Source organism: Flavobacterium sp. PLA-DH12 (genome assembly GCF_059511845.1).
Window position 1 is genome coordinate 57,672 of sequence record NZ_JCAMPD010000011.1, and the last position, 57,671, is coordinate 115,342.

The 57,671-nt window shown below is 33.5% G+C and carries 53 protein-coding genes (2 of these 53 cut by a window edge); 30 read left to right on the top strand and 23 right to left on the bottom strand.

The genetic code is table 11. The features are described 5' to 3' along the window. The 4 genes in view from AC5ZCW_RS19150 to AC5ZCW_RS19165 are tightly spaced (at most 17 nt apart) and all read right to left on the bottom strand, a layout consistent with a single transcriptional unit that may run on beyond the window. Positions 1-281, bottom strand: the 5' portion of a protein-coding gene (locus tag AC5ZCW_RS19150) for a nuclear transport factor 2 family protein (protein WP_496121285.1). The gene continues 85 nt to the left of window position 1, outside the view; 281 of the gene's 366 nt are visible here — the first part of the coding sequence; it begins with the start codon at positions 279-281; the stop codon falls past the left edge of the window. A gap of 17 nt (positions 282-298) precedes the next feature. Further along, positions 299-1,876: a S41 family peptidase gene (locus AC5ZCW_RS19155; RefSeq protein ID WP_496121287.1), complete on the bottom strand. Its 1,578-nt coding sequence runs from the start codon at positions 1,874-1,876 to the stop codon at positions 299-301. Next, on the bottom strand, positions 1,876-2,307 hold the full coding sequence (locus AC5ZCW_RS19160) for a deoxycytidylate deaminase (protein ID WP_248728441.1): 432 nt from the start codon (positions 2,305-2,307) through the stop codon (positions 1,876-1,878). Before AC5ZCW_RS19160 ends, AC5ZCW_RS19155 begins: the two co-directional genes overlap by 1 nt. Before the next feature lie 5 nt (positions 2,308-2,312). Then, a complete protein-coding gene (locus AC5ZCW_RS19165; RefSeq protein ID WP_281634022.1) occupies positions 2,313-2,906 on the bottom strand; it encodes a HupE/UreJ family protein in 594 nt (197 codons plus the stop codon). 168 nt (positions 2,907-3,074) lie between these two features. On the opposite strand from AC5ZCW_RS19165, the gene AC5ZCW_RS19170 reads away from it, so the two are divergent. Next, the gene (locus AC5ZCW_RS19170) at positions 3,075-3,506 is read left to right on the top strand and encodes a TerB family tellurite resistance protein (RefSeq protein ID WP_177211913.1); all 432 of its coding nucleotides are present in this window, start codon (positions 3,075-3,077) and stop codon (positions 3,504-3,506) included. 113 nt (positions 3,507-3,619) lie between these two features. On the opposite strand, the gene AC5ZCW_RS19175 is transcribed toward AC5ZCW_RS19170, so the two are convergent. Together AC5ZCW_RS19175 and fbp are read right to left on the bottom strand one after the other, a co-directional pair. Beyond that, the gene (locus AC5ZCW_RS19175) at positions 3,620-4,033 is read right to left on the bottom strand and encodes a BACON domain-containing protein (protein WP_496121288.1); all 414 of its coding nucleotides are present in this window, start codon (positions 4,031-4,033) and stop codon (positions 3,620-3,622) included. Positions 4,034-4,258: 225 nt separating this feature from the next. Next, entirely contained in the window at positions 4,259-5,266 is a 1,008-nt protein-coding gene (fbp, locus tag AC5ZCW_RS19180) for a class 1 fructose-bisphosphatase (protein WP_281634025.1), read from the bottom strand. 171 nt (positions 5,267-5,437) lie between these two features. Here fbp and AC5ZCW_RS19185 point away from each other — a divergent pair, with 171 nt between their 5' ends. The 5 genes from AC5ZCW_RS19185 to AC5ZCW_RS19205 all read left to right on the top strand — a co-directional run bounded on the left by AC5ZCW_RS19185 (position 5,438) and on the right by AC5ZCW_RS19205 (position 8,786). Continuing rightward, positions 5,438-5,926: a GNAT family N-acetyltransferase gene (locus AC5ZCW_RS19185; RefSeq protein WP_177211910.1), complete on the top strand. Its 489-nt coding sequence runs from the start codon at positions 5,438-5,440 to the stop codon at positions 5,924-5,926. 154 nt (positions 5,927-6,080) lie between these two features. Continuing rightward, complete coding sequence (locus AC5ZCW_RS19190; protein ID WP_496121289.1) at positions 6,081-7,340, top strand: aspartate kinase; 1,260 nt, start codon at positions 6,081-6,083, stop codon at positions 7,338-7,340. Positions 7,341-7,743: 403 nt separating this feature from the next. Beyond that, positions 7,744-7,944 (top strand): hypothetical protein, encoded by a 201-nt coding sequence (locus AC5ZCW_RS19195; protein WP_343545053.1) that lies wholly within the window; start codon positions 7,744-7,746, stop codon positions 7,942-7,944. Between the two features lie 338 nt (positions 7,945-8,282). Further along, a complete protein-coding gene (locus AC5ZCW_RS19200; protein WP_496121291.1) occupies positions 8,283-8,516 on the top strand; it encodes a putative signal transducing protein in 234 nt (77 codons plus the stop codon). Between the two features lie 42 nt (positions 8,517-8,558). Next, positions 8,559-8,786, top strand: a complete 228-nt coding sequence (locus tag AC5ZCW_RS19205) for a DUF5808 domain-containing protein (protein WP_496121292.1) — start codon at positions 8,559-8,561, stop codon at positions 8,784-8,786. 1 nt (position 8,787) lies between these two features. Here the strand turns inward: AC5ZCW_RS19205 and AC5ZCW_RS19210 are convergent, their stop codons facing one another. Together AC5ZCW_RS19210 and AC5ZCW_RS19215 are read right to left on the bottom strand one after the other, a co-directional pair. Further along, positions 8,788-11,043, bottom strand: coding sequence for a TonB-dependent receptor domain-containing protein (locus tag AC5ZCW_RS19210; protein WP_496121293.1), 2,256 nt, complete (start codon positions 11,041-11,043; stop codon positions 8,788-8,790). Positions 11,044-11,159: 116 nt separating this feature from the next. Next, the gene (locus AC5ZCW_RS19215; protein WP_496121294.1) at positions 11,160-12,218 is read right to left on the bottom strand and encodes a helix-turn-helix domain-containing protein; all 1,059 of its coding nucleotides are present in this window, start codon (positions 12,216-12,218) and stop codon (positions 11,160-11,162) included. A gap of 92 nt (positions 12,219-12,310) precedes the next feature. Between AC5ZCW_RS19215 and AC5ZCW_RS19220 the strand changes: the two genes are divergently transcribed. From AC5ZCW_RS19220 to AC5ZCW_RS19235, 4 genes are all read left to right on the top strand, one after another. Further along, positions 12,311-12,538 carry a DUF5808 domain-containing protein gene (locus tag AC5ZCW_RS19220; protein ID WP_496121295.1) on the top strand — a complete coding sequence of 76 codons (228 nt, stop codon included), beginning with the start codon at positions 12,311-12,313 and terminating at the stop codon, positions 12,536-12,538. A gap of 90 nt (positions 12,539-12,628) precedes the next feature. Continuing rightward, a complete protein-coding gene (locus tag AC5ZCW_RS19225) occupies positions 12,629-16,063 on the top strand; it encodes a DUF8818 domain-containing protein (protein ID WP_496121296.1) in 3,435 nt (1,144 codons plus the stop codon). Positions 16,064-16,126: 63 nt separating this feature from the next. Beyond that, positions 16,127-16,702: a hypothetical protein gene (locus AC5ZCW_RS19230; protein WP_496121298.1), complete on the top strand. Its 576-nt coding sequence runs from the start codon at positions 16,127-16,129 to the stop codon at positions 16,700-16,702. A gap of 405 nt (positions 16,703-17,107) precedes the next feature. After that, positions 17,108-18,187, top strand: coding sequence for a glycosyltransferase (locus AC5ZCW_RS19235; protein ID WP_281634036.1), 1,080 nt, complete (start codon positions 17,108-17,110; stop codon positions 18,185-18,187). A gap of 178 nt (positions 18,188-18,365) precedes the next feature. On the opposite strand, the gene AC5ZCW_RS19240 is transcribed toward AC5ZCW_RS19235, so the two are convergent. The 3 genes from AC5ZCW_RS19240 to AC5ZCW_RS19250 all read right to left on the bottom strand — a co-directional run bounded on the left by AC5ZCW_RS19240 (position 18,366) and on the right by AC5ZCW_RS19250 (position 21,849). After that, positions 18,366-19,676 carry a porin gene (locus AC5ZCW_RS19240; protein ID WP_496121299.1) on the bottom strand — a complete coding sequence of 437 codons (1,311 nt, stop codon included), beginning with the start codon at positions 19,674-19,676 and terminating at the stop codon, positions 18,366-18,368. Between the two features lie 163 nt (positions 19,677-19,839). Then, positions 19,840-20,925 carry a sensor histidine kinase gene (locus tag AC5ZCW_RS19245; RefSeq protein WP_343545044.1) on the bottom strand — a complete coding sequence of 362 codons (1,086 nt, stop codon included), beginning with the start codon at positions 20,923-20,925 and terminating at the stop codon, positions 19,840-19,842. Between the two features lie 240 nt (positions 20,926-21,165). Further along, positions 21,166-21,849 carry a response regulator transcription factor gene (locus tag AC5ZCW_RS19250; RefSeq protein ID WP_008465097.1) on the bottom strand — a complete coding sequence of 228 codons (684 nt, stop codon included), beginning with the start codon at positions 21,847-21,849 and terminating at the stop codon, positions 21,166-21,168. Positions 21,850-22,092: 243 nt separating this feature from the next. On the opposite strand from AC5ZCW_RS19250, the gene AC5ZCW_RS19255 reads away from it, so the two are divergent. The 4 genes from AC5ZCW_RS19255 to AC5ZCW_RS19270 all read left to right on the top strand — a co-directional run bounded on the left by AC5ZCW_RS19255 (position 22,093) and on the right by AC5ZCW_RS19270 (position 27,850). Beyond that, entirely contained in the window at positions 22,093-24,867 is a 2,775-nt protein-coding gene (locus AC5ZCW_RS19255; RefSeq protein ID WP_496121300.1) for a TonB-dependent receptor, read from the top strand. Between the two features lie 204 nt (positions 24,868-25,071). Next, positions 25,072-26,202 (top strand): beta-helix domain-containing protein, encoded by a 1,131-nt coding sequence (locus AC5ZCW_RS19260; RefSeq protein WP_343545042.1) that lies wholly within the window; start codon positions 25,072-25,074, stop codon positions 26,200-26,202. 206 nt (positions 26,203-26,408) lie between these two features. Further along, positions 26,409-26,747: a T9SS type A sorting domain-containing protein gene (locus AC5ZCW_RS19265; RefSeq protein ID WP_281634040.1), complete on the top strand. Its 339-nt coding sequence runs from the start codon at positions 26,409-26,411 to the stop codon at positions 26,745-26,747. A gap of 122 nt (positions 26,748-26,869) precedes the next feature. After that, positions 26,870-27,850 (top strand): LuxE/PaaK family acyltransferase, encoded by a 981-nt coding sequence (locus AC5ZCW_RS19270; RefSeq protein ID WP_496121385.1) that lies wholly within the window; start codon positions 26,870-26,872, stop codon positions 27,848-27,850. Between the two features lie 188 nt (positions 27,851-28,038). Here AC5ZCW_RS19270 and tyrS read toward each other — a convergent pair whose 3' ends face one another. Beyond that, positions 28,039-29,334, bottom strand: a complete 1,296-nt coding sequence (gene tyrS / locus AC5ZCW_RS19275; RefSeq protein WP_091135455.1) for a tyrosine--tRNA ligase — start codon at positions 29,332-29,334, stop codon at positions 28,039-28,041. Positions 29,335-29,582: 248 nt separating this feature from the next. Here tyrS and AC5ZCW_RS19280 point away from each other — a divergent pair, with 248 nt between their 5' ends. Both AC5ZCW_RS19280 and AC5ZCW_RS19285 read left to right on the top strand, forming a co-directional pair. Further along, positions 29,583-30,818, top strand: a complete 1,236-nt coding sequence (locus AC5ZCW_RS19280) for an outer membrane beta-barrel protein (protein WP_496121301.1) — start codon at positions 29,583-29,585, stop codon at positions 30,816-30,818. A gap of 267 nt (positions 30,819-31,085) precedes the next feature. Then, positions 31,086-32,087: an NAD-dependent epimerase/dehydratase family protein gene (locus AC5ZCW_RS19285; protein ID WP_496121302.1), complete on the top strand. Its 1,002-nt coding sequence runs from the start codon at positions 31,086-31,088 to the stop codon at positions 32,085-32,087. Here the strand turns inward: AC5ZCW_RS19285 and AC5ZCW_RS19290 are convergent. From AC5ZCW_RS19290 to AC5ZCW_RS19300, 3 genes are read right to left on the bottom strand one after another with little or no spacing between them, the layout of a single operon-like run. After that, positions 32,082-32,570, bottom strand: coding sequence for a DUF4296 domain-containing protein (locus AC5ZCW_RS19290; RefSeq protein ID WP_496121303.1), 489 nt, complete (start codon positions 32,568-32,570; stop codon positions 32,082-32,084). The two genes, AC5ZCW_RS19285 and AC5ZCW_RS19290, sit on opposite strands and share 6 nt — an antisense overlap. A 9-nt stretch (positions 32,571-32,579) precedes the next feature. Beyond that, complete coding sequence (locus AC5ZCW_RS19295) at positions 32,580-33,920, bottom strand: dihydroorotase (protein ID WP_496121305.1); 1,341 nt, start codon at positions 33,918-33,920, stop codon at positions 32,580-32,582. Positions 33,921-33,930: 10 nt separating this feature from the next. Further along, entirely contained in the window at positions 33,931-34,656 is a 726-nt protein-coding gene (locus AC5ZCW_RS19300) for a polyprenol monophosphomannose synthase (RefSeq protein WP_343545036.1), read from the bottom strand. Between the two features lie 107 nt (positions 34,657-34,763). Between AC5ZCW_RS19300 and AC5ZCW_RS19305 the strand changes: the two genes are divergently transcribed. The 3 genes from AC5ZCW_RS19305 (at position 34,764) to AC5ZCW_RS19315 (ending at position 36,914) form a co-directional block, all read left to right on the top strand. After that, a complete protein-coding gene (locus tag AC5ZCW_RS19305) occupies positions 34,764-35,432 on the top strand; it encodes a DUF4271 domain-containing protein (protein WP_177211885.1) in 669 nt (222 codons plus the stop codon). Positions 35,433-35,446: 14 nt separating this feature from the next. Continuing rightward, positions 35,447-36,196, top strand: a complete 750-nt coding sequence (locus tag AC5ZCW_RS19310) for a uroporphyrinogen-III synthase (protein WP_110347507.1) — start codon at positions 35,447-35,449, stop codon at positions 36,194-36,196. A 247-nt stretch (positions 36,197-36,443) separates the two neighbouring features. Then, positions 36,444-36,914, top strand: a complete 471-nt coding sequence (locus AC5ZCW_RS19315) for an Lrp/AsnC family transcriptional regulator (protein WP_095928286.1) — start codon at positions 36,444-36,446, stop codon at positions 36,912-36,914. Between the two features lie 160 nt (positions 36,915-37,074). Here the strand turns inward: AC5ZCW_RS19315 and AC5ZCW_RS19320 are convergent, their stop codons facing one another. From AC5ZCW_RS19320 to AC5ZCW_RS19330, 3 genes are all read right to left on the bottom strand, one after another. Next, positions 37,075-37,761, bottom strand: a complete 687-nt coding sequence (locus tag AC5ZCW_RS19320; protein WP_095928287.1) for a zinc metallopeptidase — start codon at positions 37,759-37,761, stop codon at positions 37,075-37,077. Between the two features lie 103 nt (positions 37,762-37,864). Then, positions 37,865-38,494, bottom strand: coding sequence for a response regulator (locus tag AC5ZCW_RS19325; RefSeq protein ID WP_496121307.1), 630 nt, complete (start codon positions 38,492-38,494; stop codon positions 37,865-37,867). Beyond that, positions 38,484-40,496, bottom strand: coding sequence for a tetratricopeptide repeat-containing sensor histidine kinase (locus AC5ZCW_RS19330; protein ID WP_496121308.1), 2,013 nt, complete (start codon positions 40,494-40,496; stop codon positions 38,484-38,486). Before AC5ZCW_RS19330 ends, AC5ZCW_RS19325 begins: the two co-directional genes overlap by 11 nt. Positions 40,497-40,662: 166 nt before the next feature. Here AC5ZCW_RS19330 and AC5ZCW_RS19335 point away from each other — a divergent pair, with 166 nt between their 5' ends. After that, entirely contained in the window at positions 40,663-41,058 is a 396-nt protein-coding gene (locus tag AC5ZCW_RS19335; protein ID WP_496121309.1) for an MmpS family transport accessory protein, read from the top strand. Between the two features lie 73 nt (positions 41,059-41,131). Here the strand turns inward: AC5ZCW_RS19335 and AC5ZCW_RS19340 are convergent, their stop codons facing one another. From AC5ZCW_RS19340 to leuS, 4 genes are all read right to left on the bottom strand, one after another. Continuing rightward, entirely contained in the window at positions 41,132-41,728 is a 597-nt protein-coding gene (locus tag AC5ZCW_RS19340) for a hypothetical protein (protein ID WP_496121311.1), read from the bottom strand. Beyond that, positions 41,715-42,188 carry an RNA polymerase sigma factor gene (locus tag AC5ZCW_RS19345; protein WP_496121313.1) on the bottom strand — a complete coding sequence of 158 codons (474 nt, stop codon included), beginning with the start codon at positions 42,186-42,188 and terminating at the stop codon, positions 41,715-41,717. Before AC5ZCW_RS19345 ends, AC5ZCW_RS19340 begins: the two co-directional genes overlap by 14 nt. A gap of 1 nt (position 42,189) precedes the next feature. Further along, complete coding sequence (locus tag AC5ZCW_RS19350; protein WP_496121314.1) at positions 42,190-43,038, bottom strand: alpha/beta fold hydrolase; 849 nt, start codon at positions 43,036-43,038, stop codon at positions 42,190-42,192. 309 nt (positions 43,039-43,347) lie between these two features. Continuing rightward, positions 43,348-46,227 (bottom strand): leucine--tRNA ligase, encoded by a 2,880-nt coding sequence (leuS, locus tag AC5ZCW_RS19355; RefSeq protein WP_496121315.1) that lies wholly within the window; start codon positions 46,225-46,227, stop codon positions 43,348-43,350. A 248-nt stretch (positions 46,228-46,475) separates the two neighbouring features. On the opposite strand from leuS, the gene AC5ZCW_RS19360 reads away from it, so the two are divergent. The 9 genes from AC5ZCW_RS19360 (at position 46,476) to AC5ZCW_RS19400 (ending at position 56,059) form a co-directional block, all read left to right on the top strand. Beyond that, positions 46,476-46,823 carry a winged helix-turn-helix domain-containing protein gene (locus AC5ZCW_RS19360; RefSeq protein ID WP_496121316.1) on the top strand — a complete coding sequence of 116 codons (348 nt, stop codon included), beginning with the start codon at positions 46,476-46,478 and terminating at the stop codon, positions 46,821-46,823. A 226-nt stretch (positions 46,824-47,049) separates the two neighbouring features. After that, positions 47,050-49,605: a TonB-dependent receptor gene (locus AC5ZCW_RS19365; RefSeq protein ID WP_496121318.1), complete on the top strand. Its 2,556-nt coding sequence runs from the start codon at positions 47,050-47,052 to the stop codon at positions 49,603-49,605. Between the two features lie 73 nt (positions 49,606-49,678). After that, a complete protein-coding gene (locus tag AC5ZCW_RS19370; RefSeq protein ID WP_496121319.1) occupies positions 49,679-51,682 on the top strand; it encodes a TonB-dependent receptor plug domain-containing protein in 2,004 nt (667 codons plus the stop codon). 19 nt (positions 51,683-51,701) lie between these two features. Then, the gene (locus AC5ZCW_RS19375) at positions 51,702-52,298 is read left to right on the top strand and encodes a molybdopterin-dependent oxidoreductase (protein WP_496121321.1); all 597 of its coding nucleotides are present in this window, start codon (positions 51,702-51,704) and stop codon (positions 52,296-52,298) included. Positions 52,299-52,674: 376 nt separating this feature from the next. Continuing rightward, the gene (locus AC5ZCW_RS19380) at positions 52,675-53,550 is read left to right on the top strand and encodes a cell division protein FtsX (protein ID WP_177211875.1); all 876 of its coding nucleotides are present in this window, start codon (positions 52,675-52,677) and stop codon (positions 53,548-53,550) included. 83 nt (positions 53,551-53,633) lie between these two features. Further along, a complete protein-coding gene (locus AC5ZCW_RS19385) occupies positions 53,634-53,891 on the top strand; it encodes a DUF3098 domain-containing protein (protein ID WP_496121322.1) in 258 nt (85 codons plus the stop codon). 102 nt (positions 53,892-53,993) lie between these two features. Then, a complete protein-coding gene (locus AC5ZCW_RS19390; protein ID WP_095928299.1) occupies positions 53,994-54,791 on the top strand; it encodes an undecaprenyl-diphosphate phosphatase in 798 nt (265 codons plus the stop codon). Next, the gene (gene truB, locus AC5ZCW_RS19395; RefSeq protein WP_343545023.1) at positions 54,791-55,486 is read left to right on the top strand and encodes a tRNA pseudouridine(55) synthase TruB; all 696 of its coding nucleotides are present in this window, start codon (positions 54,791-54,793) and stop codon (positions 55,484-55,486) included. The genes AC5ZCW_RS19390 and truB overlap by 1 nt, the downstream gene beginning before the upstream one ends. 9 nt (positions 55,487-55,495) lie before the next feature. Then, positions 55,496-56,059 (top strand): hypothetical protein, encoded by a 564-nt coding sequence (locus tag AC5ZCW_RS19400; protein WP_343545022.1) that lies wholly within the window; start codon positions 55,496-55,498, stop codon positions 56,057-56,059. A 347-nt stretch (positions 56,060-56,406) separates the two neighbouring features. Here the strand turns inward: AC5ZCW_RS19400 and AC5ZCW_RS19405 are convergent, their stop codons facing one another. Then, entirely contained in the window at positions 56,407-57,024 is a 618-nt protein-coding gene (locus AC5ZCW_RS19405) for a thioredoxin family protein (RefSeq protein ID WP_343545021.1), read from the bottom strand. A gap of 194 nt (positions 57,025-57,218) precedes the next feature. Between AC5ZCW_RS19405 and pyrH the strand changes: the two genes are divergently transcribed. Continuing rightward, positions 57,219-57,671, top strand: partial view of a UMP kinase gene (gene pyrH, locus AC5ZCW_RS19410; RefSeq protein ID WP_111425130.1) — the 5' portion only. It continues 255 nt past the right edge of the window; only the first 453 of its 708 coding nucleotides appear in the window; the start codon lies at positions 57,219-57,221; its stop codon lies off the right edge, out of view.

The following is a 57,671-nucleotide window of genomic DNA, read 5'->3' on the forward strand; positions in this document are numbered from 1 at the left end:
TTAATCGGATTACCATCATAAGCCCCATTTAATGCGACTGTAACAGCAACTACAGCCGAGTCACCAATTATATTAACGATTTGATCAGAACCTTCCAAAGAATCAATTTTAATCTTTCCAGAACGGTAGGTCTGCAAATCGATTTCTTTAGTAATGGTTTGCCCGTCGGGCATATTAAACAATAAATCATCATGAAGAATGGTTTCCAAAGCCATAACATCCGATTTTTTAATTGCAGTTAGGAGTTCAATTTCTGCATTAACAACGGTTTCTATTTTCATGCTATAAAGATTTGAAGTTATTTCTTCGGATTCAGAATTGTTTTTATCATGGCATCTTCTTTTAAGATCACATCATAATAATACAATTCTCCATACAGCTGTCGGGCAAATTCAGCCGTAATATGACGGTTTACAAGTGCTTTTGTTTTATCCAATTTCAAATCCAGACCTGTCATCAAAATATAATTTTTGAACTTTTTAAAATACACGTCTGAGTTTTTCATTTTAGCCAAAAAATCAGCGAAACTATCACCTGCAAAAGCATTTCTATTTTTATCCAATTCTTCGAAAACAAAATGACCAACAATTCCTGTTTGCAACAAATAAGCAACATTTTCATTTCCGTGCTCTGCTTCCATTGGCACAAAAACGTCAGGGACAATTCCGCCGCCGCCGTATACTATTTTACCTTTTGGAGTTTTAAATTTTAATGAATCAGCTACCTTTATGCTGTCTTTCGCATACAACTCTCCAGTAGCAATTCTAGATTCTGATTCTTTAAAATATTCTTCGTTCCCTTTTTTATATGGTTTCTGAATCGATCTTCCTGTTGGCGTATAATAACGCGCTACAGTCAATCTTACAGCAGATCCGTCGTTAAAATCCATTTCTCTTTGAACGAGACCTTTTCCAAAAGAACGGCGCCCAACAATAGTTCCGCGGTCATTATCTTGGATCGCTCCCGCTAAAATTTCGCTCGCAGAAGCACTATTTTCATTAATTAAAACATACACTTTTCCAGTTTCAAAACTTCCTGCTTTTGTAGCATACGTTTTTTCAGTAGAACCGTTTTTGCTTTTTGTAAAAACGATTAACTGTTTGTCTTTTAAAAACTCATCGGCAATAGCAATCGCTTCTTCCATGTAACCACCGCCATTATCGCGAAGGTCAATTACAAGAGACTGAATTCCTTTTTGTTTTAATCTCGTTAAACCTGTTTTGAACTCGTTGAAAGTAGTTTCTGCAAAACGGTTTATTTTGATGTAACCTACATTATCCCCAACCAACAAAGAAGCATCAACACTCTTAATCGGAATGATATCTCGTTTTACTTTAAACTTTAATTTCTTTTGTTCTGATTTTCTAAAAACCGTCAACTCGATTTCTGAACCCTGAAGACCTTTTAGTTTCGAGAATAAACTATCTGAAGGTAATTTTCTACCATACAATTTAGTTTTTCCTGCGAATAGAATTCGATCGCCAGATTTTATTCCTGCTTTTGCCGAAGGTCCATTTTCGACTGGTTTTATAATGGCAACCGAATCTTTATACATATAAAAATTGATTCCGATTCCAACAAAATCCCCTTTCATGCTTTCGGCAACCTCAGCTTGCTCGCTTGGCGGGATATAAACCGAATGCGGATCTAATTTGGAAAGAATATTATCGACTGTAAGATTTACAATCGAATCGGTATTGACGCTATCAACATATTCGGTATTGATAAAGTCAATAAGTTTATTAAGCTTGGTTTTAGAGTAATTTTTAGCCAAAAGCTGGTCGCTTGCAGGAGCATTCATAATGCTTCCAGCAATTGTTCCAAGAGCAAAAGTTGCTCCTATGACTATTGGCAAATATTTCGGATTAAATTTCATTACTCTTCTAAAACAGGAATATGTTCTACCTCTACGCCTGCTTTTATTAAAAATTGAATTCCAGAATCATCACGATATCCATCTTTATACACCACTCTTTTTATTCCAGACTGATGTATCAATTTACTGCATTCTTTGCAAGGCGAAAGCGTAATATATAATGTTGCGCCTTCACAAGATTGTGTTGATCTTGCCACTTTCAGGATAGCATTTGCTTCGGCATGTAAAACATCCCAACGTGTTAATCCGTCTTCGTCTTCGCAACAATTTTCAAATCCAGATGGCGTTCCGTTGTAACCGTCAGAAATGATCATTCTGTCTTTTACAATAATCGCTCCGACTTGTTTTCGTTTACAGTAAGAAAGCAGGCTCCACTCTTTTGCAATTCGCAGATATGCTTTATCGTATTTATTCCTTTTTTTTACTTCCATTTAATTTATCTGTTCCAAATTGGGCTTTCGATAATCATCGGAATTACAACTCCAATAATAAAAGCCGACATTACAAGTGCCCAATCACGTTTTGAAAAACGGAAAACGGTCTGCACTATATATGAAATTACCAGAACCACAAAAACTACTACTAGCTGAGCAGCTTCTATTCCTAAGGCAAACTCTCCCAAAGGTAACAATTTTGAGGTTGCAGAACCTCCTAATATTGTTTTGAAATAATTAGAAAAACCAAGTCCATGAATAATTCCAAAGAATAAAGTTATGAAAAATACCAGATTTACGCCATCATTTTTTGAGGTCTTTCCAGCCGTAAATAAATGATAAAGAGCTGTTACGAGAATTGTAATAGGAATCAGGAATTCTACAACATCTACTTTTATGGCAATGATGCCGTAAACAGAAAGAATTAAAGCCAAAGTATGACCAATTGTAAAAAGAGAAACCAATAAAAAAATTCTTTTCCAGTCTTTAAAAAGATACGGAACGGTTAAGGCGATTAAAAAAAGAACGTGATCGTAGGCATTGATATCTAAAACGTGTTTTAATCCTATTTGAAAATAAATCCAAAATTGTGACATAGGTGTAATATAATTAAATAATTAGGGGCTGTAAACTTACGATTAATTTTCAAACTTAAATATTGAAGCCATCAAATCCTTCAATAAAGAAAAGTTAAATTTTATGAGAATTTTAAAATCGATAATTTAAAAATAAGGCTATATTTGTTTTACAAAAACTTTACAATTATGTCATTTTCAGAATTATTTGATAGCGAATTCAAGCAAAGAAACAAAGGACACTTTTCTGCTATCGTTCGTGTAGCATTGGCTGATGGAGTTGTATATCCAGAAGAAAAAGCCTTTTTAGACAAACTTGCTTCTCGTTTAGAAATTACAGAATCGGAATACGAAGAAATTCTTAGCGATCCGTTAAAATATCCGATCAATCCACCTTATTCATATGTTCAACGTTTAGAGCGTTTATATGATTTGACAAGAATGGTTCATGTTGATCATCATCTCGAAGACAAACAAGAAGTATTATTGAAAAAAATAAGTGTTGCGCTAGGATTCACACCCAGCAACGTAGATTACATTATTGCAAAAGCATTGTCATTGGTTGACAATAAAGTAGATGCAGATACTTTTATCTACGAAATGCAACATATGCATAAATAGTATTCAGTAATCGGTTTTTAGTGTTCAGTTTTTATACTGAAACTTGACTGCAAACGAAAATTAAAAACACAAAACCCGATATTGATTTTATCGGGTTTTGTGTTTTAAATCCTTTATTTTGACTGCGTGATATTTATATTATCAAAATAGTTTCCTGACTGTAATCCTATATTAAGAACTCTTTCTGCACCCGTTGTATTTTTACTCATGGTAACAATCAAGGTGTTTCCATTTTTCCTTTCTACCTCAAAAACATCATTTTTAAAGATAAAATTTTCAGCAGACAAATTTACAGTTCCTTTGTCAATTCTTGCTTTGTTTAATGCAAAACCATTTACCCACCATCCTTTATATTCTGCAGTAATCGTAACTGTATTGGCCTCTGCCGTAAAAGAAGCTTCTTTCTTGGAAAGCTTAATATCATCCTCAGATCGTCCAATTGGAGAATCCTTAATCTCGTCACTACTACAGGCAACAAACAAAACTGAAAATATTCCGAACAGAATCATCAATAGTTTTTTCTTCATAATAATTTACTTTTTGATTTTTGATTAGTTTTAAGGCGCTTACAAAAAATTAATCCATAATTTCTCATAAACATTCGGTTCTTTTTAAAGATTGACAAAACTAAAAATGGTTGCGTCTTTTTTTAATTATCTTAAAAATAAAACCCGACAGGTTTTAAAAACCTGTCGGGTTTGCCGTTTATAGTCAAAAACAACTTGAAACCTGAAACTTGAAACAAAAAAACTTTAATTCGCTTCAGCCATAAATTCTTCAGCTTTTTCTACCATATTATAGCTTCCGCAGAAGAAAGGCACTCTTTCGTGCAATTCGGTTGGCTGAATTTCTAAAATTCTTCCGAAACCATCTGTTGCTTTTCCTCCCGCCTGTTCTGCCAAAAATGCCATCGGATTACATTCATACAACAAACGTAGTTTTCCTTTTGGCGCTTTTGAACTTGTTGGATAAATATAAACACCGCCTTTAATCATATTTCGATGAAAATCGGCAACCAAACTTCCAATGTATCTAGAAGTATAAGGTCTGTCTCCTTCTTCGCGCTGACAGTATTTAATGTAATTTTTTACTCCTTGCGGAAAATGCACATAGTTTCCTTCGTTTACCGAATAGATATTTCCGTTTTCTGGAAATTTCATGTTTGGATGCGAAAGATAAAAAGTACCTATCGCTGGATTTAACGTAAATCCATTTACTCCATGTCCTGTTGTATAAACCAGCATTGTAGAAGTTCCATAAATTACATAGCCTGCTGCAACTTGATTGATTCCCGGTTGTAAAAAATCCTCGCTAGTTACCGGAGTTCCAATTGGAGTTACTCTTCTGAAAACAGAAAAAATAGTTCCCACAGAAACATTTACATCAATGTTTGAAGATCCGTCAAGCGGATCCATTAAGATCACGTACTTATTATTATGACTGTTGTCGCTCCCCTGAACAGTAATAAAATCGTCGTTTTCTTCTGAAGCAATACCACAGACAATCTCACGGTTTATTAACGTCTGGATAAATACTTCGTTTGCATAGACATCTAATTTTTGCTGGTCTTCTCCTTGGACATTCTGCGCGCCTACAGCGCCCACAATATCTACTAAACCCGCTTGGTTTACTTTATGATTGACCACTTTTGCCGCCAATCTAATAGAGTTGATAATTCGCGAGAGTTCTCCCGACGAATACTGAAATGCTTTTTGGTTCTCAATAATAAACTCTCCCAGTGTTTTATTGCGTTCTTCCATTTCTAAATCGTTATAGTTTTATTTTTAAGTCACAAATATCGCTTATTTTGTGAGAATGATTTAAAAATTATTTTGTTTGTATGCTACTATTGTATATTTGCTAATAATCTGCAAAAAGCACTAGTTAAAATGGAGCTTTTTTAGATAATAAATACGTAAAAATAAGAATACATGAATATTAGAAAAGGAAATCCTGAAGATATGAAATCGGTGTTAGGGCTTATTCAGGAGCTGGCTATATTCGAAAAAGAACCCGATGCGGTTGTCATTACAGAAGATGATTTGATACGTGACGGTTTTGGTGAAAAACCATTATTTAATGTTTTTGTAGCAGAGATTGAAAACGAAGAAAAACAGAAAGAAATTGTCGGAATAGCATTATATTACTATCGCTATTCTACTTGGAAAGGAAAGACAATTCATCTTGAAGATTTGATTGTAAAAGAAAAGATGCGTGGGACAGGTTTAGGTTCTGCCCTTTATGCTGAAATCATGAAACAAGGAAAAAGAGATAATGTTAGAAGGGTTGAATGGAATGTTTTAGCCTGGAATACACCGGCAGTTAATTTTTACAAGAATTCTGGCGCAAGAATTCTAGAAGACTGGCAAGTTGTGCAAATGGATGAAGCAGGCGTTAATTCATTCTTAGAAAAATTATAAAAAAATATTTAGCCACAGATTATAAGGATTAAATTGATTTTAAAATCTGTGTAAATCATTTTATTCCGATAGCTATCGGGAGTGGCAAAAAAAACAAATACTAGGTTTCTGTTTGAGTCTGAAATCTAAAATCTAAAAATCTATTAATTAAAAAATGAGAGTATTTAAATTTGGAGGAGCATCAGTAAAAGATGCAGATGGAATTAAAAACGTATACGACGTTTTACAAAAAGTAGGTTACGAAGACGTAATTCTTGTAGTTTCGGCTATGGGAAAAACAACAAATGCTCTTGAAGTTGTAATCAAGAATTACTTTGAAAAATCGACAGAATTAAATGCTTCTGTTCAGGAAATTAAAAAATACCACAATCAGATCTTATTGGATTTGTTTGAAGATGAAAATCATCAAGTTTTCACTGCTGTAAATGCACAGTTTGACGAATTAGAATATTTCTTAGATCATAATAAATCTCCAAATTACAACTTTGTTTACGATCAGGTGGTAAGTTTTGGTGAATTGATTTCGACTAATATCTTAAGCTATTATATGAATTTCAGAGGAATTCAGACGCAATGGCTTGATGTTCGTAATTTCATTAAAACCAATGCCAACTACAGAGATGCAGAAGTTGATTGGGAAACTACACAGCAAAACATTAGTAAAAATGTTCCAAGAAAACAGCTAAATATTACACAAGGATTTTTAGGTGCTGACGAAAACAACTTTACGACTACTCTTGGCCGTGAAGGTTCTGATTATACTGCTGGAATTTTTGCTTACTGCTTAAATGCGGAAAGTGTAACGATCTGGAAAGACGTTCCTGGAGTTATGAATGCCGATCCGCGTTATTTTGAAAATGCAAGTCTTTTAAACCAGATTTCATATCGTGAAGCTATCGAGTTGGCGTTTTACGGAGCAACTGTAATTCATCCAAAAACATTACAGCCATTACAGAAAAAAGAAATTCCGTTATATGTAAAATCTTTTATCAACCCATTACTAAAAGGAACTTGCGTTTCTAAAGGAGTTGATTTAGAACCACAATATCCATGTTTTATCGTAAAAAGAGAACAGCTTTTAATTTCGCTTTCATCAATTGATTTCTCTTTCATTATGGAAGAAAACATCAGTGAGATTTTCGGTTTATTCCACGAATTCAAAATCAAAGTAAACTTGATTCAGAACTCTGCAATTAGTTTCTCTGTTTGTGTGGAAGATAAATTTGGAAATTTCCCAGAATTGAATGCGATTCTTTCTAAAAAATTCAAAGTAGAATACAGCGAAAATGTAACCTTATATACAATCCGTCACTTTACAGAAGAGGCAGCGCAGACTGTTGAAGCTAACAAAGAAGTTTTATTGAAACAAGTTAGCCGCGAAACTATGCAGATTGTAACTAAAGAATTAATCTAATATTGCTTTATAAAAGGTAATTATTTAATTCAAAAATATTTTAGAAAGGCTTCACTTAATTGTGGAGCCTTTTTTATACTCCTAACTCTTCCAAACTCTTTTTTCTTAGTATCAACAATATTAGAAGAAAATTATTACATTTATAAAAAATATAGAACCCGTTAACGATCGATTAATTTTAAAACCATATAATATATTATGTATAAAAGTGTAAAAATCATAACTTGGGTTGTTGTAGCTATTATCATGCTTGATGCCAATCAACATTTTCTTTCGGACAAAATGTTTGCCAATATAATGCTTTTGTTATTAGTTGCTTTCATCATAAATATAATTGGTTTGAGTCTCAAAAAAGATTAACTCAAAAAATAAAGAGAATAGTAATAATCTAAAAAAACTTAAAATGACCAAAAAGAATTTTTTACTTGTTTTTATCGTTCTTGGTTTATTATACATCGGTATCTCTTTAAGTCCATTGCTTACAAAAGATATTAAAGACATTTCTTATTCCGATTTTAGATTGGTAATTGGCCCTTTTCTCTCTACAATCGGAATTCTTATTACTTATACACAATTAAAAAAGGGAAAAGCAAACAAACAATAGCGATTTTCTACGGACTGAATTATCAATACTTGTTGATATTGTGTATTGTAAATGTATTATATAAAACAGAAAGGAATTTAAAACTAAACAAATCTCAAAATCATGAATAACATCTCATTCATCATGCCTCTGCTGGTAATCATTATTGCACTGGGATATCGATACAATAAAAGTAATTCTTCAAAAAAATGAAACAGAACCAAGAATCTTCTGAAGAAGAAAAAAACAATTTACATAACAACCCAAATAATGGGTTTTAAATAATATAGAACCCCAATCTCTTTTCTTTAGGGCAATATTTTTACTTATTTAAACATAATCTAAAAAAACACACAATCATGGTTGAAATTTTTAGAGGTTCTTATATTGAATCAATGAATATTAAAAATTTATTGGAAAATAATGGCATTTCAGTTTTTATTGCTAATGAATACATGTCAAGCATTCAGCCTTGGTCCGTCTCTGCTGGAGGAAATGGTTCTGCCATTTTAAAAGTACTCGAAAAAGATATGGCTGATAGTAAAGTAATAATTGACCGCTATAACAAAGGCGAATATAATTTGCCTGTATAATCTTTTGATGTACTGCAAAAATGCAAATTTAAATCTTAAAAAATGGAATTCAGTAAAGAGCCAACCGAGGAAGAAAAAAACAATTGGAGCCAAGATCCAAATAATTGGGTTTGGGGACTTTTCTATTACAATCCAAAAGACAAAAGATTATTTCCTCCAAAGAAAATTAAGGAATTAGGCTGGACGATTAATTTTGCCAATCCCAATTCGGTTTTTCTTTGTGTTGTGCTTATTCTGGTTTTGATGATTATATCTGAAAGTGTCAAATAATTTACCTCGCTCTATTATTCTCCGGCTGCTCAACTTCCGACTTTTTGTAAGTTGTCTTCTTTGAATCTCCGAAACTGTACGTTGCAATCAATTTAAAATAATTGCTGGTATACGTTCGGTGGTAATAAATTTGGGTTTGTCCGACATTGTAATCACCAGAAACCATAAACTTATGAAAGATATCGTTTGCAGTAAAATTGAGTTTTAATGCATCTTTAAAAAAATTTCTTTCTATTCCTAAAGTTACCGTCGATCGGCTGTTTTCGCTTCCTAAGCCATAACTTCTATCGCTTAAATACCAAGCCAAAAGCTGCAGTTTAAAAAGATTCGGAATCGTAAATGTATTATTGGTATATAAATAAATCTGAGGTTTTACGGGGCTAAATTCAAACTCATAGTAATTGTCTACCGATTTCTGCCATGTGATGCTTGCAGTATTGACAGAGTTCCACCATTTGACATTGAAAGATCTAGAAAGCGAAGCAAAAAAAGTATGCCCTTTTTCAAGATTTAATGCCCTTAAAATATAACTGTTTGGTGTGTCTCCACGTAAAGCCGCCGCAGAAATAGGATCAATTTTATAAGTATACCCAACTTTAAAATCAAATTTTTTGTACATAGAACCTATTTCAAAAGCATGTGTTTTTTCTGGAAGCAGATTCGGATTTCCTTCAATTGTCGTAAACGGATCCTGATAAATCACATACGGATTTAGAGCCTGATATCTAGGTCTTGTAATTCTGGAAACATACGAGAAATGCCCTTTCCAATCTTCTGAAAGATTAAAATTTAAAAGCACGTTTGGAAAAAAATTGCTGTACATTTTATCAAATTTATGAATTCCGTTGGCATTTGTAAATAAATCGTAACTCGTTTTTTCCGCTCGTACGCCAAGAGAAAAATTGACTTTTTCGTTCAATGTTCCGATATAATTAAAGTAAGTTGCTGCAATATTTTCGTTGTACTCAAAATCACTTGAAAGCTCATCGTCGAGCTCAAAATTTATATCATCATCAGAAATTAAAAAATCGGTTCCCGAGTTTATTGTGGCGTAGCTAAACTTCGCTCCTATTTCGAGTTTTGTTTTTTCATTTATTTTCTGCGAATAATCGGCTTGAATTGCGATTATATTAATTCGGCCTCCCACATTATTCTTTAAATATCTCTCCGAATCTGTTTCCTCAATCTCACTATTTTCGTCAATAAAATCTCTTATCGTCTGATTGTAATTCGAAAATTGTGATCCAATAAATAGTGTCGAACCTTTAGCCGTTGTCCAATTATAATTCAAATTAATAAACTGATTTAACAAAACATCATTTCGGTCAACATCTGTGGCATAAAAACTTTTTCCTGAATTATTAGTTATCGAATTTCTGCTTTCTGTAATTCCACCCAAATCATTCACATTGCCACTATAAGCCAGTGAAATATAATTATTTGAAGAAAAACTATATTGAAGTCCGAATCCAAAATTAGAATAATTATTAAATCTTCTTTTCCAATCGGTTGTCAATTCCGATTTCATATAATCATCAGGATTTGGGCGTGTTCGGGTTGTATACAGCAATTCGCGATTTCTTCCTAATTGCAATCCATAATTGGTGACAAACGAGAATTTTCCTTTAGAATAACTAAAATCAAAAAGCGTGTTATAACTCGTTCCGCCAAATTTAGAAACGGTTACATGCTGATTAGCAGTCCCGATTATACCGTCTTCACTTTTTTTTTTGGTTATGATATTGATGACCGCTTTTCCTTCGGCATCGTATCTCGCAGAAGGATTAGAAATAACTTCAATTTTTTGAATTTGCGAAACGGGAATAGCGGCAAAACGTTCATAATTAATTAGAACTCCGTTGAGATAAATAATGGCTTCACCTTTTCCAACAACGCTTATTTCACCGTCGGCAACCACAACATTTGGCACTCTTCCCAACAATTCGTTTACCGAACTGCTGGTTGCCAAAACGGTTCCGTTTACATTGACATCAATATTTCCGTTGGCTCCATATTTTAATAATGAAGGTTGGCTTTTTACAACCACTTCATTTAACTCATTGTGCTCATTCTCTTTTTCATTTCCTTTCTCTTTAATGATTAAAGTATCTTGAGCAGGCTTTAATAACTTTCCGAAGAGCAGATCATCACTATAATGACTTTTATCTGTAACTTTTTTTATACGTTGTGCTTTTATCTCTATTGATGAAAAGACCAGAAAAAAAACATAAAGAATGACCAATTTTAACAATCTCATAAACTTTTACAATTAACAGTTTGACTTTTATTTGAAACAAAAGTCATCTGAAAATCAATAAATGAGATTCCAAAAAGCGAAATCAGGAGTACGAATTTATAAATCAGCACTTCATTCTAGGACTGCACAGCTTGCATTTGGTAATTTAACGGCGTAGTTCCCGTATGTTTTTTGAATGCTGTGAAAAAAGTTGATTTAGAATTAAAACCAACATCATAACCAACGGATTCCAAAGTTAATTTATCTGAAGAAGTGATAATTTTACAAGCTTCGTTGATTCTAAATTCGTTTACATAACTGGTAAAATTCTTTCCCAAATTATTATTCAGAAACTGTGATAATTGATGGCTCGAGATATTAATTTCCTGAGACAAATCTTGAAGTGTCAAGTTTGGATTTTTATACAAACTCTTTTCATTCATAGCATTATTCAGTTTTTCAAACCAGATTACAGCTTCTGCCGAATCTATTTTTTTATTCGAAATCTTTCCATTCAATAAAAACAAATCGTCTGTTTTTTTTCTGTATAAAAGAATCGAAATTCCTAAGTATAAAATAAATGAAAAAACAACCGCGCCACTTATATAGGTAGCTCCTGGCGCTCCCATAATCGCCAAGAAGTAAAATAGAAACAGTAAACAATTTCCAAAATAGAGCATTGAAAACCACATTTCGGCTGGAGTAGTTTTTTCTTTTCGGCTCAGGATTTTTTTCAAAATGCCACGAAGCTCAAAGCCGGCAAAAACAATATAAACAAACCACTGAAAATAAATGATCCTTATGAAAAAACCTCCCCAAAGTTTCGGATATACTTCATACGGGTATAAAATGCCGACAGCAACGATTAATGTTCCCCAAAATGCTAGAATAAATTTCCATGATTTGGGCATTATCTGAACTTCATCGACTGCCGATTTAATAAAATAATACAAACATGGTCCGATGAAAAAACAAGCTGTAAGTCCAAACTGAAGATACATTTTTGGCAGTTCGGGATGAAAATAAACAAATACAGATTTTGCGATTCGGATACTTAGCGCAAACAAAAGTGCACCCAGAAAATAATTCGTCAGATGCTTTTTCTTGGTAAAAAAGAAAAAATACACTCCGAGAATAATTCCGTTGAAAGCTCCTAAAGCACTAAAAAAGAATAAAAGTTCTTTGCTAGTATCCATAATTTAAATTGATTATATCCTAAACAAAGCTAAAATATTATTTTTAAATGAAAATTAATTAACTTTATAACAGTCAAATAATTCCATGAATTATGAAAAACATTAACGATCCCAGCGAAGAAACTAAAAACCAATGGGAAAATGATCCCAATAATTGGATTTGGGGAATGTTTTATTACAATCCAAAAGACAAAAGATCTTATTTTCCAAAAAGAATAAGTGAATTTGGATGGCACGCCAATTATGCAAATCCCGTTTTCATTGTAATCATCGCTTTCTTTATTTTGATAATTTTAGCTTTTATTAAAAATGGAAGATAGGATATACTATTGACCAATAAATCTAAAATAACCTACACTGCAATTCACAATTATAAATACTACTTTTGGCTTTTTAGAGTTAGAGTATTTATGTTGAAAAAATTACTGTTTTTGACGGTTTTCTTCTGGTTTTCTGCGCTTCAGGCTCAGGAAACTGAATCACTGTACAAAACCAAAAAAGTAATCGTTTCAAAAGACACTATTCGTCTTGAAAAAGTTGCCATCAACTCTGGATTTTTTGAAATCTTAAATACCAAAAACCAACCAATCGATTCTACTTCTTATAAAGTCGATTTTCAAAAAGGATATTTGCTTTTAAATGAAAACTTCCAATCGGTTTCAGATACCTTAATTGTCAATTATCTTAATTATCCAGATCTTTTAACTAGAGAATACAGCCTTTACAAATCGGATCAGATTGTAAGCGGCGATGTTGGATCAGACAAATTGTACCGAATCGACAATAATTCAAATGCAAAAAAAGTAACTCCTTTTGACGGACTGGAAACTTCTGGAAGCATTACTCGAGGCGTTACGGTTGGTAATAATCAGAGTACGGTTTTAAACTCCAATTTAGATTTACAGATTACAGGAAAGATTTCAGACAAAGTGAGTTTAAGGGCTTCACTTCAAGATAATAATATTCCGTTGCAAGATGGCGGTTATTCGCAGAAACTCGATCAGTTTGATAATATTTTTATCGAACTTTTTAGTGATGACTGGAACATTCGCGCCGGCGATGTCTTTTTAGAAAACAGGAAAACTCAATTTTTGGGCTTTAATAAAAAAGTTCAGGGACTTTCTGCCAACTTTGATTTTGATACCGAAAAAAGCAAAACCAACGTTTTTGCTTCGGTTGCTTTTGTAAAAGGCCAATATGCCAAAAGCACGTTTACAGGTCAGGAAGGCAATCAAGGTCCGTATAAACTAAAGGGGCAAAATGGCGAATTGTATGTTTTGGTAATTTCGGGTTCGGAGCGAGTTTATGTAAACGGCGTTTTATTAAAAAGAGGCGAAAACAACGATTATGTTATCGATTATAATGCAGGAGAAATTGTCTTTACGTCGCTTTTCACCATTACTTCAGAAATGCGTATTAATGTAGAATACCAATATTCTGAACGAAATTACAATCGCCTTGTAACATACGCAGGTGCAACTCACGAAAATAAAAACTGGAGTTTTGGTGGCTATTTGTATTCTGAAAATGATATGAAAAATCAGCCTCTGCAGCAAAATCTTTCTCCAGAACAGGTTCAGATTTTAAGTCAAGCAGGCGATGATGTCAATTTGATGAAAGCGCCATCTGCTTACGAAGATACTTATGCTGAGAATAAAATCTTGTATAAAAAGACACTGATTAATTCGGTTGAAGTTTACGAATATTCGAATAATCCTGCCGATGTTTTGTACAATGTGCGATTTAGTCAGGTTGGTGCAAATGCAGGAAATTATATCATTCAAAACAATAATTCTGTTGAACGTATTTATCAATATGTCGAACCAGTTAACGGAATTCTACAGGGAAATTATGAACCAATTGTTCAGCTTGTTGCGCCAATGAAACTTCAAGTGGCAACGTTTTTAGGAAAATATAATCCTGATGAAAAAACATTGGTTGATTTTGAATTGGCTGTTAGTAATAATGATCAGAATTTGTTTTCTACCATTGACGATTCGAACAATGAAGGAATTGCTTTTAAAACCAACCTTAAAAAACGCCTTTTTTCTAGAAGCTGGAATTTAGATGCTTTTGCGAATTATCAATTTGTACAGCAGAATTTTAAATCGGTGGAACGTTTGTATAACATTGAATTTAACCGTGACTGGAATTTAACGGGAACGCTTTATGGCAATCAGAGTCTTTTAGTTACGGGTTTGAATTTTGATTTATTTTCGAAAAAAGAAACCTCTAATATTGGTTTGTTGACGTATCAATTTGAGAAATTGGATTTTAGCGAAAGCTACACTGGAACAAGACATACAACAAATGCTTTATTCAAACTAAAAAATTGGACGATCGAAAACAATGGAAGTTTCTTAAATTCTGATGCTACAGCTTCGACTTCAAAATTCATTAGAAACCAAACCAGAACCAAGTATCATTTTGGAAAAAATTGGGTTGGAGGAACTATGCAATTGGAAGACAACCAACAAAAAGACAAAGTTACCAATCAGTTTTCGGTTTTAAGCCAAAGATTTTCAGAATACGGTTTATTTACTGGGCGTGGCGACAGTACTAAGGTTTTTGTGGAAGTTGGTTTCCTTCAAAGACGAAACGATAGTTTGCAAAACGGATTACTGCAGCATGTCAACAATTCGCAGACATATTATTTAAAATCAAAACTAATTCAAAACAAAACAACCGATTTGGCGGTTTATGCGAGTTACAGAAATTTAGATTTTACAGATAAATCGAGACAGAATGAACCTTCTTTAAATTCGAGAATTCTGTACAACGATCGCTTTTTTAATCAGTTCATGCAAATTGGAACGGCTTACGAAACGAGTTCGGGAACTATTGCCCAACAAGAATTTACGTATGTAGAAGTGCCAACAGGTCAAGGAGTTTACACTTGGAACGATTATAACGGAAACGGAATTCAGGAATTGGAAGAATTTGAAGTTGCAGTTTATCAAGATCAAGCGCGTTATGTTAGAGTCTTTTTACCGAATCAGGTTTATATAAAAACCAACCAAAATAAGTTTTCGCAATCCTTAACTCTGAATCCGCTACAATGGCAAAATGAAAAAGGATTCAAAAAATTGCTGTCTTATTTTTATAACCAGACTTCTTTTATAATGGATCGAAAGATAAAAAGTGATGGTGAAAAATTAGAACTTAATCCGTTTGATTCCTCAGAAGAGAATATTTTGGGTTTGAATTCGAGTTTCAGAAACAGTTTATTTTATAACCGAGGTAAACAAAAACATTCGGTTACGTATTCTTATCTTATAAATAAAGGAAAGAGTCTGCTTTCTGTTGGTTCTCAGCATGTGCAGAATTATTCGCATCAAATTCAGTACACACATTTATACCAAAATAGCTGGCTATTTAATTTCTTCACTAAAACCATAAAAACCGATTTGGTTTCAAAAGATTTTGCTGAGAAAAATTATGACATTCAAGGCTGGCAGCTGGCACCAAAAGTCAGTTATTTATTTTCGAAAAACACCAAATTGGATTTCTTTTATGAACTTCAAAACAAAAAAAATCAAATTGGAAATCTCGAAACTTTAGACCAAAACAGAATCGGGACTTCTTTTTCTTATGCAGGCGAAAAGAAAGTTACGGTTAATGGAGAATTCTCATTTTATGAAAATAAATTTAATGGAAATGAATTTTCATCAGTCGGTTTTCAAATGCTCGAGGGACTTCAAGCGGGATCAAATTTGGTTTGGAAACTACTTCTGCAAAAGAACATTACGTCTTTTCTAGATATTAATTTAAATTATCAAGGAAGAAAAAGCGAAACCGGAAATACGATTCATACTGGAAATGTTCAGCTTCGTGCATATTTTTAATGTAACACGAAAAAGATGACAATAAATTGTTTAATTTTAATTGAAATTTAAACTTTTAGCCTTATGAAAAAATTAGTATTGTTCTGTTTGATAGTTGTTTTCTCTTCTAATTTTTATGCTCAGGAAACAACTGCAAAAACCACGAAAAGTAAAACTGAAACTTCGGCGAAAAAAGCGAAAGCAAGTGCTGACAAAGCTTCGGCTGACGCAAAAAAGGAAGCCACAAAATCTAAAAAAGCCGCTGACGATGCAAAAACTGCTTCAACAAAAGCCAAAAAAGAATCTGCTGACGCCGCAAAAAAGACTGCCGATAAACAAGCGACAAAAGCTAAAGCTGATGCCAAAAAAGCTACTGTAGAATCTGATAAAGCAAAAACAACGGCTGACAAAGCAAAAAGCACGGCTGACAAAACCAAAGCCGACGCTAAAAAAACAACCGCAAAAGCTGACGCTACGAAAAAAGACGCCACTGCAGCAAAAAAATCGGCTAGTAAAACTTTAAAGGAAACTAATGAAAAAGCGCCGTCTGTACCAGACAAAGTAACCGGCGAATACAACGGTAAAAAAGTATATACTGGTCCAAGAGGCGGTAAATACTATATTAACAAAAATGGAAATAAAACGTATATTCAAGACTAAGGTGCTGAGGGACTAAGGTACTGAGGTGCTAAGGTTTTAATACGAGACTTTGAAGAAGCTGTCCAAAAGGACAGCTTCTTCTTTTTGTAAGCTTCGGAGAAGCAAAATATTTATAGAAATTGCAATTCCCAGAGATTAAAAAGCTCCAGCGGAGCGACATATATTCGATTATAAAAAACATGTCGCTCCGCTGGAGCTCTTTGTCTTTTCGCAATTGGATTTCTATAAATATGTCGCCCCTCTGGAGCTTCTTAATATGTTTGTAAAATCTTTTTTATTTAAATTAATAAATCTCAGAACCTTAGTTCCTCAGCAACTTAGCACCTTAAATTAATAATTTAGTAATACCTTCGAAATAACACAGAAAACATATTTGTCTATCTTCGTTTTTAAAACGTGTTAAAAATGAGCATTGATTATTCTGCGAATAAAACAATTTTAGTAGCTCCATTAAATTGGGGACTTGGACATGCCACTCGATGCATTCCGATTATCAAAGCGCTTCAAGAGAATAATTATATTCCAATTATCGCCTCCGACGGCGTTGCGCTGGCTCTATTACGAAAAGAATTTCCTTATGTACAAACTTTAGAATTGCCTTCTTATCATATTGAGTATGCTAAGAATGGTAAAAATTTTAAATGGAAGCTGATTAAAAATCTTCCGAAAATGATTACTGCCGTTTTGGATGAGAAAAAAATGGTGAATCATTGGATTAAAAAACATGGCATTGATGGCATAATCTCAGATAACAGATTGGGGGTTTTCAGCAAAAAAGTGCCTTCTGTTTTTATGACTCATCAATTGAATGTAATGACTGGAAATACGACTTGGTTTACCAGTAAATGTCATCAGTATTTCATAAAAAAATATAATGAATGCTGGGTTCCTGATACTAATGAAAAAGTGAACTTAACGGGAGATTTGGGGCATTTAAAAAATAATGAACTGAATCTAAAATACATCGGCCCGTTGAGCCGTATGAAGAAAAAGGATACTCCAAAAATATATGATTTGATGATTATATTGTCTGGACCTGAACCTCAGCGCACTTTCTTGGATGAAAAACTGCAAAAAGAAGCTGCAAATTATCCAGGAAAAGTGGTTTTTGTACAAGGTAAAGTAGAAAAATCGCAAGAAAAATGGCAGGCTGGAAATGTTACCTATTACAACTTTATGAACTCAAAACAGTTGGAACAGACTTTTAACGAAAGTGAGTTTGTATTGTGCCGTTCGGGGTATACTACTGTTATGGATTTGGCAAAGCTGGGCAAAAAAGCCTTTTTTATTCCGACGCCAGGACAATATGAACAGGAATATCTGGCAATAAAACTTCAGGAAGAAAATCTTATACCTTATGCAATGCAGGACGATTTTAGCATTGAAGATTTATCGAAAGTAAAATCGTTTAAAGGACTATCTCAATTTGAAAATAACATTGACTGGGATTCGTTATTTAAGGTTTTTGAAGACAAAACAGCATAATTGCATGCCGATCAAACGGATTTGCTATTGCAAAGACACGAATTAAGCAAATTTTATTTCCCATTACAATAAAAAAACCTCCAGCTTAAGCTAGAGGCAATTGAGTTTTTTCTTAAAATAAAAAATCAGTTTTTATCAGCGTCTTTGCGATAGCAAATCCGTCTATTCTGTGTCCTTTTTAGAAATTAAATTGTGCTTGCAGTCTCAGCACATTTCCTTGCTGTCTGTTTATTGGTAGTGCACTATCTTCAAAAGTCCTATCTGCTACTACATATTCTGCAGTTAATTCTAAAGCTTTGATTGGCTGCCATTCAATACCAAATTCATAGTCTCTAACGACATAGCTTCTAGCATCTTTTTCATATTTTTTTCCTCCGTCATAATATTGAAATTTGGCGAAAGGATAAATACGCTGTTTTTTAATATCCCATTTATAGTTTAATAAAACATAACCTCCGTTTAAATCGGTTTGGTCAATTGAATTGGTAAGTGTATTGTATCGAGGTCCTGTTCCGATATTGTATTCAGTCTGAATACCAAATGGTCTAGGATATAAAACAAAAGTTGCCCCCACTCGCTGATCTTTTACATATTGAGGATCGTTAACAGTAACTCCTGGTGAAACTTCTCCTGTAAAAGCCCATTTACCGGTATAAGCCTGAATTCCTGGTTCTATAATCTGACTTCCAATTACAAAAGGGTATGATACTCTCGTTACCACATTTAAATCTCGATTCCCATCCAATTTATTGGCAATCTGCCCATTATAAACACCAAAGGCAAAAACTCCAAAATCTCCAGAACCTTTATAGCCATCTCTAACCAACATTTCAAAACGCTGTCTAATTTCGGCTGGAGCCCAATAAAAGAATATCCCTAAATCACGTTCATTTAAAATTGAGCTGTTGATAGCGTCGGCACGATCTAAAGATAAACGCTGTGAACTTGACTGCATATTTTCGAAGCCGTATGGAATTTTACTCTGTCCAACGCGAACACGATATTCTCTTTTTTTATCAAAAGAAAGATCAAAATACAAATCACGAATCTGTACGAAATTATTAATACCGCTAACTGGAGAACTCGCAAAGTCTGGCTGGAAATAGAAGAATACATTCGGGTGAACTTGTCCTGAAAATACTAAACGGGCACGACGAATAAAAAGTCCGTTGTTTGCTTTTGCATCTGGAGCTGTAGAAGTTGTTCCCCAAGATTTATCACATTGTTCGCAAGAAACTTTATCATTTGTAGAAAAAAGACCATTGTATCTAATTTGTGCATAACCTCTTAAAGAGATTCTGTCATACCAATGTTCTTCAACTCCTCCTCCAGATTTAGTTTCCGGAAGTTTCGCTTTATTTATAGAATCTAAAATACGCATTACCTCGTTTTTTACATCCTGTTTGTTTAATTCTTTTTTATCTGTTTCCTGCGCATTAGCAGCAAAGGTTAGCAGTAATAAAACAGCTACTAGTTTTCTTTTTATCATTAGTTCTCTAATTCCCTTAATTTCAGGATGCAAAGATGGAGCACCTATGTTAAGAAATCATTAACCAGATGTTACTATAATAAAAATTTAATGTTATGACCTAAATCCAAATGTTTATTTATCGTTAAACACCTTTGTTTTAGGGCTTTTAACAAAACTGACGTTACGATTTTTTAACGTCAGTTTTTGTTGTTTTATTTGCTTTTTCGAGCGTAAAAGAGAATTCAGAGCCAATTCCGAACTCACTTTCTACATAAACTTTCTCCTTATGCGCTTCAATAATATGCTTTACAATTGCCAGACCTAAACCAGAACCACCTTCAGATCTTGTTCCGCTTTTATCCACTCGATAAAAACGTTCAAAAAGTCGTGGTATGTTTTGTTTTTCAACGCCTTCTCCGTTATCGCTAATACGAATTAAGACTTTTTTCTTGGTTAAATTTACTACGCCAACTTCAGTCAGACCACCTTCTTTTCCGTACTTAATAGAGTTTACAATCAGATTTTCTAAAACTTGCTGTATTCTATCCTGATCTCCTCGAATCATTACAGACTGCACATTTTTACTTTCAAAAGCCAATTTGATTTTCTTTTTATCGGCTTTCATTTCAAGCAGTTCGAAAACATTTTGAATTAATTCGACAATATCAAAATCAGTCATATTGAGATCTAAATCGCCCGACTCTAATTTGGTAATCATATCCAAATCTTCAACAATATATATAAGACGCTCTACTCCTTTTTCGGCACGTTTTAAATATTTTTTTCTGATATTTTTATCGTCCATTGCGCCGTCAAGCAAAGTTGAAACGTAACCTTGAACAGTAAATAAAGGTGTTTTTAGTTCGTGTGAAACGTTTCCTAAAAACTCTCTTCTATATTGCTCACGGATTTCGAGCATTTCGATTTCGAGTTTTTTATCTGTCGCGAACTTTTTCACTTCACGCGAAAGCGTTTCCATATCGGTATTAATCGGCTGATTGATTAATGTTGTGGATTCTAGCAACGAAACCTCATCGTAAATTTTCTTCACTCTTCGGTAAATAAAGCGTTCTACACGATATTGTAAAACCAGAAAAGAGAAAATATAGATTACGATTATGAAAATTATTCCAAACGCAACTTGATGTTTTAATTGATTTTTATAAAATAATGACATTAACATCAGTACAAATGCTGTTGTAAAAAGACTGATATACAATGCCGATTTTATGGCGAATTTGTATGTTTTTTTAAAATTAATCTTCATTGAAAAAATTGAACCATTAAGAAATTAAGAAAATTAAGTTTTGCTTTTAAGTTATATTCTTTTGAATAATCAAAAAACAAAAAAAGGAATAACTCAAAAACCATATAAGAAAATGAAGCTCATACAGCTTCAATTCTTATATGGTTTAAATGTATTGAATATTTTTAAAAGAATTTGAATGGGTTTAAAAACTAAGTGCCTTAGCAACTTAGTATCTTAGAACCTTAGCATCTTAAAAATCTAAACTTCAAATTTATAGCCTACACCTTTTATGGTTTTAAAAAGATCTTCGCCTATTTTTTCGCGCAGTTTTCTGATGTGAACATCGATTGTTCTTCCTCCAACCACAACTTCGTTACCCCAAACTTTATCCAAGATTTCGTCTCTTTTAAAAACTTTCCCAGGTTTTGAAGCCAATAGATAGAATAATTCGAATTCTTTTCTTGGCAAAGCAATTTCTACATTGCCTTTTATGATTTTGTATTCTTCACGATTAATCTCGATTCCGCCTACATTTAAAGTATCTGTAACAACTTCTTGTTCCTTTAATCTTCTTAACAGCGCCTTTACTTTTGAGACCAATAATTTTGGTTTAATTGGTTTTGTAATATAGTCATCGGCACCTGCATCAAAACCAGCTACTTGAGAATAATCTTCGCTTCTTGCTGTAAGGAATGTTATGATAACATTATTTAATTCAGGAATTTTTCTAATATGCTCGCAAGCCTCCATTCCGTCCATTTCTGCCATCATCACGTCCATAATGATTAATTCTGGCAACTCTTTCTGTGCTTTTGCTATAGCATCTTTTCCATTAGAAGCTGTAACAATCTGATAGCCTTCCTGAGCAAGGTTATAGCCAACGATTTCTAAGATATCTGGTTCGTCGTCAACTAATAAAATCTTAGTTTGTGTTTTTTTCATAAATAGCAAAAATTGAGATTTTTATATCGAAACTTCTTCATTAAACATTCGATATTTCTTATTTCACAGGGTAAATATACTAACAAAAGAACCTTTAAAAAATGGTGTTAACCGTAATTTAATCTCGTAACAATTTGATAATCTTAACAACACAAAAACATAACAAGTCGGTAACATGGACTTCACAGAGCGGTTCTTTCTTTGCACAAAAATAATTAAGACACAAACACAACACTGAAAAAAATGAAATTCAATTTAAGATTTCTCTTTATTGCATTATTTATCTGTACGATTTCGATCGCGCAAAACAAAGGTACGATTTCTGGAGTTCTGACCGACAAAGATTCGAACAACGCAGCTCTACCATTTGCTAATGTTTTAGTTAAAGGTACAAATATTAGCGTAAATACCGACGTTGACGGAAAATATTCGTTAAGCGTAAATCCTGGAAATTATACTTTAATTTTTAGTTTCTTAGGATATGAATCTGTAGAAGCTCCGGTTGCCGTAAAAGCAAACGAAACTGTAACAGTTAATCAAGTGCTTTCTTCTGGAAGCTATACTCTTAAAGATGTAGTCGTAAAATCTTCTGCAGGAAACAAGCAAAAAGAATCTGCATTATTATTAGATCAAAAAAATGCAGTTCAATTTAAAGCTGCTATTGGTGCTGAGGAAATTGCAAGAAAAGGAGTTAATGATGTTGCCAACGCTGTTGCAAAAGTGAGCGGGGTTTCTAAACAAGACGATTCTGGAAATGTTTTCGTACGTGGATTAGGTGACCGTTATAACGTAACTACTTTAAACGGCCTTCCGTTGCCATCAAACAACCCTGCAAATAAAAACATTCTTTTAGAAATTTTCTCTACAAACATTGTAGATAACATTGGAATCAGTAAAACTTTTGAAGCTCAAAATTATGCCGATTTCGGAGGAGCTAATATCGATATTAGCGCAAAGAAATTCAGCGGAAAACCTTTCATCAGCTTTTCAGTTGGTACTGGTGCAAACACAAATGTTTTAGGACAAGATCATTTTTATCTTCAAGACGGACCTACTTATACAGGATTTAAAAAAGTTGGTGTGCCAGATGCTCCATTATTGCCATACAGCTATGCAACAAGCTGGGACAGACAAGAAAGTAAAAATGTATTAAATGCTTTCTACACTTTATCTGGAGGAAAAAGATTTCAAATAAACGACGAAAGTTCTATTGGTGCTTTTGTTACTGGATCTTTCAGTGCAAAAAACAAATTCACTCAAGGTTACAGCAGAGGAGGAATTACTTCTGATGGAGATATTTATTCTGACTTTATCAGAACAGCTTACAAACATAACACTACAACAACGGTTATGGGTACAGCTGATTACAAAATCAACAAAAACCATTCGATCTTCTTTACTTCTTTATTCTTAAACTCTAGTGAGCAAGATTATAGCGAGTACGAAGGAACTAACATCAACTTTGATGGTGGTGGAGATGCTCAACAGCAAATTAGCGGTTTTATCAAACGTGGAACTTTCGAAAGAACGCAATTAGTGGTGAACCAATTAACAGGGAAAAGCAAATTTAGCGATCGATTGAATTTAAACTGGGGAGTTGGATACAGTATGTCTGACAGTGCAATTCCAGATCGTATGCAAAACTCTTTCGTGTATGCTCCTAATGCTATTGATTATACATTTTTCACCAACTCAAACATCAACAACCACAGATTTTTTCATGACTTAAAAGAAAATGAAATTGCTGCAAATATTGCTCTTTCTTATAACTTCAAAAAAGGAAGTGATGATACTTACAAAGGAAAAGTAACGGTTGGATATTCTGGAAAATTCAAAGATGTAGATTACGACATGCAACAGTTTTCGTTCTTCCCGAACAGAACTACAATTTCTTTCCCAAAAGAAGATATTCACCATGTAGATAACTACTTAGATCCTGCACATTGGGGTTCATCTTACTCAAACAGAATTCACCAAACGTATAATGGAAATTTAGATATTAATGCTGCATTTGCTAACGTTCAATATTCTTTAACTGAAAGATTAAGCGTAATATTAGGAGCAAGATTAGAGCAATTGAATCAGAATGTTTTCTATATCACAACAACAGTTCCATCTGGAGGAAACTCTGACGATTCTAAATTCAATATTTTACCAAGCTTAATTTCAAAATATACTTTGAATGAAAGACAGAATTTAAAATTCTCTGCTAGTAAAACGTATACACTTCCTCAATTTAAAGAAAAAGTGCCTATCATTTATGAGGACGTTGCTCAAGCTTACGAAGGAAACCCAAGATTATACGCTTCAACAAATTACAATTTTGATTTAGGATGGGAATTTTTCCCAAAAGCAAGTGAATTAATTTCGGTTACTGCATTTGGTAAAATCATTCAAAACCCAATCAACGAAATGTTCTTGAATTCTTCTTCAAATGATATTTCTTATGCAAATACAGGAGACAAAGGAACAGTAGCAGGAGTTGAAGTTGAGTATAGAAAAGATCTTTTTGAAATTGAAAAAAGAGATAACTTAAAAACAAAACTTTCTTTTGATGCAAACGGATCATATTTATATACCAAACAAGATCTAAGCAATGAAAAAGTAAACAATGAAAATGATTTTGGAGCGAACTTTACTTTTACATCAAGTAAATTAACAGGAGCTTCTAATTTCCTTGCCAATGCGAATTTATCTTTCTTAAATGAGTTTTCAGAAAACACAGATATTTCGGCAACAGTTTCTTACTCTTATTTTTCAGATAAATTAGCTGTAATTGGAACTTCAAGAGTTGGAAACATGGTTGACAAAGCGGTAAACAAACTAGACTTTATTGTAAATTCAAGTTTGACTAAAAACTTAAAAATCGGTCTTATTTACAACAACATTTTAAATCCAACTTTTAAGCGTGTACAAGAACAAGGAGAAGTACCTGGAAAAGAGTCTGTAGGAGATATTACTGTAACTTCATACAAAGCAGGTTCAGATCTTAGACTTACTTTAAACTATACATTCTAAGAAAAAGATTTTCAATAAATTACAAGAGGCGATTGGTTATTCCAATCGCTTTTTTTTATCCAAAATTGCAATGTAAATTTTATATTAAGGCGATGCGTTTTTACCCCATTATACTTAATAGATTGTTAATATCGTCTTAACTCAGCAAAAACATATGTTCGTTTACTTTGCCTTGAATAAATAAAACAATAAAACACAACAAAAATGAAAAAAAGTTTATTTGCAATGGCTGCAATATTAGGACTTGCTTTAACAAGCTGTAGTTCTGATGATAACAACAAAGACACAAACAACAGTTCTTTTGTTTTAAAGGTTGACGATTTAAAAGGAGAAATTAAAGACGGTACTGTAACTTTAGATCCTACTCAAACTTATACATTAACTGGAGGTTTAGTAGTTAAAGGTGGAGCTACTTTAGTAATTCCTGCTGGAACAGTAATTAAAAGTTCTCCTACTGCAGAAGCAACTTCTTTATATATCGCTGTAGAAAGAAACGCTAAAATTAACATCAACGGTACTGCTGCTAAACCAGTTGTTATGACTTCTGGAAAAGCATCTCCTGCTCAAAGTGACTGGGGTGGATTAATCATCGCTGGTAACGGTAAAGTAAACACTGGAGACAATGGTACTTCTGAAGTAGGTGGTTTAAGCTACGGAGGTAATGACAATGCAGATTCTTCTGGAAACATTAACTTCTTGAAAATTTCTTACACAGGTTCTAAATATACTGCTGAAAAAGAATACAATGGAATTTCTTTCTTCGGAGTAGGTTCTGGAACAGTAGTATCTGATATCTATGCTTTCGAAAGTGGTGATGACGGAATTGAGTTCTTTGGTGGAGCTGTAAACGCTTCTAACTTGACAATCATTAACTCTTATGATGATTCATTAGATTTCGCTGACGGATGGCAAGGTACTGCTACAAACGTATACATTAAAGGTGTTTCTAAAGCAGGTGTTGAAGGATCTACTAACGCTAAAGATCCAAGTGGAGCTTCTCCAATGACTAACGCTAAAGTTACAAACATCTCTATCGTTAAAGGTGGTGCTACATTCTTAGCTGACGAAAAAGCAATCAACTACAAAGAAGGTGGTGGAAAACAAACTTACACAAACGTATATGTTGCTGACGGAATGCCTGCTGCTTTAACTAAATTATCTGCTGATGCTGGTGTAACTGCAAATCTTGCTGCTGGTAACTTTACTATCACAAACTACACTTTTGGAGCTTCTGTAACTGATCTTACAGGTCCTAAATTGGCTGGAACAAGCACAGGAAACCTAGGAGCTGGTAATGGTGCTGAATTACCAACTTGGGCTAACTGGACTAAATAATAAAAGTTAGATTCTAAATAATAAAAAGCTGTCTGAATATTTCAGACAGCTTTTTCATTTTAGTTTGTATAGCACCTACAAAACCATATTGTTTCCTAATCACTTCGAATACATAATGTTAAAAACATCCTAAAAATTTAGCATGTTTTTTTTTGGCGTCATTTTTGTAATTTTTTTTGTATATTTACAGTAATCAAATACATGCGATGGCAAAAAACTACTTTTATATTACTTTCTTATTGGCATTTTTCTTTACTGTAAGCGTCTCGGCGCAAGACAGCAAGCAACTACCAAAAACTCAAGAATCTACTTCTATCGAGGGTCTAAGCTTGTATCCTAATCCAGTAACAAATGGAAAAGTCTATATCTCATCTAAAAACGATTTAGAGAAAGAAATTATTGTGTTTGATATCTTAGGCAAAAAAGTATTACAGGCACATTTAGTCTCAAGAGAACTAAGTGTTACAGAATTGCCACCAGGTGTTTACATCATCAAAATAAGCGAACAGAACGCATCGGCAACACGAAAACTCATTATACGATAAAAAAAGCTCCGTAGGAGCTTTTTTTGTTTTCAGTCACAGTTTTCAGTTTATGCACTTTGCTGAAAACTGTGACTGAATACTGCGACTGAACACTAAATATAATATCTTTGCAAAAAAAAGTTTTGATTACAGCCAACGATATCTTTACCATTTCAAGTCAGAAACAATTTGAAAAAATAGCATTAAAAGTGTTTCGTTTTCAGCATGAAAACAATAAAGTGTATCGTGAATTCTGTGATTTTTTGAATGTTAATCCGCAACAGGTAAAATCACTACAACAGATTCCTTTTTTACCCATTCAATTTTTCAAAAGTCATGATGTCGTTTCTAATACAGATCCTGTACAAGTAACTTTTACCAGCAGCGGTACAACCGGAATGATTACCAGCAGGCATTTAGTGACCGATGTTTCCTTATATGAAGAAAGCTATCGCAAAGGATTTTCTCAGTTTTATGGCAACATAGAAGATTACGTTGTTTTAGCCCTTTTGCCGTCTTATTTGGAACGCGAAGGCTCTTCGTTAATTTACATGGTCGAAGATTTAATAAAACTCTCTAATCAGCCTGAAAGTGGGTTTTATCTACACAATCACGACGACTTAATCAAAAAACTTCTTGAATTGGACGAAGCAGGCCAAAATGTAATCTTAATTGGGGTTACTTACGCCTTATTAGATTTAATCGAAAAACATCAGTTCAATCTTCAAAATACCATTATTATGGAAACTGGAGGAATGAAAGGAAAAAGAAAAGAAATGATTCGTGAAGAATTACACGACATTTTATGTAAAGGTTTCGGTGTTTCTTCCATTCATTCAGAATACGGAATGACCGAACTTTTAGCGCAAGCCTATTCTTTAGGTGATGGAATTTTCGAATGCCCGTCTTGGATGCATATTCTAGTTCGCGATCCTGAAGATGCTCTCACTTACGTAAATGATGGGAAAACTGGCGGAATTAATGTAATTGATTTAGCCAATATCAATTCATGTTCTTTTATTGCTACGCAGGATTTAGGCAAAAAATATTCGAACAACTCTTTCGAGGTATTGGGACGTTTTGATAATTCTGATATTCGCGGGTGTAATTTGATGGTTTTATAAAAAAGTTTAATCGTTGATTTGGTTAATCGTTTAATCGATGATTTTCTGGATTAATCAAACGTTTCTAGCGACGAAACATTCCTACGGAATGATTAAAAAAAATCCCAATATTCTTTTCGAACATTGGGATTCTATATTTAATGCAAAAGATTTTGCTGAATCGATTAAACAATTAACCGACTAAACAGTTAAACAACTCTTATTACAAAATAATTTTTCTTTCCGCTTTGCAATAAAACGAATTGATTGTTGATTAAATCATTTGCTGTTAAAACAAAATCTTCTTTTATTTTTTCTCTATTTACAGAAATTGAGTTTGCTGTTAAAGCACGTCTCGCCTCTCCGTTAGATTTAAAGAAACCTGTTTTTTCGTTTAAAACAGTAATAATATCCAATCCGTTTTCCAAATCAGCTTTTGCGATTTCAGCTTGTGGAACTCCATCAAAAACTTCTAAAAAAGTAGCTTCATCCAGTTTTTTCAAATCTTCTGCAGTAGAATTTCCGAATAAAATATTTGAAGCCTGAATCGCTTTCTCTAACTCTTCTCTATTGTGAACAAAAACAGTAATTTCTTCTGCCAGTTTCTTTTGTAAAACTCTTAAATGTGGAGCCGTTTTATGCTCTTCGATTAATGCGTCAATCGTATCTTTATCTAAGAAAGTAAAGATTTTAATGTATTTCTCTGCATCAACATCTGTTGTATTTACCCAAAATTGGTAGAATTTGTAAACAGAAGTTTTATCAGCATCCAACCAAACGTTCCCACCTTCAGATTTTCCGAATTTAGATCCATCTGCTTTTGTAATCAAAGGAGTTGTTAAGGCGTAAGCTTTAGCATTCTCACCTCCCATTCTGCGCACTAATTCTGTTCCTGTGGTAATATTACCCCATTGGTCAGAACCACCCATTTGCAGAATACAGTTGTTGTTTTTATATAAATGATAGAAATCGTAACCTTGAATTAACTGATATGTAAATTCTGTAAAAGACATTCCCTCACCTTCACCGCTAAATCTCTTTTTTACAGAATCTTTAGCCATCATATAATTTACGGTGATTCTTTTTCCAACTTCACGTGCAAAATCGATAAAAGAGAATTCTTTCATCCAATCGTAGTTATTCACCATTACTGGTGCATTTGCTTCGGTTGAATTAAAATCTAAGAAACGAGACAAAACACTTTTGATTCCAGCTACATTTTTAGCTAGAGCTTCTTCATCAAGTAAGTTTCTTTCATCAGATTTACCAGAAGGATCTCCAATCATTCCTGTTGCTCCACCTACTAAAGCGATTGGTCTGTGACCAAAATTCTTTAGATGAACCAATAAAATAATTTGAACCATACTTCCGATGTGCAGTGAATCTGCTGTTGGATCAAAACCGATATAGGCAGTGGTTGCTTCTTTTAGCAATTGTTCTTCCGTTCCAGGCATACTATCATGGTATAACCCGCGCCATTTTAATTCTTCAACTAGATTCTTCATTTTTTTAAATAATTTGCGCAAATGTAATCAATGTCAATGGCAATCACAAAAAGCAATTTCATTATCAACAATAAAAAACCATTTCAATACAAAATTTAATCCTTTAAGCTAAGAACATGATACTGAGATTAATTCGAAAACTCTCTTTTCTAAATACAAAAGTCCAAAGGATAAAAAAATCTATTTACGGAAACACGTAAAAATCTATTCTATTTTTTCTTTAGATTCGCCCACCAAAAACTACCAAAATGAAAAAAACTTTTTTACTTATTCTTTTTCTTTATTGCACCTTGAGCAATGCACAGGTTTCTTTTGAAAAAGGGTACTTTATTTCCAACAATGGAATACGAACAGAATGCTTCATCCGAAACTTAGATTGGAAAAACAATCCAACCGATTTCAAATATAAGTCCCTGATTGGCGACAATGATTCCAAAACAGAAACCATTGCTAATGTTCAGGAATTTGGTATCGACAATACTGTAACTTTCAAAAGAGCCAAAGTAAAAATGGATCGTTCCAGTGACAATTTAGACAAACTATCAGAAACCGGACAACCTGTATGGGAAGAAAATACTCTCTTTCTAAGATTATTAGTTCAGGGAGAAGCAACACTGTACTCGTATACTGACGGAAATCTTATCCGATATTTTTACGAAACAAAGAGCATTCCATTAGAACAACTTACGTATTTAAAATACACTTTGACAAAAGGAGATAAATCAACCGGAGAATTAAGAGAAAATGATTACTACAAACAGCAATTAAACAACAATGTAAGATCAGCCAATACAGCGGACAGTGAGATTACGAATCTAAAATATAAAAAGTCTGATCTTACCAGATACTTTCTAAAATACAATAATACCGACAACAAAACAAAAAGCGGTGTAATATCTAAATCTAGTAAAGGTCATTTTCATTTAAAAATAACACCTGAGCTTAGTTTTATCTCAGGATCTATGAATGATGGAGACAGTCCGTCAATAGATGTAAATTTAGATAGCAATACTAATTTAAAAATAGGCTTGGAAGCAGAATATCTTCTTCCTTTTAACAATAACAAATGGAGCATCTTTTTAAACCCGGCTTATCAAAAATACGAAACCACTAAGCAATACAGCAGACCAGGTCTTTTTGCGGGATCACCTTCTGTAACTCGTAACATAGAGATTAAATACTCCAGCATCCAAGTTCCGATCGGATTGCGTTATTATTTTCTTATCAATAAAAATTCAAAGATTTTCATAAATGCCGCTTACTCTTTTGATATCAACGGCAAAGCAAGTTTATCTTTTGATAAAAATGCAGAACTTGAAAGTAAATCGGGATCTAATTTCGCTTTTGGAGTAGGTTACAACTTTAAAAACAAATTCAGTGCTGAGATTAGAACAAACACCAAAAAACAGCTATTAACGGATTACAACACCATTTCTGTTGAGTATAAAGCCATTGATTTGGTATTTGCATATACTATCTTCTAATACACAAAAAGACACTAAAGCAATGATAAACATTTGTCCGTTGCTTTAGTGTTTTAAATAATTTACACAAATACAATCAATGGCGATGACAAAAAAAACTACCACTAAGCGGCAAAGTTTTTTATTTCTATAAAGTTTACGTTAAGCCTTCACAAAAAAAAGCAAAAACTTTGCGTCTCAGCGCCTTTCTATCAAAAAGAAAAAAACCTTTACAACTTTGTCCCTCTGCAACTTTGCACCTTTACAACAAAAACTTATCTTTACAACATGATATTAGTAACTGGCGGAACAGGTTTAGTAGGCTCACATTTATTGCTTCATTTAATGGAAAATGAAGAAAATGTTCGGGCAATTTACAGAACCGAAAAGAGTATCCAGAAAACAAAGTCGGTTTTTGATTTTTATAAAAAAACAGATCTGTTTGAAAAGATCAATTGGCTTGAAGCCGACATTCTAGACATACCTTCGCTTGAAACTGCTTTTATCGACATTAAACAAGTATATCACTGCGCAGCATTTATTTCATTTGATCCAAAAGACGAAGAAATTCTGAGAAAAACCAATATTGAAGGAACTGCAAACATCGTCAATTTTGCGATTGCCAAAGAAACAGAAAAGTTTTGCTATATCAGTTCGATTGCTGCTTTAGGAGATATCGCACCTCACGAAACACATATTACCGAAGAAACAGACTGGAATCCTGAAAAACCGCATAGCGATTATGCCATTTCTAAATATGGTGCCGAAATGGAAGTTTGGCGTGGGCATCAAGAAGGATTAAATGTTATTATTGTAAATCCAGGAGTAATTTTGGGTCCGCTAAAAATGATGGATATTTTTGATGAAGGCAGCAGCGAGATTTATCGCAAAGTTTCTAAAGGACTTTCATTCTACACGCTAGGAAGCACAGGCTTTATCACTGTTGATGATGTGGTAAAAATTAGTTATGAACTAATGAGAAGCGATATAAAAAATGAACGCTTTACACTCATCACAGACAATATTGTTTTCAAAGATCTTTTAAACACCGTTGCTGATGCTTTAAAAGTAAAAAGGCCTCATATTCACGCTACACCTTTTTTAATGAATCTATTATGGATGGCTGACGGAATATTTACGACTTTATTTTTCAGAAAAAGAAGCATTACAAAAGCAACAGCAAAAGCTTCGTATTCAAAAAATCTGTATAGTAATGAAAAAATAAAAACCGCTCTAGGAACGGTTTTTACTGATATTCATAAATATATTTTAGAAAGCTCTAAATTATAAACCTCTTCTTTGCTTTCTTTTTGCCAGCTTAATTGAATCGATGTTAACTTTCGGAATTCTTTTTTGAACTGAATCCTTCGAAACTTCTTTCGTTTCTTTGGGCTTATTTTTATTTGCTTTAGCCGCTTTCTTTTCATCAATTTTAGCTAATGAATCTGCCGCTCTCTGATTTACAGCAATTCTTTTATTTACCACATCAAACATGTCTTTATAACTGTCGTAATCAGAAGCATAATACATATTGTTCTGCGCAAATTGAAGACTGTCAACTTTATATTTTTTTAAAATAAACTTCGTCGGATTGTTTTCTATCGAATCTAAAGACAATGGTTTCTGATATCTCATTGCTTCCAAAAGAGATAAATCATACATAATATCGATCATCTTATCTTTCTCAATAAGCTTTGCAGGCTGTTTTACCACCTCTTTTTTACAGCTTATAGAAAGAAACAAAACCAATAGTATTACTATAAAATTCTTCATCGTCTTTTTTTATCTGTCAAACAATAATCTTTTACCCGCTCTGGTATCTTTTACTTTGAAATTATTGTAAACCAATTCACCGTTTACAAAAGTATGCGTAATTCTAGATTTGAAAGTATAGCCTTCAAACGGAGACCATCCGCATTTGTATAAAATATTTTCTGGTTTAACGCTCCAAGGCAGACTTGGATTAACGATTACTAAATCGGCATGATACCCTTCTCTGATAAAACCTCTTTTTTCTATTTTGAAAATCTTGGCTGGATTGTGGCACATTTTCTCCACGATTTTCTCCACACTAATTTTTCCCTGATGATGAGCTTCAAACATTGCCACAACAGCGTGTTGTACCAACGGACCTCCAGAAGGCGCGTTTAAGTAAGACTGCTGTTTTTCTTCTTTTGTATGTGGAGCATGATCTGTTGCAATTACGTCAATTCTTCCGTCATTTAAAGCTTTCCAAAGCTCTGCACGATCTTCGGCTGTTTTAACCGCAGGATTCCATTTAATGAAATTCCCTTTTGTTTTATAATCTTCATCCGTAAACCAAAGATGGTGTACACAAACCTCAGCAGTGATTTTTTTATCTTCTAACGGAATTTTATTAGTAAACAACTCCATTTCTTTCGCCGTTGAAAGATGGAAAATATGCAATCTCGCACCTGTTCTTTTTGCTAAAGCTACTGCTTTTGACGAAGAAATATAACAAGCTTCTGCACTTCTAATTAAATTGTGTGCCGTTACAGGAACATCGTCTCCGTACTGTTCTTTAAAAGTCGCAAGATTATTTTTAATCGTAGTTTCGTCTTCGCAGTGAACTGCAATTAGCATTGGAGTGGTTGAGAATATCTTTTCTAAAACCGCTTCATTATCAACCAACATATTTCCTGTAGACGAACCTAAGAAAATCTTAATTCCCGCAACATTCTTTGGATTCGTTTTTAAAACTTCTTCCAAATTATCATTTGTTGCACCCATCATAAACGAGTAATTCGCAAATGATTTTTTTGATGCAATCTGATATTTATCTTCTAAAATTTCCTGAGTAACCGCATTCGGAACTGTATTCGGCTGTTCGATAAAAGAAGTAATTCCTCCCGCAACAGCTGCACGAGATTCCGATTCGATATCACCTTTGTGAGTTAATCCCGGCTCTCTAAAATGCACTTGATCGTCTATTGCGCCCGGCATTAAATAATTTCCTTCAGCATCGATTACGATACAATCTGAAGTTTTTAATGAAATGCTGTCTGCAATTTCAACAATCAAATCGTTTTCAATTAAAACATCACCTTCAAAAATTGTCCCTTCGTTTACAATTTTGGCATTTTTTATTAAAATCCTGTTCATTTCGGTTGGTTTATAATGAATTTACTAATTTTCTTAATCTAAGTGAAATCACACCAAGAATAGCTTCTTTAATAATAGCATTACTCATTTTAGAAACTCCTTTTGTTCTATCAGTAAAAATAATTGGGACTTCGGTAATTTGAAATTTAGCACAGTAGGTTCTGTACTTCATTTCAATTTGAAACGCGTACCCGACAAACTTTATTTTATTTAAATTGATTTTCTCCAGAACTTCTCTTTTGTAACAAACAAAACCTGCAGTGGCGTCGTGAATTTTCATTCCAGTGATAAATTTCACATAAACAGAAGCAAAATAAGACATCAGAACTCGGCTTAACGGCCAGTTAACCACATTTACCCCTTTTACATAACGAGATCCAATTGCAAGATCTGCTCCACCAAAATGGCAGGCGTCGTATAATTTTTCTAAATCATTTGGGTTATGCGAAAAATCGGCATCCATTTCAAAAATAAATTGGTAGTCACGCTCCAAAGCCCATTTAAAGCCATGAACATAGGCAGTTCCCAATCCTGATTTTTTTGTTCTCTGTTCTAAAAAAAGTTTTCCTGGATATTCTTCCTGTAATGCCATCACTTTTTTTGCAGTATGATCAGGAGAATTATCATCGATAATCAGCAAATGAAAAGATTTATGCTGCGAAAGTACAGCTCTAACTATACTTTCTATGTTTTCAATTTCGTTATAAGTGGGAATTATGACAATACTATCATTCATTTTTTTCTCGGTAATTTCACCGCAAAAGTAAACTTTTTATAGCATTTGATTCATAATAAATATATAATAAAAGTATTGCATCAAAAAATTACTAATTTTGCAAGGCTATGATTGAACAATTACATCCTCGAATTCTTGAAAACAAAGACTGGGCAACACTTTTATTTGTGCTGACCTTTGCTGTTGTTGCCATGACAAAATCGGCGTACGAAACAAGATTTAGTGAATTTAGTAAACTTATTTTTTCTGATAAATACGCCAAAATTTATAGAGACAACAGCCACATGAAAAACAGCTTTACGGTTGGTTTATTTTTTGTGCAGATTGTATCATTTGCCTTTTTTATCCTGCTTACGCTAAATATTTTTGGCCACGCTTCAAAAACCGACTGGGTTTTATTTATTCAGATTGCAACTTTCCTACTTTATTTCATTCTAGGAAAGTACTTAATCGAAAAAATTGTAGCCACTTCCTTTAATATTGACGAATTTGTAGAGCTTTTTAACTTACAAAAAGTAACATACAGAACTTACATTGGCGTTTTAATCCTTCCAATCAATGCTGTTTTGTTCTATTACAACAATATTCCGCAAATTATACCGCTAGCAATCATAGGCATTTCGCTGTGTATTAGCGTATACTCTTACTTTATTTCAATTAAAACGTATCAAAACGTAATTATCGGCAAGTTATTTTATTTTATTTTGTATCTTTGCGCTCTTGAAATAGCCCCTTATTATTTTCTCTATTATTGGGTAACAAAAGGGAGTGCTTAGAAAATATTTATAATATGAAAGTGAAAACAATTTTGGTGTCACAGCCTGAACCTAAAGTGGAGAATTCTCCTTACTTTGAGCTCCAACAAAAACACAAAATAAAAATTGATTTCAGACCATTTATTCATGTAGAAGGGGTTAGCGCAAAAGAGATTCGATTACAAAAAATCGATCTTAATCATTACACTGCGATCATTTTAACAAGTAGAAATGCTGTAGATCATTTTTTTAGAGTGGCTGATGAAATGCGTTACAAAGTTCCTGAAGGATTGAAGTATTTTTGTCAATCTGAGGCTGTTGCGTTTTACCTTCAAAAGTATGTTGTGTACAGAAAACGTAAGATTTACGTTGGAGCAAAAGATTTTGCAGATTTATCTCCGCTAATTAAGAAGTACAAAGACGAGAAGTTTTTACTTCCTGCATCTGACCAATTAAATGCAGATGCTCCTGTTACATTAAACGGTCTAAAAGTAGATTGGGCACAAGCAATTTTCTACAGAACTGTAATGAGTGATTTATCTGACTTAGCAGATGTTTATTATGATGTCTTAGCTTTTTTCAGTCCGACAGGAATTAAATCATTGTTTAAAAATTTCCCAGATTTTAAACAAAACAACACCAGAATTGCCGTATTCGGAAGCACAACACAGAAAGAGGCTCTTGATCATGGTTTAAGAATTGACATTCTTGCTCCAACTCCTGAAACACCTTCTATGACAATGGCTTTAGAGAAATACGTTGCAGAAGCAAACAAAGGGAAATAATCCTTTTTAAAATATTCAATTTTTTAAAATTCCAAATTCCAAGTAACTGCTTGAAATTTGGAATTTTTGTTTTTAGGATTTTTTCGCTCGTTTTCCTGTAGTTGAAACTACGGTTTATATTTCAATTTGAATTTGGGATTTGGGATTTGGGATTTCAAAAATTGGGATTTCCTTTTCTAACGCATTTTAATTACATTTGATTTCTATTCAAAACCCAAATCACAAAAATAGTTTCAAATTGTAAGTTATGAAAATCAACTCCCTCTTAATTGAAATCGACGGAATCGACAAGGAAATCCTTCGATACCTAATGGAAGATGCCCGAAAACCAATTTTGCAAATCGCTAATAAAATCGGAATTTCTGGAGCCGCAATTCACCAAAGATTAAAAAAGCTAGAGCAATCTGGCGTAATCTCCGGCTCTAAGTTTACTGTAAACCCAAAAGTTTTAGGGTACAATACAATGGCATTTGTGGGAGTTTATTTGGACAAAGCCTCTAGAAACTCCGAAGCGGTAAAAGAACTTCGCAAAATTCCAGAAGTTTTAGAATGCCATTATACAACAGGAAACTGGTCTGTTTTGATTAAAATTATCTGTCGTGACAACGAACATTTAATGCAACTTTTAAATAACAAAATCCAAGCAATTGAAGGAGTTTCAAGAACTGAAACTTTTATCTCGCTAGATCAGCAGATTGATAGACAGATACAGCTTTAGAATTAGATAATGTGTCAATTTGAAAATTAGATAATTCTAAAATTAAATGCTTCGACTTCCCTAAGCCGGACAAACTTAAAAAAACAAAACCCGACAGGTTTTTAAAACCTGTCGGGTTTGCTATAAATTATCTAATTGACTAATTATCTCAATTAACTAATTAATTCCTTCTGCTTCCAGAATAAATTGATATATAGTACAACAACGTTGCTATTGAACCAATCGCAGCCACGACATAAGTTCTTGCTGCCCATTTTAAAGCATCTTTTGCTCCAGCTTGTTCTTCTTGCGTAAGCATATGTTTGTTTTCTAGCCAAGCCAAAGCGCGATTACTTGCATCATATTCGACCGGAAGCGTAATAACTGAGAACAAAGTTGTTGCCGCGAAAATGATAATTCCGATTAATAATAATCCAGGAAAAACTTTAATCATTAAGATTCCTGCAATTAAAATCCATTGTACATAATTTGAAGCAACACTTACAATCGGCACTAACTTAGAACGCATTGTAAGCCATTCGTAACCAATTGCATGCTGTACGGCGTGACCGCATTCATGCGCTGCAACAGCGGCTGCGGCTGCATTACGATGGTTATAAACTGCTTCACTTAAATTGACTGTTTTATCTGAAGGATTATAATGATCTGTTAACTGACCTGGCGTTGAAATCACACGAACATCTGTAATTCCGTTATCGGCAAGCATTTTTTCAGCAATTTCTCTTCCGCTCATTCCGTTTCGTAATTGCAATTTCGAATACAATTCAAATTTACTTTTCAGCTGCGAGCTTACCAGCCAGCTGAACAACATGATAGCTCCAGCAATAATTAAATATCCTGATCCCATTTTTTTTGTGTTTTTAGATTGATTTTTAAATTTACAAAACAAACCGCAAATTGCGAACCATTTTAACAAAATGCCATTTTGACATCATTTTACCATTTTTGACCTAATTCAGCATATTGTTTTTAAGCAAAAAAGCAATTAATTCTGCCACATTCTTCATTTTATACTTCTGAAGAATATTGCGTCGGTGTGTTTGAACGGTTAAAAAACTCAAAAACAAATCGTCGGCTATTTCCTGAGTCGATTTTCCTTGCGATAGCAATAAAGCAATATCACGTTCTCTTCGGCTTAAACCTGGAATTCTTTCCAAATCTTCAGACAAAGGCTGGCTGATTATGGTTTTTACTTCTTCGCTAAAAACAATTTCGCCATCAATAGCTTTGTAAATACATTCTTTAAACTCATCAAAAGAAGCATTTTTAAGAATATATCCGTTTCCTCCATTCTGAATGAATTGCATAACCAAACTTCTTTCAGACTGGCTGCTCATACCTATAATTACAATTTTAGGATGCTTTTGCTTAATTGTTTTACACAAATCAACTCCATTTATAACGGGAAGAAAAATATCCATTAAAATCAAATCAACTTTATTGTCTTCGATATAATCTAAAAGCGCAATTCCGGATTCGAATTTTTGTACAATTTCTATATTATCTAAATCCGACAGCAAACCAGAAATTCCAGAAATCACAATCGGATGATCGTCTACTATTACCGTTTTATACTTCATAATCATGATTTGGGTTATATTTTAATTCTATATAGGTCGAAGTTCCTTTATCCAAAACTGAATCAATTTCTATTTTTCCATTCAAAAAAGCCACACGGTTCTTAATGTTTCGCAAGCCCATTCCGTCCCTTTTTTCTGCATATTCCAAATTAAAGCCAATTCCGTTATCTTCTACAGTAATAAAAAAGACATCTTTGTTCTGCGAGCAGGAAACCAGAATCTGCGATGCTTTGGCATATTTTAAGGCATTATTTAAAAGCTCTTGAATGATTCTAAAAATCATGATTTTAAAATGCTGAGGCAAGGTTGTTTTTTTTATCAAATACTGAAATTCAATTGTTGTTTCGGCAGTCGAATGTGAAGCACATAAATCTCTAAGCGCATGCTCGAGACCCAATTTCATCAAGCTTTCGGGCATTAAATTTTGAGAAATATTACGAAGTTCTTTAATGGAGTCATTCAGCATGCCATTTATATTAGACGCATTTTCATTCTTCTCACGATCGGGCAGATTCAAATGCATTTTAAGACCAGAAAGCATACTTCCGAGTCCGTCGTGGAGATCTCTTGCAATCCTTTTACGCTCTATCTCTTCTCCTTCAATCAAAGCATTTGAAATCGATAATTTCTGCTGATTTTCTAATGCCTCGAGTTCCTGTTTATGATTTACTTCTTTCTGAAAACTTATTTTTTTCTGATAATTATTCCAGCTCCATAAAAACAAAACCGTCAGAAACAAAACAAATGAAAGCACGGCAAAAAGCATCATATTCAAACGATTATTATTAACCTGAAGAACTGCTTTCTCATTCTCTGACTGCAACAGACCAATTTTCTTTTCACTTTCTGCTTTTTTATATTTTGCTTCAAGCTCTACAATTTCACTTTTCAGTTTAGCATCGTTTAAACTATCGTTTATAACATTGTATTTGTTCGAATAATAATACGCTTTCGGATATTCTTTCGTAGCATTATAAACTTTAGACAGCTCTTTGTAATAATTCTTTTTATCTACAATAAAAGGCGTTTTTTCGATCAAATATTCCAAATTACTTTTGGCTTTGCCGTAATTTTTCAGTTTAAAAAGCACTTCATATTCTGCAAATTTCAATCTGTTTACCGCAATAGCATTATTATGATTTTCTGCAGATTTAATTCCTTTTTCAAAACTCACCAATGCTTCGTCATGTTTATTTTGTTTGGCATAATAAAGTCCTTCCGAATAAAAATAAGAATCATTCAAATTGGATTCCGGAAATTTTTCTAAAGTCTCATAAGCTTTATCTAAAATTTCTTTAGCATCATAAAAATGTTTCAGCTCGACTAAATTCTCTGCATTTATAATATAGGTTTCCATTTTAGACTCTGCTAAAGTTGCAGATTTTTTAGTCGCGCTTTCTATATATTTCTGCGCCTGATCGAGATATTCAGCTGCTTTTTCGCGTTCATCATTATTCATAAAAATAATGGCTACTGCTTTATTTAAAGCGCTGATTAATTCATAATCACCACTTTTTTTAGCAATAGGAATGGCTTCGTTTATCAACAATCTCATATAAGCATTTTCGTTGTTCTTGCGTTGCTGTATAAGACCATAATTCTGGAGTATCACGGCACGAAGTTTATAAGCTTCTTTATTTCGGTATTTTTTGAGTTTAGAATTGGCTTCGAGCAAGGCTTTTTCAAAACCATCTAAATCGCCTTTTTCTATAAAACTGTAGGCATTATAAAAAACAGAAGCATCTTTTAGAAAAGGAAATTTGGCTTTAAGCTTGTTCGCTTCCTGAAGATATTCTTTAGATTTTTTTGCATCCTGCGCCATCAAAAATAGTTTTGACAACCTGAAACTATTTAAGCATTTGACACTATCGGATTTTGTATTTTTTGTGATCTTAACAATACTGTCAATGTAAACAGTATCATCATCTAATGAAAGAATTACTTGTGAATTGGAAATTGCAGTGAAAAATAAAAAAAATAAAAAGGCGTAGATTTTCTTCATAAATATGGCATTTACTCAAAGTTATTAAAGCTTAATGACTTTCGAAAAGAAACCGCTTGCTTTTACCTGATATCAGGTAATAAAAAATACATTTTATCAGGTATTGCCGTCCCGTAAGTAAGGGTCTAATTTTGTTGTAGATCTTACTATTAATTAAATATATACTATGAAATCAATTTTGAAAACCTTAGCAATTGTAATGACTCTTGCTTTTACAGCAGTTTCTTGCAGCAGTGATGATGATAAAGGCGGAAATAACTCAAGAGACGTTAAATATGAAGTAACAGGAAACTTTTCTGGACAGATGGATGCTGCTTATATGGAATCAGGAAATGCTGCACAAAGTGTAGATATCACCAAATTACCTTGGACTAAAGAATTTACTGCTTCTGCAAGTACTAGCGCCGTTGGAATCCAAGTTTCAGGCCATGGAGGTGTTGTCGATCAAACTTTAACTATAAAAATTTACGTTGGAGGAAAAGTAGAACAAGAAACGACCGCTAAAGCAAAAGCTGATGGCACAATCGTTGCAGTTCCTGGCACTTTCGTGTTCCCGCAATAGTTTATAGAAATTTAAAATTTTAGATTTTTGTTTTTGGTAAAAGAAAGCTTCGCAATTGCGAAGCTTCTTTTTTTTATGATTCTAATTGATGATTGACTTCTTCAAATTTTTCAATTAGACTATTTATTTTTTCCTGCTGTTTTTTGGTTTGTTTTGGATGAATGTAAAACCAATTAAACAACATCCAGAATAATGTGATTCCATATATTAAAATTGCCATTGAAGGAGTCATTTTACTCGCATACTCATACATATAAAGGCAAATTCCAACGGTTAACAGAACAAAATACAAAGTCATCAGTTTCGTCTGCATGAAGTTTTGTTTCTTTTTAATTAAAATCAGATTTTGCAAATATTCTTGATTAGTCTGATTTGCTTCAATATTTTTATAATCCCCTAATAGTTTGTTGTAAACCAGTAAATAAATCAACATTGCCAAAATCGTCAAAACAATTCCGATTTTAGTTGAAATAAATTGTGGCTGATAATAAAACCAAATAAAGGCAATGAAAGCACTGGTTGCAAAAAGCAAAATATTTGTAACCCATAAACAACGCAAACTTGTTTTCTTAAACTTATTTATTCGCGCCAGCAAATCGGTCATGTCTGGCTGATTTACGGATTGCTTTTTCCATAAATCTTTAAAATCTATATTGTTATCGTTGTCCATTTTCTTTAAATTTTTGAGTCAGTTTTTCTTTAATTCTATGAATTTTCACTCTAACATTGGCTTCAGAAAGTCCGACGATTTTAGCGATTTCTGCTTGTTTGATATCTTCTAATTCTAACGAGATAATAATACGATCGGTTTCTGGAAGCTCAGCAATACACTTATATAAGAATTGAATCTGAGGTTCTAATGATGTTTGTTTTTCTTCTGAAAGATGAATCGGCAATTCTGATTTTGGAAAACGCTTTTGTTTTTCTATCTGTCTCAGACAATTATTGGAAGCTATTCTAAAGATCCAAGTTCCAATAGAAGATTCATTTCTAAAAGTTTCCAACTTCTGCCAGACAATTATAAAAGTTTCTTGAGCCAAATCTTGAGCGGCGTCGTAATCGTTTACAAATCCCATGCAAAGCCTAAAAATTCTGTCCCAATACGTTTTGTAGATTTCTTCGAATTCCATTTTAAACTTTAATAAAATTGTTTAACTGCTCCATGTACCAAGCGGTATCATCGTACATAATAAAATGCAAGCCATTTGTCGCATACTGAAAATTTGCAGTTTTTAAATTTTTATACTGATCTTCAATTGCTGGTTTTAAATTTATAAAATAAGATTCTAATAGAATTAAAGCCGGGCATTTAATCTGTGCGATTTTTTCTCTTAAATCGATATTGAAAAAGTCACAATACATTTGCCCAAAAGTTGTTCTGTCTGATTTTACACTCCAATCTACCACCATATCCTGCTTAGATGCATCTGCTAGAAGTCTTGGCATGGTCTTTTTTTGCATATCATAAAACTGATCATTGCTCATACCCGTCATTTGATTTACTGTTGAAGAGCAGTCATTATTTATTTTTGATTTAAAAGCAGGATCATTTAAAGCAGCTAAACAAGGAAGCGCATCTACCACTACAATTTTACTAATCAAATCTGGATAATCAGCCGCAATAGCAAGCGCAAGTCCACCTCCCATACTATGACCAATTAAGATTGGTTTTTCAATATTATTTTCTTTGATATAATTGGCAATTCCGTTTTTCCAATTTTCAAATGAAGCATTTGGCTGTGCTTTTCTTCCTGCAAAACCAGCCATTGTAAGTGTATAGCAGGTAAAATTATTTTCGAATGCGGCTTTGGTTTCATTCCAAACATCTCCAGAAGATGCAAAGCCCGGAATAAATATAATAGATTGATCTCCATTTCCAGTTTTTAAAACCTCAAACGGAAATTGTTTTGTTTGTCCGAAAACATTTAGGCATAATGCTGAGAATAAGAATGCGATAATTAAGATGATATACTTTTTCATTTTTAATAGTTTTAAGTTGTTAATTAAATCGGATCCATGCTTTTGATACGACAACTATTAAAATGTTACAACGGGAATGAAAATTTCAATAAAAAAATTTCAAATTCCAATGTTTACGGGGAAAATTCCAATAAAAAAATTCCAAATTCCAAACTGATTCGGGTAATTTTCGGCCACGAATTCACGAATTATTTTTGATAATCTTTGAGAATAAAAATTCGTGAATTCGTGGCGAAAAAAATAAAAAAAATCCCAAACCCCAATCGTAAAATTGGAATTTGGAATTTTTATATTGAAATTTTAAAATAATTAACCTACAAGGTTGATGATTTTTCCAGGAACAATAATCACTTTATTTGGTGTTCTTCCGTCTAAGTGTTTTTGAGTTCTTTCGTCTTTCATTACGATTTCTTCGATTTGTGCTGCGGTTAAATCCAAAGGCAATTCGATTGTAAAACGCATTTTTCCGTTGAAAGAAACTGGATATTCTTTATTCGTCTCCACTAAATGTTTTGCCTCAAAAGCAGGGAAAGAAACTTCTGAGATTGAAGTTGTATGTCCTAACTGTGACCATAATTCTTCTGCAATATGAGGTGCATAAGGCGAAACCAAAATTGCTAATGGTTCTAAAATCGCTCTTGAATGACAGTTTTGCGAAGACAATTCGTTTACACAAATCATAAACTGAGAAACTGAAGTATTGAAAGAGAAATTCTCGATATCTTCTGCAACCTTTTTTATAGTTTTGTGCAACGATTTTAAGTTGTCTTTTGTTGGTTCCTCGTTGTTTACGATTAAACCGTTATCATCAAAATACAATCTCCATAATTTCTTCAAGAAACCAAATACACCAGAAATCCCAGCAGTATTCCAAGGTTTTGCCTGTTCTAATGGCCCTAAGAACATTTCGTATAAACGTAATGTATCAGCACCATATTCATTACAAATATCATCTGGCGTTACCACATTATAGTATGATTTCGACATTTTTTCGACTTCACGGCCTACAATGTATTTTCCGTTTTCATCAAAAATAAATTCTGCGGTATTGAAATCTTCTCTCCAAGCTTTGAACTTTTCGATATTTAATTCATCCGAAGAATTTACAAAATGAACATCAACACGAATTGGCTGTACATTTTGACCTTCAATTTTATTTTTAGATACAAAAGTATTTGTACCTTCTAATCTGTAAACATAAGCCGTCGTTCCCAAAATCATTCCCTGATTAATCAGTTTTTTGAATGGTTCTTCAGTTGGAGCAAAACCTTTGTCTTTTAAGAATTTATTCCAGAAACGAGAATACAATAAGTGACCAGTTGCGTGCTCACTTCCTCCAATGTATAAATCTACATTTTCCCAGTAAGCCAAAGCTTCTTTGCTAGCAAATTCATTTTCGTTGTGCGCATCCATATAACGCATCCAATACCATGAACTTCCCGCCCAACCCGGCATTGTATTCAATTCTAAAGGAAAAATCGAAACATTATCAACTAAATCGGTATTGACAACTTTATTTTGCTTTGTATCCCAAGCCCAAACAGCTGCATTTCCTAATGGAGGCAAACCGTCTTCTGTTGGCAAATATTTTTCTACTTCTGGCAAAATAATTGGCAAATGTTGTGCGTCAATCATTTTAGGCAATCCGTTCACATAATAAACTGGGAATGGTTCTCCCCAATAACGCTGACGAGAGAAAACAGCATCACGCAAACGGTAATTGGTTTTACCTTTTCCTTGTCCTATTTCTTCTAATTTATAAATTGCTTTTGCTGTCGCATCTTTATAATTTAATCCATTTAAGAAATCAGAAGCTGTAATTTCAACATTGTCTTTTGATCCGTAAGCTGCTTCAGAAATATCAACATTAGCGAAGATATTTTTGATTTCCTGCATTCCATTCTGACCTTTAAAGAAATTAGCAAAAGCATAATCTCTTTCGTCGCCACAAGGAACCGCCATTACAGCGCCTGTTCCATAACCAGCCAAAACATAATCGCCAATCCAAACCGGAATAGCTTCTTTTGTAAAAGGATGTTCAGCATAAGCTCCTGTGAAAACTCCTGAAATGGTTTTTACATCGGCCATACGCTCACGCTCTGAACGTTTTGCTGTTTTTTCGATATACGCTTCAACAGCTTCTTTTTGTTCTGGAGTTGTAATTTTGGCTACCAAATCATGTTCTGGCGCCAAAGTCATAAAAGTAACTCCAAAAATAGTATCAGGACGAGTAGTGAAAACAGAAATAGTTTCTGGTTGTTGGTTGTTGGTTGTTGGTATTACATTGAAAGTCACCATTGCACCAACACTCTTACCGATCCAGTTTCTTTGAGATTCTTTGATTGACTCACTCCAATCGATATCATTTAGACCCTGAAGCAAGCGTTCGGCATAAGCAGAAATTCGCATACTCCATTGTGTCATTTTTTTTCTTATAACAGGAAAGCCTCCACGTTCTGAAACTCCGTTTACAATTTCGTCATTTGCCAAAACAGTTCCTAAGCCTGGACACCAGTTTACTTCGGTTTCTGCCAAATACGTCATCCTGTATTGCAACAAGATTTTCTCTTTTTGTTCTTCAGAATAAGAGTTCCATTCGTCAGCAGTAAAAATCGCAACATTATCGTCGCAAACTGCTTCAACCAATGCATTTCCGCTTTCTTCAAAAACAGTTACAAGCTCTGAAATATCAAATGCTTTTCCTTGTTTTCTGCAATACCAAGAATTAAACAATTGGATAAAAATCCATTGCGTATGTTTGTAATAATCAGGATTTGATGTACGCACTTCACGCGCCCAGTCAAATGAGAATCCGATTTTGTCTAATTGTTTTCTGTAACCCGCAATTTGTTTTCCTTCTTTGTCTACTCCACCGTCAATATTTACACGCGTTGTATCTTCTGGACGTTGTCCTGTCTGAATCGCATATTGTTCTGCAGGTAATCCGAAACTATCGTAACCCATTGGGTGCAAAACATTGAAACCTTGATGTCTCTTGAAACGAGAATACACATCTGAAGCTATATAACCCAGCGGGTGCCCAACGTGCAGTCCTGCTCCAGATGGATAAGGAAACATGTCGAGAACATAATGTTTCGGTTTTTCAGAGTTATTTTTTGCTGCAAAAGTTTGATTTTCTGCCCAATATTTTTGCCATTTGGCTTCAATTTCGTTTGGATTGTATTTCATTTTAAGTGACTAAGATTCTAAGTTACTAAGGTTCTAAGCTTTTCACTAATTAATTATCGCGCAAATTTACATTTATTGCGGATTGTAGCAAAGCTATTTCACTGACAAACAAATAAAATAACAAAATACTTATTTTTAATTACGTAAAAATACTTATGTTTGCATTTTAATACTTAGAAAATATATTGCGTAGACAGAATACTTTTATCAGAAAAGAATTATTTTTGAATAGCATTTAAAAAATTAAAATGGCTGACAGTAAAAAATATAGCGTCGAAGTTCGTGTTTGGATTGAAGAAGCTGAAGGCGCTTTTCTTGGAATAGGGAAAATCTGGTTACTGGAAAATATCCAAAAAACAGGTTCGATTACCAATGCCGCAAAAGAAATGAAAATGGCGTATCGTCAGGCTTGGCAACTGGTTGAAGAAATGAATCAGCGTGCTAAAAGTCCGTTAGTTGAAAAACTTCTCGGAGGAAAAGGTGGCGGAGGAGCACGATTGACTGAAGCAGGAGAAAGAGCTATCACTGTTTTTTATGAAGTCGAAAAACGTATTAAAGAGTTTGCAACAAAAGAAACTCAGAATTTGAAGTTTTAAAAATATATTTAAACACATAGAAACATAGCTTTAGCAATCGTAAAAAGGCGTTTCACTTAATTTAAATACACATAGCAAATCTATGTTTTAGAAACTGGTTTCTTTTTACAATCTTTAATTAGAAAAATAAAATCTATGTCTCTATATGTTTAAAAAAACCAAAACCATATTTTTTTAACCATCAGTATTCATTTTAAAACATACTGAATTTAACAGCCAAAAAACCATGAACCAAAAACTATATTTATTCTTTGTTTTTATAAGCCTGAAAAGTTTTTCTCAAATACAAAATTCGAAAACCCGAGATAGCATAAAAAAAGAAGAACTGAATGAGATTGTCATTACAGCTTCTCGTCGTTCTGAAAAATTAATGCATTCACCTATAAGTATTGAACAGTTAAAATCGGCGGAAGCCAAAGCAATGGGATCGCCAAGTATTTACGAAGCGCTAGAAAATGTAAAAGGCGTTCAGATTATTACGCCAAGTTTGGGTTTTAAAGTTATAAATACGAGAGGTTTTGCCAACTCTACCAATGTAAGATTTGCGCAATTGGTAGACGGAATCGACAATCAAGCTCCGCACTTGGGCGCTCCAATTGCAAACGCTTTAGGTGCAAATGATTTGGATATTGATAAAATCGAAATTATTCCCGGAACGGCAGCCGCGTTGTATGGGATGAATGCTATTAATGGTTTAGCAAATATTCAGACCCAAAATCCTTTTGAATATCAGGGAATCGCTATCCAGCAATTAACTGGAGTAAATCATGTCGGCAATATAGATCGATTTTCACCGAAAGTATATTCGCAGTTTAATTTGAGATTAGCTAAAGCTTTCAATGAAAAATGGGCGTTTAAAATCAATGCATCAACTACAGGCGGAACAGACTGGGTTGCAGATGACAGAACCGATTTGGCTCCAAATGCAAATGCTTCGACAGGTTTGTTTGGCGCAGATAATCCGGCTTATGACGAAGTAAACGGTTACGGGAACGAATCGGCAAATCGAAAAACTTTAAACTTAAATGGCAAAAATTATGTGGTTGCCAGAACGGGTTATCGAGAAACTGACATTTCTGACTACGAAATCAAAAATTACAAAGCTGATTTTGGATTGTATTTTCGACCAAAGAAAGATCACGAACTTTCTGTGACTTACAAAACAGCCTTAATCAATACTATTTATCAGCGTTCAAATAGATTTCGTTTAGATAATTATACTTTAAATCAATTTTCTGCCGATTATCATACTCCTATTTTTCAGGTAAAAGCCTACGCTACAACCGAAAATACTGGCGATTCTTACAACATGCGTTCTTTGGCAGAAAATATGGATCGCGCTTATAAATCGGATGATAAATGGTTTGCCGATTACAGCACTGCTTATAAAAATGCCGTCGCTAGCGGAGCAAGCGTTGCCGACGCACACAGAATTGCCAGAACACAATCTGATGCAGGTCGTTTTTTACCAGGAACGAAAGCTTACGAACAAAAGAAAAATGAATTAATCGATATCAACAATTGGGATATTGGTGCGGCTTTGCGAGTAAAATCGACTTTGGTTCATGGCGAAGGATTAATTAATTGGGACAAAGCTTTCGCTTCTTTTTTCGAAAAAATTGATGCGAAACTTTTGAGCGGTGTCGATTATAGAAATTACATTATTGTTCCCGATGGAAATTATTTCATCAATCCAGTTCATGCTGACGAAAATCTGACGTATCAAAAAACTGGCGCTTTCACGCAAGTGACAAAAGATTTCTTTTCAGATAAATTACGTTTGGGCGCAACTGTTAGAATGGATAAAGCAGATTATTTTGATGCGAAATTTACGCCTCAGTTCACAGCAGTTTATTCTCCAAAAGAAACCATAAATTTTAGAGCTTCTTACCAAAACGGTTATCGTTTTCCGAGTATTTTTGAAGGATTTTCGAATGTAAATTCAGGCGGTGTAAAACGTGTTGGCGGATTGCGTATTATGTCTGACGGAATTTTCGAAAACTCTTACACCAAAGCTTCAATTGATAAATTTCAAGCGCAGGTCAATACCGATGTCAATACAAATGGTTTAACTCAAGCGCAAGCCATCGAAAAAAATAAAAATACGATTCAGAAAAATCCGTATACCTATTTAGAACCTGAATTTGTAAAATCCTTTGAAGTTGGTTTTAGAGGAATCGCTTTAAACAGAAATCTTTTTATAGATGCCGATTTCTATTACAACTCATATAAAAACTTCATCGCGCAAGTTGAAGCGAGTATTCCCAACACGACAGATCCAAATTTGATTCCGACTGCTTTATATTCTAAAAACACTCAAAATCGCTACAGGCTTTGGACCAATTCTAAAAGTAAAATTTACAATTATGGAGGAAGTTTAGGTTTGAAATATCGTTTTGACAATACTTTCAGCGCTTTAACAAATCTTACTTATACAAAATTGGACAGGACTGATGATAAAGATGGTTTGGAAGACGGTTTCAACACTCCAGAATTTAACGTAAACGGAACATTGATTGCTCAAAATATCTGGAAAAGTCTTGGCGCAAGCGTTACGGCACGCTATCAAAACAACTTTGATTATGTTTCTTTCTTGGTCAGCGGAACCGTTCCTGCATATTGGTCAATGGATGCGCAAGTAAACTATGCTTTCAAAAAAGGCATTTCAGCAAAATTAGGAGGAACAAATATTCTGAACAAACCTTATACTTCAATTCTCGGCGGACCATCAATTGGCGGATTATATTATTTGTCATTAGTTTGGGAAACCAATAAAATTTAAAAAAGCAATTAACCAAAAAATCTATTTTCAACCAGCAGTATTCATTTTAAAACATACTGAAAAAACTATTTTTATGAAACCAAAATTATTAGTCTTTCTGCTATTTCCGTTCATCGGATTTTCACAGCAAAACAATTCGAAAACCACAGATTCTCTCAAAATTTCAAACGTTTTTAATCTTGGAGAAGTTATCATTAGCAATCATCAAAACAAAGACACTTTAAATCGAATAACTTCAAAAGCAATGGAATCTCAAAATAAAATGGAGGTTTCAAAAGCTTTAAATATGCTGCCTGGAGTCAGTTTAACTGCTTCTGGACCAAGAAACGAATCTATGGTTTCTGTTCGTGGCTTTGATTTGAGGCAAGTTCCTGTTTATATGGACGGAATTCCAGTTTATGTTCCGTATGATGGTTATGTTGATTTGGCTAGATTTACCACTTTCGATTTAGCAGCTGTTGATGTTTCAAAAGGATTTTCATCTGTACTTTATGGGCCAAATTCGCTTGGAGGCGCAATAAATCTGATTTCGAGAAAGCCTTCTAAAAAATTGGAATACGATGGTTCTTTAGGAATGATTAACGAGAACGGCTACAGAGGAAATGTAAATATTGGTTCGAACTTAGGAAAATTCTATATTCAAGGAGGTTTCTCTTATTTGGATAGAAACTCCTATAGAATGTCTTCTAATTTTATTCCAACCGCCAATGAAAATGGTGGACAAAGAGACAATTCGTATCGAACAGATCAAAAAATTAGTTTTAAAGTTGGGTGGACTCCAACTGACAAAAGCGAATATGCAATTGGGTACATCAATCAGCAGGGCGAAAAAGGAAATCCTGTTTATACGGGTTACGACACACAAAATTCGCTTTTGCTAAAACCTCGTTACTGGCAATGGCCCAATTGGGATAAAGAAAGTTTTTATTTTATTTCTAATTCTGCTTTTGATGATAAAAATAGTTTCAAAACTAGATTGTATTTTGACCGATTTAAAAATACATTAGATAGTTACGACGATGCTACTTATTCGACTCAAACAAAACCTTATGCTTTTGAAAGTATTTACAACGATTATACCTTCGGAGGAAACTTGGAATACAACACCAAAATAATTCCTAAAAATGATTTAAAAATTGCTTTTCATTTTAAAGAAGATGTTCACCGTGAGAACAATCTTGGCGAACCCGTTCGTCATTTTATAGACAACACGGTTTTAATTGGAATTGAAGATATTTATAAAGTCAGTTCAAAATTTACCGTAATTCCAGGTATTAGTTACAACATTCGAAAAAACAATGAAGCCGAAGATTATAATAGCACTACAAAAGTTATTTCAGATTTTCCAGATGCGGGAGCAAGTGATGCTTTTAATGCACAAGTTGGATTTTTCTATCAATTAAACAATCAGCAAAAACTAGGAGCAACCGTTTCACAAAAAACCAGATTTGCCACTATCAAGGATCGATATTCTTATAGAATGGGAACAGCGATTCCCAATCCAGATTTAAAACCTGAAAAAGCAATCAATTACGAATTGAATTATACGGCCAATCTTTTCGAAAAAATCACTTTTCAAACAGCACTTTTCTATAGTTCGCTTTCAGACGCAATATTGAGTGTCAATAATGTTGAACCAGGAAAATCTCAAATGCAGAATTTTGGTGAAGCCGATTATAAAGGAGTTGAAGCTCAGTTGAATTATACTGTATTAGAAAACCTTTCTTTGAATTTGAATTACACTTATATCGAAAGAAAAAATATAACGAACCCAAATATTCATTTTACAGATGTTCCTAACACGAAAGTAATGGGAACTTTAGAATATAGCCCGATTAAAATACTTCGATTCATTGCCAATGCCGAATTCAATTCGCCACGTTTCAGCACAAGTTATGGCGCTAGAGTTCCAGATTATACTCTTTTGAATTTATATGGTTCCGGAAAAATCTCTAAAAATTTTAGTCTAGATGCCGGAGTTAACAATATATTTGATAGAAATTATAGTCTTGTAGAAGGTTACCCAGAAGAAGGACGTAATTTTTTTGTGACCCTTCGTTTTTTCAATTTTAACTAATTCAAAAATTATATTTTATATGAAAACACAAAATTATATTCTCGTTTTACTGATTGCATTTTCATGCGCCATGTGCAATTCTTCTAAAAAAGATAAACAAGAAACCGCTACTACAGAAAAAACCGCAAAAACAGACAATGACAAACATCCTGTCTTAACTCCAGAAGACAGTTTGAAAATGGTTAATCATTCGATAGAAGTAAAAGGCGATGTCGAATTTCCTTTAAACTTAACCGTCGATTCCTTAAAAAAGATGAAAGTCGTTACGCTTGATGATTTTAAAGTAGTGTGCCAAAGCGGTGAAGTAAAAAAAGACAATAAAGTGTGTAAAGGCGTTCTTTTGAAAGATATTTTAGAAAAAGCCAAAATCAAACAAAATGGGCATAAGGACCGAAACTTCTATATCGTAGCTAGAGCTTCAGACGATTATAAAGCCACTTTTTCATGGGCAGAGCTTTTCAATAATCCAACGGGAGAAAATGCCTATATCCTTTTTGAAGAAAATGGGAAACCAGTTAAAAACGGAGAGATGATCGCGATTTGCAAAAATGATATTAAGACTGGGCCACGACATGTTTATTGGCTAAAAAGTATTGAAGTTTATAAGGTTAAGTAAAGGTTCTGAGGTACTAAGATGCTAAGGTTCTAAGTTTTTTTGCCACAGATTAAAAGGATTTATACAGATTTTAAAAAAATCGTTTTAATCTTTTTAATCTGTGGCTTTATTTTTTACTTTACCAACCTTGCGAAAGGCTTTTCGTTTTTTTTGCCACAGATTAAAAGGATTTACACAGATTATAAAAAATCGTTTTAATCTTTTTAATCTGTGGCTATACTTTTTATTTGCGAACCTTGCGAAAAGCTTTGCGTACTTTGCGGTTAAATAAAAACTTTTATTCAAGATTTAAATCGTACTTTTAAGTATAAAAGTTTGTTATTAACTTTAAATAAAGAAATTCTTTATTATTTTTACCACATAATTTAAGCAAACTATGAGTTCTAACTTTGATAAATTTCAAAAGCGCAGGTTAATTTCCTCTTATTTTTCGGTAGTTTTAAGTGTATTCTTGGTATTATTCCTTTTGGGTGTACTAGGATTATTCATTATTAATTCGAAACAGTTGGCAGATGATTTTAAAGAAAAAATCGCCATGACCGTTTTCTTCAAAAATGAAGCGAATGATAGTATTATCAAAGCATTCAACACCGAACTTAAAAGAGCGCCTTTTGCTAAATCTTTTGTTTATGTATCGAAAGAAAAAGCGGCAAAAGAACATACTGATATTATCGGAGAAGATTTCTTAACCTTTTTGGGAGAAAATCCGTTATTGAATTCATACGACATTCACTTAAAAGCAGATTATGTAGAAAGAGACAGCATCGTTAAGATTGAAAGCAACTTTCGTAAAAATGCTATGATTTCAGATATTGTTTACGACAAACAATTGGTAAATCTTGTAAATGACAACATTAGAAAAGTAAGTATGTGGATTTTGATCATCAGCGGTTTCTTGACAGTAATTGCAGTTTTATTAATCAATAGTTCATTGCGTTTATCTATACATTCAAATCGTTTTATTATCAAAACTATGCAAATGGTTGGAGCTACAAAAGCGTTTATCCGTAAACCATTTGTAATGCGAAGTGTAAAACTTGGAATGCTTGGCGCTGGTTTAGCCATTATTGCTTTAATCGCACTTTTACTTTATGTAGATACAAATTTTCCTGGTTTAGGAATTCTAGAAGACAAAGCTTTAACTGGTTTGGTTTTAGTGGCTGTTTTCGGATTAGGAGTCCTAATTACTTGGGTAAGCACACATTTTGCAACACAGCGTTTCTTGAATTTAAGAACTGACGATCTTTACTAATTTTAGATTGCAGATTTTAGATTGCAGATTTTAGATTTAAAAAAAATGCCTTCACCTTCGATCAGGCTGACAAACATATAAAGATGAAAAACAACAATAATAAAGAAGAACAACAAGGTCAAAAACAGGAATTCCTTTTTGACAGCATCAATTATAAGATTTTATTAATTGGTATTGCTGTAATTGCACTAGGATTTATTTTAATGTCTGGCGGAGGAAGTAAAGATCCAAATGTTTTTAACGAAGAAATTTTTAACTTTAGACGTATTCGTTTAGCACCGACAACTGTTTTAATCGGTTTTGGAATCACGATTTATTCTATTTTCAAAAAATCTAAATAGACTTTCTCAGACAGCTTAGACTTCTTAGATCTTTAGATTATTAAATTAATCTTTTTAAATCTAAGAAGTCTAAGCTGTCTAAAATCTAATAATCTAAATTAAATGAATACACTACAAGCTATTGTTCTTGCCATTATTGAAGGAATTACAGAGTTTTTGCCTGTTTCTTCTACAGGACACATGATTATTGCCTCTTCTTTTTTTGGAATCGCTCATGACGATTTCACTAAACTTTTCACTATTGTAATTCAGCTTGGCGCGATACTTTCGGTTGTAATTTTATATTTCAAACGTTTCTTTCAAACTTTTGATTTTTACTTTAAACTTCTTGTTGCTTTTATTCCAGCGGTAGTTTTAGGCTTATTATTAAGCGATTTCATTGATGGTTTATTAGAAAATCCAGTTACCGTTGCTATTTCGCTTTTAATTGGAGGTATTATTTTATTAAAAGTAGATGAATGGTTTAACAATCCAAATACAGCTGAAACTTCTCAAGAAATCAGTTATTTACAAGCTTTCAAAATTGGATTATTTCAATGTATCGCTATGATTCCTGGAGTTTCTCGAAGCGGAGCCAGTATTGTTGGGGGAATGTCTCAAAAATTATCAAGAACTACAGCCGCAGAATTTTCATTTTTCTTAGCCGTTCCAACAATGTTGGGAGCAACTGCAAAAAAATGCTATGATTATTACAAAGCTGGTTTTGAATTATCTCACGACCAAGTAAACATGTTGGTTATTGGGAATATTGTTGCTTTTGCTGTAGCATTATTGGCAATTAAAACTTTTATCGGATTTTTGACTAAAAACGGATTCAAAGTTTTTGGTTATTACCGAATCATTGCCGGAATCATTTTATTATTGATTCACTTTTTTATTCATCCGCTTACCATCATATAATGACTCCCGAAGAATATTTAGAAGGACAGGTTCTATTGATAGACAAACCTTTAAAATGGAGTTCATTTCAAGCTGTCAATAAATTAAAGTATCTTTTAATTAACAAAGTCGGACTTCCGAAAAAATTTAAAATTGGCCACGCAGGAACTTTAGATCCTTTGGCAACGGGGCTTTTATTGATCTGCACAGGAAAATTCACCAAAAGAATTTCAGAACTTCAAGGTCAGGCAAAAGAATATACGGGAACTTTTTATATTGGAGCCACTACTCCATCGTATGATTTAGAAACCGAAATCGATCAGACTTTTTCAACAGAACATATTGACGAAGCTTTGATTCATGAAACGGTAAAACAATTTTTGGGCGAAATCGACCAAAAACCACCAATTTTTTCTGCAATTAAAAAAGATGGTGTTCGTTTATATGAGCATGCTCGTGCAGGAGAATCTATTGAAATTGCAAGCAGAAAAACTACTATTCACGAATTTGAAATTACAAGAATTGCATTACCAGAAGTTGATTTTAGAGTAGTTTGTTCTAAAGGAACGTACATTCGTTCTTTAGCTTACGATTTTGGGAAAGCTATGAATTCTGGATCACATTTAACTGTTTTGCGCCGAACTAAAATTGGTGATTACGATGTGAAAAATGCGATTGATATTACTTTGTTTGAAGAAGAACTCCTAAAAAAATAAAAACCTTGTATGAAGAGAATTTTACTGACTATTGCGTTTATTACCTTTTTTAATTCATTTATACATAGTCAGGCAACTAAATTCACATACGCACAATTTGATTTTGCTGTTTCTATAACAGGAAACCCTAATAACACAAACGATTATTACGACTCAGAATCAACATCCTCAAATGCTTTTCTAGTCCCAAATGGTTTAGGCTCAAAACTTGGGTATGGAGTTCATTATAAAAAATGGCTAACATTCGGTATTCACAGTGGTATTGACTGGAAATGGGATGATAAACTTGTTGCTGTTCCTGTGTTTTTAAATCTTGGTTTAAGTCCAAAAGTGGGACCAGAAACGCGAATTATGCTACAGGTTGGTTACGGAAAAGGGTTTGCCATAGGACGTGGCAATTTGAATGGAGAATACAAAAAAATAAAACTCGGAATTGGCTCAGACGATTTTATTCTTTTTGCAGAAATCTGTGATTATGATTTTCCACTTCACAATCAAAAAAGTATTGGCATGATTTCTTTTGGAATAACTCTTCAGGATTTCTTTTACTACTCATCATCAGAAGCAGACTAAATATTTGATATAAAAAAAGCACATTACATATTTTGAAAGTAATGTGCCATGCTCCTAAAAATAAGTAAAGTTATTTCATACTTATCTCAGTTTAATAGTGAGGCACATTCTTCCCTCCAAATAAAAATTTAGAAAAGAAATCATAAAATCTTTCGAATAACTTTTTCATAATAGTGTACTTTTTAATTGTTGAACATTAAATAAAACACCAATAAAAAGAGTAAATCTGAAAGCTATAATAGATGTGGGATTAGTTTTACTAAGTTACAAAATTTAAAGCAGTATGAAAATACTTTAAGATAATTTTATCAACCAATTCAGTTGTTTATCAACACATTAAGCAAAATCTACAAACGATTATATTTAATATTCTCCATAATTTCGACTAATTCTTCTTGTGTCGAAATTCCTTTGTCTGCCAAATACCATAATTGCAGATCCGTTTTTATTTTTTCGTCAATAGCACCAACTTCTCTTTTATGCTTTGCCATTAATTCAGTTGCTCCTTTTGGTCTTGGTCCCCAATCGGCTCGTACAATTCCAGCTTCTTTACAAATAATAATCACTTTTGGAATTGCCCTTCCGCCATTGGTAAGATAGTGACTCATCAAATCATCGTTTTCATCACGAAATGCAATTCTCAGATCGATCTTTTTATGAGAAACCAAAGCCATTTTATTTAAGATAGGAAGAATTTGAGCTGCATCTCCACACCAACCTTCAGAAAGCACTAACCAGATATAGTGATTGTCTAAGTTTTGAAGTTTTTCAGAAATAGCATCAGAAACTGTTATCGTTTTTTCCAGCCTGTTCATTCTGGCTTCGTTCAATTTGGTGTAATTGGTCAAACTTTCAGATTGTTCGTTTCCTGTTGATTTTCCTTCAATCAATAAATCGGTAACTATTTTTCTGTATTCAGCATAAGAATGACTATTGAATAATGCTTTGGCTACGATGCTTTTCATATTTGTTTCATTTTTAGGATACAATAAAAATACAAATTTTAGGAAGACGGAGAAAATGACATTTGTCACATTTCAAATTAAATAACTGTGAAACCTTTGTATACTTAAAATTGCACCGTGAATTAATTTTTTGCAAACATTATTTTTAAAAATCAGAATATGTCTATATTTGCACAAATTAACGCAACACACACATGAAATATAAAAGAATTCTTCTTAAACTTAGCGGCGAGGCCTTAATGGGTGATTTACAATACGGTATTGACCCGAAAAGATTAGGCGAATATGCAGATGAAATCAAGCAGATTCACGACAAAGGAGTAGAAATTGCTATTGTTATTGGAGGAGGAAATATTTTTAGAGGCGTTGCCGGAGCAAGCTCAGGAATGGACAGAGTGCAAGGAGATTATATGGGAATGCTTGCAACTGTAATTAACGGAATGGCTTTGCAGGGCGCTCTTGAAGATAAAGGAATGAAAACGCGTCTGCAGACCGCTTTGAAAATGGAATCTATTGCTGAACCATACATTAAAAGAAGAGCTGACCGCCACCTTGAAAAAGGCAGAATTGTAATTTTTGGAGCTGGAACTGGAAATCCATATTTTACAACTGATACTGCTGCAGTTTTAAGAGGTATTGAAATTAAT

What these genes read in the sequence shown, in the direction of transcription:
- AC5ZCW_RS19155 (WP_496121287.1), bottom strand. Translation starts at nt 1,876, where the DNA reads ATGAAATTTAATCCGAAATATTTGCCAATAGTCATAGGAGCAACTTTT.
- AC5ZCW_RS19160 (WP_248728441.1), bottom strand. Translation starts at nt 2,307, where the DNA reads ATGGAAGTAAAAAAAAGGAATAAATACGATAAAGCATATCTGCGAATT.
- AC5ZCW_RS19165 (WP_281634022.1), bottom strand. Translation starts at nt 2,906, where the DNA reads ATGTCACAATTTTGGATTTATTTTCAAATAGGATTAAAACACGTTTTA.
- AC5ZCW_RS19170 (WP_177211913.1), top strand. Translation starts at nt 3,075, where the DNA reads ATGTCATTTTCAGAATTATTTGATAGCGAATTCAAGCAAAGAAACAAA.
- AC5ZCW_RS19175 (WP_496121288.1), bottom strand. Translation starts at nt 4,033, where the DNA reads ATGAAGAAAAAACTATTGATGATTCTGTTCGGAATATTTTCAGTTTTG.
- fbp (WP_281634025.1), bottom strand. Translation starts at nt 5,266, where the DNA reads ATGGAAGAACGCAATAAAACACTGGGAGAGTTTATTATTGAGAACCAA.
- AC5ZCW_RS19185 (WP_177211910.1), top strand. Translation starts at nt 5,438, where the DNA reads ATGAATATTAGAAAAGGAAATCCTGAAGATATGAAATCGGTGTTAGGG.
- AC5ZCW_RS19190 (WP_496121289.1), top strand. Translation starts at nt 6,081, where the DNA reads ATGAGAGTATTTAAATTTGGAGGAGCATCAGTAAAAGATGCAGATGGA.
- AC5ZCW_RS19195 (WP_343545053.1), top strand. Translation starts at nt 7,744, where the DNA reads ATGACCAAAAAGAATTTTTTACTTGTTTTTATCGTTCTTGGTTTATTA.
- AC5ZCW_RS19200 (WP_496121291.1), top strand. Translation starts at nt 8,283, where the DNA reads ATGGTTGAAATTTTTAGAGGTTCTTATATTGAATCAATGAATATTAAA.
- AC5ZCW_RS19205 (WP_496121292.1), top strand. Translation starts at nt 8,559, where the DNA reads ATGGAATTCAGTAAAGAGCCAACCGAGGAAGAAAAAAACAATTGGAGC.
- AC5ZCW_RS19210 (WP_496121293.1), bottom strand. Translation starts at nt 11,043, where the DNA reads ATGAGATTGTTAAAATTGGTCATTCTTTATGTTTTTTTTCTGGTCTTT.
- AC5ZCW_RS19215 (WP_496121294.1), bottom strand. Translation starts at nt 12,218, where the DNA reads ATGGATACTAGCAAAGAACTTTTATTCTTTTTTAGTGCTTTAGGAGCT.
- AC5ZCW_RS19220 (WP_496121295.1), top strand. Translation starts at nt 12,311, where the DNA reads ATGAAAAACATTAACGATCCCAGCGAAGAAACTAAAAACCAATGGGAA.
- AC5ZCW_RS19225 (WP_496121296.1), top strand. Translation starts at nt 12,629, where the DNA reads ATGTTGAAAAAATTACTGTTTTTGACGGTTTTCTTCTGGTTTTCTGCG.
- AC5ZCW_RS19230 (WP_496121298.1), top strand. Translation starts at nt 16,127, where the DNA reads ATGAAAAAATTAGTATTGTTCTGTTTGATAGTTGTTTTCTCTTCTAAT.
- AC5ZCW_RS19235 (WP_281634036.1), top strand. Translation starts at nt 17,108, where the DNA reads ATGAGCATTGATTATTCTGCGAATAAAACAATTTTAGTAGCTCCATTA.
- AC5ZCW_RS19240 (WP_496121299.1), bottom strand. Translation starts at nt 19,676, where the DNA reads ATGATAAAAAGAAAACTAGTAGCTGTTTTATTACTGCTAACCTTTGCT.
- AC5ZCW_RS19245 (WP_343545044.1), bottom strand. Translation starts at nt 20,925, where the DNA reads ATGAAGATTAATTTTAAAAAAACATACAAATTCGCCATAAAATCGGCA.
- AC5ZCW_RS19250 (WP_008465097.1), bottom strand. Translation starts at nt 21,849, where the DNA reads ATGAAAAAAACACAAACTAAGATTTTATTAGTTGACGACGAACCAGAT.
- AC5ZCW_RS19255 (WP_496121300.1), top strand. Translation starts at nt 22,093, where the DNA reads ATGAAATTCAATTTAAGATTTCTCTTTATTGCATTATTTATCTGTACG.
- AC5ZCW_RS19260 (WP_343545042.1), top strand. Translation starts at nt 25,072, where the DNA reads ATGAAAAAAAGTTTATTTGCAATGGCTGCAATATTAGGACTTGCTTTA.
- AC5ZCW_RS19265 (WP_281634040.1), top strand. Translation starts at nt 26,409, where the DNA reads ATGGCAAAAAACTACTTTTATATTACTTTCTTATTGGCATTTTTCTTT.
- tyrS (WP_091135455.1), bottom strand. Translation starts at nt 29,334, where the DNA reads ATGAAGAATCTAGTTGAAGAATTAAAATGGCGCGGGTTATACCATGAT.
- AC5ZCW_RS19280 (WP_496121301.1), top strand. Translation starts at nt 29,583, where the DNA reads ATGAAAAAAACTTTTTTACTTATTCTTTTTCTTTATTGCACCTTGAGC.
- AC5ZCW_RS19285 (WP_496121302.1), top strand. Translation starts at nt 31,086, where the DNA reads ATGATATTAGTAACTGGCGGAACAGGTTTAGTAGGCTCACATTTATTG.
- AC5ZCW_RS19290 (WP_496121303.1), bottom strand. Translation starts at nt 32,570, where the DNA reads ATGAAGAATTTTATAGTAATACTATTGGTTTTGTTTCTTTCTATAAGC.
- AC5ZCW_RS19295 (WP_496121305.1), bottom strand. Translation starts at nt 33,920, where the DNA reads ATGAACAGGATTTTAATAAAAAATGCCAAAATTGTAAACGAAGGGACA.
- AC5ZCW_RS19300 (WP_343545036.1), bottom strand. Translation starts at nt 34,656, where the DNA reads ATGAATGATAGTATTGTCATAATTCCCACTTATAACGAAATTGAAAAC.
- AC5ZCW_RS19305 (WP_177211885.1), top strand. Translation starts at nt 34,764, where the DNA reads ATGATTGAACAATTACATCCTCGAATTCTTGAAAACAAAGACTGGGCA.
- AC5ZCW_RS19310 (WP_110347507.1), top strand. Translation starts at nt 35,447, where the DNA reads ATGAAAGTGAAAACAATTTTGGTGTCACAGCCTGAACCTAAAGTGGAG.
- AC5ZCW_RS19315 (WP_095928286.1), top strand. Translation starts at nt 36,444, where the DNA reads ATGAAAATCAACTCCCTCTTAATTGAAATCGACGGAATCGACAAGGAA.
- AC5ZCW_RS19320 (WP_095928287.1), bottom strand. Translation starts at nt 37,761, where the DNA reads ATGGGATCAGGATATTTAATTATTGCTGGAGCTATCATGTTGTTCAGC.
- AC5ZCW_RS19325 (WP_496121307.1), bottom strand. Translation starts at nt 38,494, where the DNA reads ATGAAGTATAAAACGGTAATAGTAGACGATCATCCGATTGTGATTTCT.
- AC5ZCW_RS19330 (WP_496121308.1), bottom strand. Translation starts at nt 40,496, where the DNA reads ATGAAGAAAATCTACGCCTTTTTATTTTTTTTATTTTTCACTGCAATT.
- AC5ZCW_RS19335 (WP_496121309.1), top strand. Translation starts at nt 40,663, where the DNA reads ATGAAATCAATTTTGAAAACCTTAGCAATTGTAATGACTCTTGCTTTT.
- AC5ZCW_RS19340 (WP_496121311.1), bottom strand. Translation starts at nt 41,728, where the DNA reads ATGGACAACGATAACAATATAGATTTTAAAGATTTATGGAAAAAGCAA.
- AC5ZCW_RS19345 (WP_496121313.1), bottom strand. Translation starts at nt 42,188, where the DNA reads ATGGAATTCGAAGAAATCTACAAAACGTATTGGGACAGAATTTTTAGG.
- AC5ZCW_RS19350 (WP_496121314.1), bottom strand. Translation starts at nt 43,038, where the DNA reads ATGAAAAAGTATATCATCTTAATTATCGCATTCTTATTCTCAGCATTA.
- leuS (WP_496121315.1), bottom strand. Translation starts at nt 46,227, where the DNA reads ATGAAATACAATCCAAACGAAATTGAAGCCAAATGGCAAAAATATTGG.
- AC5ZCW_RS19360 (WP_496121316.1), top strand. Translation starts at nt 46,476, where the DNA reads ATGGCTGACAGTAAAAAATATAGCGTCGAAGTTCGTGTTTGGATTGAA.
- AC5ZCW_RS19365 (WP_496121318.1), top strand. Translation starts at nt 47,050, where the DNA reads ATGAACCAAAAACTATATTTATTCTTTGTTTTTATAAGCCTGAAAAGT.
- AC5ZCW_RS19370 (WP_496121319.1), top strand. Translation starts at nt 49,679, where the DNA reads ATGAAACCAAAATTATTAGTCTTTCTGCTATTTCCGTTCATCGGATTT.
- AC5ZCW_RS19375 (WP_496121321.1), top strand. Translation starts at nt 51,702, where the DNA reads ATGAAAACACAAAATTATATTCTCGTTTTACTGATTGCATTTTCATGC.
- AC5ZCW_RS19380 (WP_177211875.1), top strand. Translation starts at nt 52,675, where the DNA reads ATGAGTTCTAACTTTGATAAATTTCAAAAGCGCAGGTTAATTTCCTCT.
- AC5ZCW_RS19385 (WP_496121322.1), top strand. Translation starts at nt 53,634, where the DNA reads ATGAAAAACAACAATAATAAAGAAGAACAACAAGGTCAAAAACAGGAA.
- AC5ZCW_RS19390 (WP_095928299.1), top strand. Translation starts at nt 53,994, where the DNA reads ATGAATACACTACAAGCTATTGTTCTTGCCATTATTGAAGGAATTACA.
- truB (WP_343545023.1), top strand. Translation starts at nt 54,791, where the DNA reads ATGACTCCCGAAGAATATTTAGAAGGACAGGTTCTATTGATAGACAAA.
- AC5ZCW_RS19400 (WP_343545022.1), top strand. Translation starts at nt 55,496, where the DNA reads ATGAAGAGAATTTTACTGACTATTGCGTTTATTACCTTTTTTAATTCA.
- AC5ZCW_RS19405 (WP_343545021.1), bottom strand. Translation starts at nt 57,024, where the DNA reads ATGAAAAGCATCGTAGCCAAAGCATTATTCAATAGTCATTCTTATGCT.